Raw genomic sequence first — 57,671 nt, 5'->3', positions numbered from 1 at the left:
CATCTCTGAGCAAATTTTTGAAATTAAGGTACTATCAACACCTCCTGAAAAAGCAATTCCAATTTTTTTATTGCTAACAGTTTCAGAAATGGAATTTTTAATATTCTCAAGGAGTTTTTGATTCATTTCATTCATAGTCGATCAATATTAGTTCCTATGGAAGGGTAATGAATCAATCTTTTAATTTAAGATTAATTCTAAAACAACATGATGAGATTATCAGAAAATGACATTATTGAAGAACTAAAGAACTTGCCAGGATGGAGCGTAGTCAATGAAAAACTACACAAGGAATTTCAATTTGAGAGCTTCAATCAGGCCTTTGGCTTTATGACTAGGGCCGCCATGGAGATTGAGAAAATGAATCATCATCCAGAGTGGTTTAATGTGTATAACAGACTAACTGTTGACTTGACCACCCATGACGCAGGAGGCATTACAAAAAATGATGTCAGACTAGCCAAAATTCTAAATTCATTGGAATAGAGATAGTATAGAATTTTAGGCACAATCATTACAGAATTTATATTATATCCATAGTCAGATGACTTCACATGGCCACAAGTCCAACAATTCTAGATTCAGATTTTAGATATATCGATAAAAATGGAAATTTACTCAAAACCCGTACTGAATTAACAGTGGCTCAAATGCTTACATTTCTAGAGGAAGAATACCAATACAATCACAAGATTACATTAAAGAACGGTAATCAAGTTACAGTTGATTTTAAAACAGAAAAAGGCCTAATCGAAGTTATTGATAATGATGAAGATATTGAAAAGTACAAACAGATCAAAGAAGACTTTCCTGAAGACAAAGTAATGGCAATAGGTCATGCAAAATATGTTGCACAAATAAAAGAATTACAAGACATTGTATTTTATGATAAAACACCACAAACAGGTTCTATATTTTTAGAAGATGCATCATTTTCATTTGATTATGCACATATCTTGCCTCTAGTTGAGAAATGTTCTATCCTTCATGGACATACATCATCAGTTATGGTGGAATTGGTAGGGCAGATGAAAGATAACTTGCTTTTAGATTTTGGCGAAGCTAAAAAAATCATCAAAGAAGTGGTAAATGTTTTTGATCATAAATTTTTCATCAATAGAAAATACCTTAGAAAAGAAGACGATTCACATTATATGATTCAATTTGAAGGACCAAAGGGAATGTTTGAGTTACAGGTTCCAAAAAATACAACATACCTATTGGAAGGTGAAGCTACTGTTGAGAATCTTTCAAGTGAAATTATCAAACTATTAGCACCAAAAATGCCATCAAATGTTGAGGCAGTTGGAGTTTACATCTATGAGGGTTACAATAAGGGCTCGCATATTATTTCAAATATTTCAAGATAGCTAAAAAATGGACCCAAAGATATCAGAAAAGGCATGGAATCCAGAGTTAGAGAAAGAAATTCTGAAGAGATGGCAAGACGAGAAAATTTATGATTTTACACCAACTGATGATAACTTTACCATAGATACCCCACCACCTTATCCTTCAGGAAGACCATGGCATATTGGTGCAGCAGCACACTATTCTCAGATTGACATGATTGCACGAACAGCAAGGATGGCTGGAAAAAATGTCTATTTCCCAATAGGAATTGACAGAAATGGGCTTCCAGTGGAATTGTACACTGAAAAAAAACACAATATCAGAATGAGGGAGACAGAGAGAGGAGAATTTCTAAAATTATGCAGAGAGGCACTTGATGATCTAGAGGCTGAGATGATTCTCATTATGAAAAGTTTGGGAATAAGTGGAGATTTTGCAAACTATTACAGAACAGATTCAGAAGAATACAGAGCACTAACTCAATCAACTTTCATTAATTTATGGAAGAAGGGTGAGGTGTATCTTGCAAACAGACCTAACAACTATGATTGGGTTTCTGGAACAACAATTGCAGATGCTGAAATTACTTACGAAGATTTGGCAACAAAGCTTGTCTATATGAAATTTAAAATTAAAGACACAGATAAGGAAATAATTATTGCAAGTACAAGACCAGAGCTACTTTGTGCATGTAGAACAATAATTGTAAATCCCGAAGATGATAGATATGTTCAATATATTGGAAAAAAAGTTACGGTTCCAATTACAAATGCTGAAGTTGAATTAAGAACACACCATTCAGCACAACAAGAATTTGGATCAGGTGCTGTAATGGTTTGTAGCTATGGTGATCAAAACGACGTTGCATTATTTAGAGAATTAGAGTTGGAGGAAATTGTTGCAATTGGTCTAGATGGAAAAATGACTGAAGCTGCTGGAGAATATGCAGGATTAAAACCAAAACAAGCAAGAACCAAAATTATCGAAGACCTTGAAGAAAAAGGATTTGTAGAAAAAATTGAAGATATTAATCACAGGACTCCTGTTTCAGAGAGAAGTAAAATTCCAATTGAAATTATTCCAATGGAAGAATATTATCTTAAACAAAAAGAATCAATTGAAAAAATGAGAAAAATGGGAGCTGAAATAAATTTCCATCCTGCAATGCATAAACAAATTCTGATGAATTGGCTTGAATCAATCAATATTGACTGGCCAATTTCTAGACGAAGATACTATGGCACAGAAATTCCCATATGGTACTGTAAAAATTGCTCAGAAGCACATGTTCCTGAGCCTGGAAAATACTATAGACCATGGGAAGAGAAATGCCCCATCAAAAAATGTACAAAATGTGGCTCTGAGGAATTTGTAGGAGAGGAGAGAACTTTTGATACATGGATGGATTCCAGTGTATCACCACTTTTTGTAAGTAAATACAACAAAGATGAAGAGTTTTTCAAAAAAGTATATCCTACATCAATTAGACCACAGGCAAAAGACATTGTTAGAACTTGGTTATACTATACACTTCTTAGATGTGAGCAGCTAACAGGTGAAAAGCCATGGGATGAAGCATGGATTATGGGTTATGGGTTAGATGAGAAAGGAATGAAGATGAGCAAGAGTAAAGGAAATGCAATTGATCCTTTACCAGTAATTGAAAAATTGGGTGCTGACACGTTTAGATTTTGGAGTGCCAGTGAGATCAATCATGGTTATGATTTCAGATGTAATGAACAAAAAATTGAATCAACAAAGAAATTCTTGAGTAAATTGTGGAATGTATCAAGATTTTTGTCTAGCTTTCCAGTAATTGAATCAGGAACTCCTAATGCATCAGATAAATGGATTTTATCAGAACTAGATAATCTAGTTAAAGAATGCAAAAGAGGATACAATGAATATAATTTCTTTGTTCCAGCTATTGCAATCAGAGAGTTCACTTGGAATGTATTTGCAGCACATTATATCGAGATGGTAAAAGCTAGAGCCTATGGAATTGATTTTTCTGATGAAGAAAGAGACGGTGCAATATTTACATTGCACAAAGTATTGGCAACTATTCTAAAATTATTAGCACCAATTACACCATTTATCACAGAATATCTTTGGGGAATTTTGTATTCAAAAGAGAGCATTCACAAACAAAAACAAGTAGAGATAGAAAATATTGAAGACAAAAGTGAGATAACAAAAGAGATTACAGAATTTAATTCCAAAGTTTGGAATGAGAAAAAGGCTCAGAACTTGTCGTTAAAAGATTCAATTAAAATTGAGATTCCTGCTAGTCTAGAATCATTCAAAAAAGACCTAAAATCTATGCACAATTTAGCAGATTAAACAGTCATTATACCATTAGTAATCAAATATTGAATACCCTGAACAAATGTTTCATCATCAATTTGATCTGATGCCCACCATTCAGCATTACTCTTTATCCAAGAAGGAATTTCCTTACCAGATGATTCTCCTGATTCAGTCTCTGGAATATCCATAATTCCATTAGTAATCAAATATTGAATACCCTGAACAAATGTTTCATCATCAATTTGATCTGATGCCCACCATTCAGCATTACTCTTTATCCAAGAAGGAATTTCTATTTCTGGCTCTACAATGAAGGGATTAAGTGTTGTAGTTCCAATTATGTCAATAATTGAATCCCCTCCAAAAAATGGAATTACAAGTGTTCTAGAAGTTGAAGAAGTTTCTTTTTCAACATAATGAGTTTCAAAACCATCAACTAAAACGAAAAAAATATCATCGGATGTATCAAATTTTGCATCTAAGAGGGTTCTAGGAATTGTAATTTCAAAAGTTCCATCAGATGTAGTATCCATTGTAATAACTAATTCAATAAAATCAGGATCTAAATACATTGATTCGACAATTCCATTTTCAATTTCATAAGAAACATCAAATGAGTGAACTAAGATGGAACCTGTATCAGCAAAAGAGAGTTGTATACTTGTTGGTATTAGTAATATTGAAAAAATTAATCCTAAAAAAAACATAGAATTTTTAGTATTCATGTTTAATTCCCAGATAAACCAACATCTTCGTTTAATTCAACAGAAATGTCTGAGCCAGAATTTTCATCTGTCGTATCATTTGGAATTTCATCTACAGATGAAATTATCTTTGTTAGAGTTGCGTCACCTTCAAGAAACCACATGTTTGAAATTTTACTTTGGGGTCCAAGAATAGAAACTTGAGTTGAGCCATCAATTTCGTTAATTGGAGAATCAGAATTTAAGTAAATTTTGAGCGTAGAATGGACTTCTTCCATTAAATTATCTTCTAAAAATGCAATAATTACAAGAGAATCTTTAGCTCCAGAATTACCTGAAGATATAGCTCTGGCTTTTCCAAATCCACAATTGTAAGGAACATCATCAACTAAAACTTCACATTCTTGTAATTCTAATTTCAAATTTGATTTATTTTTATCAAAAGTCTTGAAAGTCATAAAACCAGTAAGCAAAGACGATTGAGGATCGTTACCAATTGAAGTTGCATCTACAGAATCAAAAACAAGTTCAAAGGATTCATCAATAGTTGTTTTACCCATTTTTTTACCTAAATAGTCCCCACTGTTGATTTTTTCAAGAATTTTTTGAGTTCTTGTATCCAATTTTTCTGATTTTTCTAGGAGTTTTTCACGAATTTTTTCAGATTTTTGTGCAATTTTGCTTTCTAATGTATCAGAAAGAGCAGAAAAGTTTTCAACATCATTGGCCCGATTTAATTCAATTTTATTTTGATATTTTTCTTTAATTTCTTGTAATTTTTTCTTAAAGTCGTTAGCTTTCTCCATTAATTTTTCTTCTAACCTTTTTCTATCAGACTCAAGCTTTGTTTTCTTATCTTCAACTCGTTGTTTTTTCTCCTCTAGCTTATCTTCAACTCGTTGTTTTTTCTCCTCTAGCTTATCTTCAACTCGTTGTTTTTTCTCCTCTAGCTTATCTTCAACTCGTTGTTTTTTCTCCTCTAGCTTATCTTCAACTCGTTGTTTTTTCTCCTCTAGCTTATCTTCAACTCGTTGTTTTTTCTCGTCATTTTTTTCGATTTGTTTATCAATTTTATCCGAAGTATCTTTATCAGAAATATTTTGTGCAAATGATTCGTCTATAGAAAAGATTCCAAAAGATCCACTTAGTAAAATAGATGCCATAATACCAAAAAATACAAATTTTTTGTCCATTTTGAAAGCTTGACGGAATAATGGTTAAAAAGATTACTTAGTAATGATATGTTTTAATTTATTTTTGATTTTACGAGATTGAGAAAATATTTGTGAAGTGATGTATCAGTGGTAAGTTCAGGATGAAAAGAAGTACCAATCACATTTCCCTTTTTTACAGCAACAATACGATCATTTAGTTTTGATAAAATTTCGACATCAGAGCCAACATCAGAAACAGATGGTGCCCGGATAAAAACACCGTTAAATTTTGGAATATTTATGGAATCTAATGATATGTCAGATTCAAATGATTCACGTTGTCGTCCAAAAGAATTTCTTTCAAGTTTGATGTCAAGGATATCCAATAAGGGCTGATTGGTCTTTCCTACTACACGATCATCAGCTGTTTTTGAAAGCATTACCATACCAGCACATATTCCTAGAACAGGCATTCCATTCTCAATTTTTTCTTTTAGAATCTTCAATGATCCATTAACCAAAGATAATTGTCCAATTGTTGTACTTTCCCCTCCAGGAATAATCAAGCCATCAATTTTTGAAATTTCATCTGGTGTTTTTACAGCAATTACTTTTCCTTCAACACCTAAATCATCCAGTGCGTTTTTTACAGATAGTAAATTTTCCTGCACATCACCTTGTATGGCTAAAACGCCTATACAAATACTCATGATGTCCCACCACGATCTTGCATACGTAATTCTAAGGTGTTAACATCTAATCCCAACATAGATTGTCTTTCATCAATCATTTTTTGAGCTTCTTTTACTTTATCGGATTCATTCCAAAATGTTGTTGCCAATACAATTGCTCTAGCTCTTTCTTTAGCATCATCAGCATTAAAAATTCCAGAACCAACAAAAATACCATCGCATCCTAATGACATCAAATATGCTGCATCTGCAGGAGTGGCAATTCCACCAGCTGCAAAATTAACAACTGGTAATCTTCCAAGTTTTGCAGTTTGCTCAACAATATCATATGAAACTTTGAATTCTCTTGCCATTCTAACAAGATCTTGATTATCACCAGAGTCATAAATTGACTTTATAGTTCTAAGTTCATCATTTACTTTTTTGATATGGGTTACTGCTTCTGCAACATTTCCTGTTCCAGGTTCTCCTTTTGTTCTAATCATTGCAGCACCTTCTTCAATTCTTCTTAATGCTTCAGATAACGATCTTGCACCATTAACAAAAGGTGTTGTAAAATCCCATTTCCAAATATGATGAGATTCATCTGCAGGAGTTAATACTTCAGATTCATCAATCATATCCACATCAGTTTCTTGAAGAACTAATGCTTCATTGACATGACCAATTCTACACTTTGCCATTACAGGAATAGTTACAGAGTCCATAATGTCTTCAATGATTCTAATACTTGCTGTTCGTGCAACACCACCTGCTTTTCTTACTTCAGATGGAAGCTTGTCTAAAACCATAACTGAAACTGCACCTGCCTCCTCAGCTATTTGTGCTTGCTCAACATTTGTGACATCCATTACAACTCCATTTTTTAGCATATGGGCAAATCCACGTTTAAGAGTAGAGGAGCCACGAATTACATCATTAAAATCTACTTTTTCAGATATTATTCCTTTAGCATCATTACGTTCACCAGATAAAGGTAGCATACTCTAATTTTCACTTCAGCCTATTTGTACCTATTCACTAATTTTAGATATAATTTGATCTAGTTCAGATTCAACCATAGTAATTATTGGAGGAATAAAATTTGATGTGACATTTTGTTCAGGCCAATGGATTTGGTTTGCACGACCATTAAGAGTAACTTTGACATTAGATTTTTGATATTCAGTTGCGTTATCAAAAACTACAAAAGATTCAGATGGAATTGAAATAAAGCCAGTTTCTTTAATCAATGCTTTTAATTTGTTTAAGGTTACTTCATCTATTTTGGAACGAATGTCAGGTTTTGGATATCCTTGATCAGTTACAGAATATTTTACATCACCATCATTTTTAATTAAAAGAATTTCAGTTTTTTGAGATCCAACTCTTTCAGTAACTCCATAAGAAATTTTTTTTAATTGATGCTTTGTGTATTCGATTTCAATTTTATCAAATGAATTAGCTGCAGAAATAGGAATTTCATTTTTAGTTAGTAATGGTACAGAAAGTAAAAGTGCAACAATTACAGGAATTGCACCTAAAAGTAAGTAAAATTTTTTCACCATGATTGATTTACAATGAGAAATCGTTGATTATGCAAATAAATCTTGGTTAAAATAACTTAAAATTCAAGTCTATTTCATTCTTGATTGTGGGGTCGTAGCCTAGCCTGGTAGGGCGACAGTGTCTACGATTAGATCACCGCTAAGGGCTCCAGAGGTAAACTAAGCTAAACTGACTCACGGATGATGTAAGTTTGGAGCTGTAGTGACCCGTAGGTCGCCGGTTCGATTCCGGTCGGCCCCACGTTGAAATTTTTACGGATTATTTCTTAAAACATTAAGTGCTGAGCCAGCTTTGAACCACGCAATTTGTGCTTCATTATAGGAATGGTTTAGCAGAATCTCTTCTTTATTTCCATCACTATGTGTAATTACACATCTAACTTGCTTGTGTGGTGCTAGATTATCAAGTTCAATTAAACTGATTTTATCATCTTCTAAAATTTTATCATAATCAGAAGGATTGTCAAAAGTCAATGCCAAAATTCCTTGTTTTTTCAAATTTGTTTCATGAATTCTAGCTAGACTTTTTGTAATTACTGCAACACATCCCAAATATCTTGGTGTCATTGCAGCATGTTCTCTACTACTACCTTCCCCGTAATTGTTATCACCAATAATCACCCAGTTCATTTGTTTTTCTTTGTATTGACGAGCAATTTTTGCAAATGGTTCTTGTTGGTTATTAAGAATATTTTTGCCAACTCCCACTTCATCATTGAATGCATTAACTGCACCCAAAAGCATGTTATCACTTAGATTATCCAAGTGACCTCTTAGGGATAACCAGGCACCTGCAGGAGAAATATGATCAGTTGTACATTTTCCCTTTGCCTTTACCATTATTGGTAATTCTTCGAAATCTTTTCCACTCCATGCAGGAAATGGCTCTAACCTTTGCAGTCGTTTGCTATTAGGATCAATTATTACTTCAACATCTTTAGAATTCTCTGGAGGGGCAACAAAAATCCCTTCAGGTCTCATGAATCCTTCTTTTGGAACTTCAGGTGCTGGTTTTGGTGGTTCTAGCTTAAACTTTGTACCATCTGCAGCAGTTAATTCATCTTTTAATGGATTAAAAGATAGTCTTCCACCTAATGATAAAGCAATGATCATTTCAGGACTTCCAATAAAGTTTAGTGTATTTCGATGACCATCATTTCTGCCAGGGAAGTTTCGATTAAAGGTTGTAACTATAGTATTTTTTTGATCTTTTTCTAATTCAGGTCTATTCCATTGACCAATACATGGGCCACATGCATTTGCTAATACTGTAGCACCAATCTCTTTTAGGGAATCCATTTGACCATCACGCTCTATTGTTCCTCTAATTTGTTCAGAACCAGGAGTAACTAGTAAAGGAATTTTAGATTTAATTCCTTTTACTCTTGCTTGTTCAGCAATACTTGCAGCTCTTGACATGTCCTCATACGATGAATTTGTGCAACTTCCAATTAATGCAACAGAGATTGGATCCACATAATCATTAGAAGTTACATCATCAGATAGTTCAGAAATACTTCTTGCCAAATCTGGAGTGTGTGGTCCAACAATATGTGGCTCTAATGTTGAGAGATCAATTTCAATTACTCTATCAAAAAAGTTTTCTGGATTATTTTCAATTTCAGGATCTGCAATAAGTGAATCTTTATTTTGATTAGCTAATTCAGCAATGTCAGCTCTGTTTGTATATTTTAGATATGTTTCCATTCTTTCATCATATGGAAAAATCGAACATGTTGCACCAATTTCAGCTCCCATATTAGTAATGGTTGCTTTACCTGTACAACTAATTGATTTAGTACCAGGACCAAAGTATTCAACAATTGCATTAGTACCACCAGATACTGTTAATTCTTCTGCAACTTTTAGTATGATATCTTTTGGTGCAGTCCATCCATTTAGTGCGCCAGTTAATTTAACTCCAATTTTTTTAGGAAAAAGTAATTCCCATGGTAATCCAGCCATTGTTTCAGCAGCATCAAGACCACCTACACCTATTGCAATCATTCCTAATCCGCCAGCATTTGGAGTATGTGAATCAGTACCAATCATTAATCCTCCAGGGAAAGCATAATTTTCTAAAACCACTTGATGAATAATTCCTGCTCCTGGCTTCCAAAATCCACAACCATATTTTGCAGATGCAGATTGTAAGAATTTGAATACTTCACTGTTTTCATCAAGTGAAACTTTCATATCTATATCTCCTTGAACTTCAGCTCTAATGAGATGATCACAATGAACAGTAGTTGGCAAAGATGTTTTTTCTAGTCCGGCTTGCATAAATTGAAGCATTACCATTTGACCAGTTACATCTTGTAGAGCCACTCTGTCAGGTTTGAGAAAAACATAATCTTTTCCACCTTCGAATTTTTTTTCATCTATCTTGTTAAAATGACCTGCAAGAATTTTCTCAGTTAGTGTAAGTGGTCTTCCTACAGTTGATCTGTATTTTTTGATATTGTCTTTTAATTTTAGATATACACTTGAAACTAGTTCTGGGGTGGAATCAATTTCCATATGAGCAATAAATTCATCCCGAATTTATATTTGCAATTACAAAAATATCTAAAATTGTTTTCACAGGCATGAAAATTCTTAACAATTATAAGCGAAAAGCAGCTTCTTAATTTACTGTTGGGGAGTAGCAAATTTTCAAAAATGAGGTGTGAACATGGTCAATAAGGGTTTTCCAAAATTTGGCATGTCACAAGCTGGAGCATTTGTTGCAGCACTAAAAAATTACAATTTGCCAGATTTCATTTTAGTTTTGATTGCCAAAGAATGTAAATCTGAACTTCTAGAGAGGGGACGAATTGATGACAGGTTACAAAGTATGAATGACGATGCTCTAGAACTTTTACACAAAGTCTTTGTTGGTTGTGAAGAAGATAGTGCAGGAAAATATGCACAGTACAGATTCTATGCTTATGTTTCTAGTATGTATCATAAATGTGAAGTTTTGGTTAATGAAACAATTCCGGGTCTATCTGGTAAAAATCACAAAATTCCAGTTGCAGTAAAAAATAATGGAATGTACATTTCTGTAGCATACAACAAAGCAACAGGAAATCCAGTTAACAAAAAAGAAACTGCAAGATTCTACGAAATGGTAGATGATATTAAGAGAGGAGAACATGGAACCATGTTAACTGATGCAATTTATGGTTCATCAGTAGGGTTTAGAGGAGATGCTTTAGTTGAACTTGAAACATTGAGTAAATCAAGACCCAACGATCCTGAAAACAAACTAGATTTTAAAACTGCAAATTTTGAAAATAATATTTATTCTGTAACAAAGTGCTAAGAAATTATAAATTCAATTGAGAAGTATTCATAGTTAGAAACATTGGTTTGTCATCTGTTTTTTTGAAATCTTCACCGTATTGCTCAAATTCTAATTGTTCATAGAAATGCTTTGTCCATATGTCATGAACTTCTTGAACATATTTTTTATGTCCTAAAATTCGTAATAGTTCATGAAGTATCTCATGAGATACAGTAGTACAATTTTTTTCTGCAAGAAATAATGTATCATTTTCTTCTTTAGGTTGTTGCCAAAAAGCAAGACCGAAATTTTCAGCATGATATCCTTCACATGTGCAATCTGTCCACAATGGTTTGAAATGAGTTAGGTAGAAATGGTAAATTTCTTTTCCTCTCTGTTCATGATCACGAACTAGAGTATGTGTATCAAGACGTTGCAATATACTTCTAGGTTGTGTGACTAATTCATCGCATTGAATTTCATATTCTAATCCAGATTTTTCTTTAATCCAAACCTTGTAAAATTGGCTCATTTTTTGGATATATTCAAACTCAAATTTCCTTTTATCAAGATCTTCTTCTTTTACAACAAAAATAAAGTGTAAAATCATTTTAAGAAAAAAGGGTGTTTATGTTTGGCCTTCAATACCCATCAGGGTCAGAGTTGAACGAATCTTTTCAATTTTTCTTATTTTCCAAGTAATTGTTTCTCTAAGTTTTTCAACAGTGTCAGATTCGATCTTGGCCAAAATATCGTATGCGCCAAAAGTTCCATGAACTTCCTTAACACCTTCTAAGCCCTTTAGTTGCTGAATGATAGCTTCTTCTGAACCTAGTTCACAGTTTATTAAAACATAAGCTGTTGCCATAAAATAATTAGATAATTCGACTATATCAATAAACCGATTTTAGTTAGGTTTGAGAAATCTTTAAAATTGCATCCCAAATCGGCTTTGGAACAGGCATTACTGACAATCTAGATATTTTAATTAATTCCCAATCTTTGAATTTTTTATCTTTTTTCATTTCATCTAGAGTTACGGGACGTTTCAAAGTTTTTTTGTATTTTACATCAACAACAATGAATCTAGGATTTTCTTCTTTAGGATTTGGATAAGGCTTTGAAGTAATTTGCATAATTCCTACAGCTTGTCGTTCATCTCCCGTATGATAAAATAGTGCAAGATCACCAGGTTTCATTTCCCTCATATGCTTTAATGCTAAATTGTTATGAACACCATCCCATACCGTTGATTTTTCTTTCTTTAGTTTTTCAAAATTATATCCTCTAGGGCCACTTGGTTCTTGTTTTGCTAGCCAATAATTTACCATTTCATATTTTGTTTTTGAAATGGATGTTTAATGTTTATCTAAAAATGAAAAATGTTCCCCGGTTCTGACTCGCACAAGATCATTGGTATTTTAGCCAAAACCTCCTTGGGTTTTCTAACCGGGGTTGCCCATAATGTAGCACGCCTGGGTGAATTAGAAATCACAGGTATCATTACGATCGACTCATCCTAATCCGTCTGCGTGCCTGCTCTTGGGCGTTTAATTGTAGAATTTACTTCTACTAAAAACCATCGTGGTCATTTTGAATTTATAAAATCAATTTTAGAACTAAAATTAAATCTTGTATTGAAAATGAAATAATGTGGAAATAAAAAACGTCACTTTATTTTTTATAGGAATTGTAGTTTTGATTTTAGGTTCATTGATTATAATTTTTGATTATCCACAGATTCAGTTTTTTGAAAATATGGATCTTCCAACTTACAATTTACTTGATGAGAACTCCAAGCAAATTCATCAAAGACTTACAATAGAATATTACGTCGGATTGGTTTTTTTAGGATTAGGGATTTTATTATTGATTGCTTCTTTTCTAAAGAGATTTCAGAATGGATTCAGAAAGTGAAATTTCAAAAGCCACAACAGGTACACGGATTTTGTAGTTTTCAATAATTTTTGAGTTTATTTCCCCAATAATTCCAATGGATTTACCATTTAGAATAACATCTGCACAACGTCCATCTTCAAAAGTTGGATGAGTTGCAGTTTTTGTTTCAATTTTTAAATTAAAACCTGTATTTAGTGCAGACTGTAAAATCGATTTAATTTCAGTAAAGTTGGAATCTTGATGTGCACTAACACTTGAGAAGTTAATTTCTTCATCAATTGGATTATTTATTGAAAACACAGTTCCTGTTTCAAATAATTTTTGGGGATAAGATTCATGTATATTTTTTGATAAATTCTCTAATAATCCAGGAAGAATAGAATCACGTAATATTGTATGCTCTTGACTTTTTGAATCAAGTACAGAAATAATTTTTGGAGTATTTCTATTTGTCATTTCATACAGAACTCGTTTGCTAGTTAAACTAGAATTCAATGCTTCATTATATCCAAGTCCAGTCATTATTAGGCTCAGAGACTTGAGAGCAACAGAGATAGGACTTGTTTGACCAATGGTTTGTGATGGCGATAGTGTGGGTTCAAGATTTTGAATTCCATAACCTAAAGCAACTTCTTCAACTAAATCCATTGCTCCAAAAATATCAAATCTGTATGAGGGAACAGTACAAACAATGTTTTTTCCTTTAGATATTGCATCCAAACGAGATTTTTTTAAAGAAGAGATAATTTTCGAAGTATTAAGTTCCAACCCCAGTGTTTGATTAACCAGAGAAGGACTAACAGTCATTTTCTTTTCTTCAAATCTTGGCGAAGAATTTTTTGCACCGGAAATTTTAACAGATTCTAAAGAAAAGCCTGCAGTTTGCAGGATAGTTGCAACAACTGAAAGCATGTCTTCAGCATCTTCTTTATTTATACCAGTCACCTCAACAAACAGATTTTTTGTTTTAGTTGTAACAGTCGTTACTGCAGCATTAATGATGGGAGGAAATGAGACAGTATTTTGATTAGCATCTAAGATTAGAGGCATGTGTGGGGAATTTCCCAAGATGCTTGCATAATCTTTTCCAACATCTGTATTTGAGAGAATTTCAGTGATTGTTAGTTCCTTTTCAGAATTTAATGGAATGAACTTGTGTTTTTGATTTGTTGTAGTGTAAACTAGAGGAAAGGTGATCTTATCTAAATCATGAATTCCAATTGATGATTTCTTTCGTTTTCTCCCTATTCCAAAATGCAAATCTTCTTGCATTGCCATTAATTGCTTGATTGTTTTATCATCAATTCTGCCATTTTTGGCTACTATTCCAGTTACATACGGACGAATTTTTGATACTTGTGGTTTTACAGAAATTTGGTATTTGTTTGATTTTTTGATTTTTAGCTTTATTGCTCCAGTTTTTTTCCCAAGTAAGCCCTGCAATCCAAGTGCAATTCCAAAATCAGTCGAATAATCTGGTCTGTTAGGACTGTATTCAATTCTAACAAGATCTTTATCTTCAGATTCGATATCAAGACCTAGAAAAGGCAAAGAATCTGAAATTTGTTTTTTTGATACTTTGCCAACTAATTTTTGTAATCGGGAATAAGATAATTCAACTACTGGCATTTTGTAGCACTCCTTAACCAGCCTAAATTGTTATTGTAAAATTCTCTAACATCATCTAATCCATATTTTAGCATGGCAATTCTTTCAATTCCACCTCCCCAAGCTAAGACAGGTTTGTTTATTCCAAGGGGTTTGGTTACTTCAGGTCTGAAAATTCCCATTCCGAATAGTTCCACCCATTTTCCTAATCTTTCATTATATACCATAGTTTGTAAAGATGGTTCTGTATATGGGAAAAATGTTGGCCAAAATTTTATTTTTGTGATACCAATTCTTTTGTAAAATTCTCGTTGAATTCCCATCAAATCTCTTAATGTTGCATTCTTTCCAACTACAACTCCCTCTATTTGGTTAAATTCTACTAGATGCTTGTAGCTGACTTTTTCATTTCTAAAAACACGTCCTAATGAGAAAACTCTAGCCTCATCAGGCTTTTTTTCAGCAAGATGTTTTATTGTAACACAAGTTGTATGGGTTCTAAGAACCATCTTTCTTGCTTCATTGATATCCCATTGATATCTCCAATTTTTCTTATGAGACTCTGAAACTTTTCTAATTTGCTCAGGTGTTCCAATTTTTTTTGCAGAAATTTTGTCAAGATAAAAAGTATCTTGGAGTTCTCTTGCAGGATGGTCTTGTGGAGTGAACAATGCATCAAAATTCCAAAAGCTTGGTTGAGTCATATTTCCATTAATTTCTGAGAATCCCAATGTAACGAATATTTCACGAATTTCATCGATGGTGTCTTTTAACGGATGGGTTCTTGCAACAAAAACTTCAGGAACTTTAGCCTCAACATCTATTGCACCAGTTGATTCAGAGAGTTCTATTGATTTGGCCGAATCAGTTAATGAAATTTCTTTATTCTTGATAACTTCCTCTACAATAAAATCAGGTCTTCTCAAAAGAGATGCCAAATCATTTGCATCTACTTTGGCTTTTGATAGTTTTTCAGTTCCAATTTGTTTGAGGGTTTTTTCTCCAGGCAGTTCTGCAGGAACGGAAGTGGATGATATTTGTTCTGATGAGCTTTCAAGCCAGTTATTTTTTTTGCATAACCCCATTGCTGGTCCAAAAATTGGACCTAGTTCTTTTTGTAAATCAGATATTTTTTTTGGGCCATCTTTTAATAGATTTAATAATCTTCTTTCAGGCAATCCCTTTTCCAAGGATTCTTTTCCATTTTTTCCCAAAGTAAGAATACTTGAAGTGGATTCGTTTACAATTGCAAGATCTTTGAGTTTTAACCATTCAATCCCACGTCTAACTTGATCTGGTAAAAGAGACGTAGATTTTTCAAGCATTTCAGGAGTTTGTTTTTGAACATCTTTTAGAGACGTGATAATTTTTTTTTCAATCTCATGAAAAACCTGCGACAACAGTGAAAGTTCGAAAAAGACTTTTTAAACCTTAACCTAAGTCAAATTGAATGTCAGTTGATGACTTTATTGTAACTCCTTGGCATGTAGAAGGAGATATCGACTATGATAAATTGACCAAGAAATTTGGTACTGAAAAGATTTCACCAGAATTGAATAGTAGAATCAAGAAGATTGCAGGCGAGGACCATTTTATGCTAAGAAGAGGCATATTCTTTTCTCACAGAGATATGAACAGAATTCTTGATGACTATGAAAAAGGGAACAAATTTTTTCTCTATACTGGCAGGGGGCCCTCAGGTCATACACACATAGGGCATTTAGTTCCATGGGTTTTTGCAAAATGGTTACAGGAAAAATTTGACGTTAACATGTATTTTCAACTAACTGATGATGAAAAATTTTATTCAAAAGCAGATTTAACATTAGAAGATACTGAAAAATTTGCATATGAAAACGCCTTAGATTTTATTGCTCTAGGATTCAAACCTGAAAAAACAAAAATTATCATTAACACAAAAAATATTCAAACGCTTTATCCTATTGCGGCTCAGGTTGCAAAAAAAATTAATTTTTCAAACACTAAAGCAACATTTGGATTTACAAATGAAACAAATCTAGGGATGATTTTTTACACATCATTGCAATCTGCCCCTTGTTTTATTGAAGACAAACCCGTTTTAATTCCTCTAGGCGTGGATCAGGATCCACACTTTAGATTAACAAGAGACATTGCACCAAAAATAGGAAAACCAAAACCTGCATTGATTCACAACATAATGATTCCAGGTTTAGAAGGACCAGGAGGAAAGATGTCAGCATCTGATGAAAACGGTACTGTATACACTACTGATGCACCTAATGTTGTTAAGAAAAAAATTAACAAATATGCATTTTCAGGAGGTCAACCCGATATTGAAGAACACAGAAAACTTGGAGGAAATCCAGATATCGATGTATCATTTCAATATCTAAGAATATTTTTTGAGCCTGATGACAATAAACTAAAATCAATTTATGAAGATTACAAGTCTGGAAAACTTCTATCGGGAGAACTAAAGGCAATTTTAATTGAAAAAATTAATGACTTTCTTTTAGTACATCAAGAAAAAAGAGAAAAAGCAAAAGATCAATTACAAAAATTTCTTTTTGAAAATAAATGAATATCTCTATAGAGTGTGATGATGAGTATGAGGCTCAAAAACTAGCCTCCTTAATATTCATCAAAGATGGAAAAGAAACATACATCACAGGAATTCTAAACATCGTAAAAAATGAACTTGTAATATCTTTGAAAGATAAATCAGCTCACAGCATTTTATTAAAAAACCAGGAAGATGTTGAAAAATTTGCAGATTTTATTCAATCAGTTTTAGATAAAGAACATACCCTAATTTCCACTAAGATTTCAGGACACAGTGTAGAAATAGTAAAGGAGTGAGACCTATGGAGAAAATACAGTGTAAATGGCCACAATTCCAACCATTGCAATAAGACAAATTCCTAAAGCCTTAAAGTCGCTATTCATATTATATTTCAAAAATAATTATAATTAAAGTGTTAATAAATTCTCAGAAATGATTCTAGGATTACCTAGGAAAATATCTGCTCTTTTTCTGTTTTGGTTTTACTTTTTCTACTTTGGGTTTTGTCACAGGTTGTCTGATCTGGTTGCAGTTTAAACACAGAACCTTTAGTTCTTCTCGTGCAAGTTCAGGTTCTGAAATGTATTTTCCCCAAGAGGAAGCTGCACCGCCTCGTTTGACATCATCAAATCCATTTTCTTCAAAAATATGACTTATTCCTAAAGCTCTCTCATCCTTAAATCCACAACTAGAGCAGCTTTTGCCACCTAGTATTTCAAATAATTTTTCTTTTAGAGATTCATAAAATTTATCAGAAGCATTTGCAAAAAAGCTCTCTCGTTTTTTTAAGAATTTTTCATTTTTTGGTTTTCTGGAACTAGTTCTGTCTCTACTTGATTCCCTGTCATTTCTGGAATATCTAGAGTCTCTATCGTTTCTAGAGTTTCTGTCATTTCTGGAATATCTATCACTAGCTGAATCTTGTGATTTGTTTTGTCTGAAACAATCATTGCAGTAAACAGGTCTATCTGTTCTTGGAACAAATGGAACTTGACATTCAGTACCACAATCAGCGCAAGTTACTGTTGCAGATTCTTCTCGTCTGTCATTTCTGGAATATCTAGAGTCTCTATCGTTTCTAGAGTTTCTGTCATTTCTGGAATATCTATCACTAGCTGAATCTTGTGGTTTGTTTTGTCTGAAACAATCATTGCAGTAAACAGGTCTATCTGTTCTTGGAACAAATGGAACTTGACATTCAGTACCACAAGCAGCGCAAGTTACTGTTGCAGATTCTTCTCGTCTGTCATTTCTGGAATATCTAGAGTCTCTATCGTTTCTAGAGTTTCTGTCATTTCTGGAATATCTATCACTAGCTGAATCTTGTGGTTTGTTTTGTCTGAAACAATCATTGCAGTAAACAGGTCTATCTGTTCTTGGAACAAATGGAACTTGACATTCAGTACCACAAGCAGCGCAAGTTACTGTTGCAGATTCTTCTCGTCTGTCATTTCTGGAATATCTAGAGTCTCTATCGTTTCTAGAGTTTCTGTATGAGCGACTAGTATCATTATCTCTAGAGGTTCTATGAGATTTTTTCTTATCTGAATACTTTGATTTGTAAAGTTCCATTTCTAAGAATTTTTAGATTAATTGGTTATAGATACTTTGAGCTAAAATTTATGCCTAGAAAAAAAATTTATGCTAAACTAGGGATTTATCCATTTCAGTAGCCATCACTTCTTGAACTTTAAGAAAATAGAGTTTTGTAGAATATGGCATGTGATCTAAATTATTATCAACTGCAATCATAAAGTATCTCACTGCACGTTTTGAAATATCCAAATTGAATTTCATTGTGAGAATAGGATCTTGATGAACTTTAATTTTATCTTGTAACCAAGGAGGTGCCATCTCAATTGTTTCACTAATAATTTTCTTGTACCAAAAAGAGAGATTTTGTGGATGGAGTCCCTGCTTTAGATCATTAACATCATTATCAATTATTTTCATCATATTATTGATGATTGCCATTAGGCTCAATCAAGAAATTTTGTTTTATCCCATTTACTCAAAGTTCTGCAAGCTATTTGTCAATTGATAACAGGTTTCCCTCCGAATCAATTTCTGAATTTTTGATTCTCGTAGTAGAAATTCTTGTACCATCTTTTGCCAAAAACATGGGTACAGATATGATTTTTACAGGGGGTAGATTTCTTTCTTCACGTAATTTGTTTAGCACTTGACCCTGATTGCTCGTTTCATCACTAGTAACCAAGGCTTCAACTTCTTTTTCTAAAACTGCAGGACCAAAGTCATTTTCTAATTTACTAATTTGATAGAAAGAATTTGGAAATTCTTTTAAAATCAATTTATTCAAATTTTCAAGTCTTGTTTGATAATCATTAATTGGAACTTTGCCTTTTTTTGATGCCAATTCATCACTTGTCAATCCAATTATTACTTTTTTAGAAATTTTAAATGAGTTTGAAAGTAACGTGATATGTCCACGATGAATTATATCAAAAGTACCTCCTGTAGCAACTACAGAGAATTCCTGCATGAGAAACTATAGACGTCTTTGAAAATAAACTTACTATTTTACAATAATTAATACAAATGGACCCTGTTCTGCAATTGGAATATTGTTTCTATCCCAAACAAAGGTTTCAATGAAAAACAATCCTGGTTTTTCTGGAATCCAGTCAATGGTTTGTGTTTGAAGCCCTGTTCCAATAAATCGCCCATCATATTTTCCAATAAATTCTACATATGGTGATTCTCCTGATTCTTTAATTTGAACATAGTATGTGTATGGAGTTTCATTGGAGTTTTGTTTTAGTGAAAACTGTACCCAAGTTTGACTTTCAATATTTACTGTAGAACCTAATGGAATTTCTGAAAGTTTGTTACCAGAAGTATCTTTAACGGATACATCTGAAATTTTTACTAATTTTGTAAGAGATTGGGGTGGTGGAATTTTCACATCAACAAAATCCGAATAAAAAACATTTGATTCAGCAAATAGCAAAAATCCTACAGCTCTTGCATCAATATTTTCATCAAGCTCAAAAGAAACATCAGCATTTGGTGCTACGTTTCCTAGTTCAATAGTTGAGACCTGCAAATATCTTGGTGGCTCAAAACCATCATAAAAAACGGCATAGACATTTGTGTTGGCATTTGGTGCCCCACCATTCTTTAAAACCCCAGATAGGCGTAATGATGTATCATAAAAAACATCAGTAGAATATACTGAGAGTCCCTTTTGTTTTCCTTCTGAAGAATCAAATCCCAACAAAGTGACAGATGCCTGTGTTATCTCCGAATTGGGAGATGTTGAACGAATTGAGTATGGAGATTTTCCATTTGGTGGAATTGTTTCAAGAATAGTTCCACCAGTTGAGACTTCGATTGGGGAAGGATCTAAATCATCATAGAATTTTACTTGAATTCTAACATTATCAACTGCTGATAAGGAATCACGATTCTCCACCATTCCAACTACTACAGTATATCCTTCAGCATCCTGATAAACAAAAGGAGATTGATTAGTTAGTGCTACTGATAATGTTGGTGCATTATCGTAATATTCTTGTGAAAAACTTTGAGTAAATGGAATTAACAGTACAATCAAAAATATACTAAAAATAATTTTTTGCATCTGAATATCTTCCAAATTGGAGATTAATTTTGTATAGTATATCATATAGTGAACAAGAAAGGTAACAACGTTTAACCCAGTTGACACTAGAAATTAGATATAATAAAAAGAGATTAAAAATAGATTAGTTCTATTTTCTCTTTGCTGTAATTGCTAACCAGTATATCAAACCGGGAGCTAAACCAACAATGAGTGGAATCCATACAGGCCATCCATCTACTGCGCTTGTCATAAAAGAAAACCAAAACTTATCCTATTTAAATCCATCCAGCAGTCTGAAATTCATCGCTGATCGTTGTAGGTAAAGTGGACCGGACGGAATTTGAATCCGTGACCCCCCGCGTGCAAGGCGGGTATACTACCAGGCTATACTACCGGCCCACGAGAGTGATGGTTATTGTGTGGATTTTAATTGTTGTCTTCTTGGCAAGAATTTTATTTGAAAAGAAGAGATTTTTTTTATGGTACTATTAGAATCACAAGTCAAGCTAAAAGCAGGCGATACAGCTCCTGATTTTGAATTACTAGGAATTGATGACAAAAAACACTCTCTAAATGACTATTCTAACTACAAGGGAATATTGATTATTTTCATGTGTAATCACTGCCCCTATGTCAAGGCAAAAGTTGATTCACTAAATGAGTTATATGAAAAATTTGGAAAGGAGATTGCAATTATTGGAATAAACAGCAATGACTCTACTGATTATCCTGAAGACAGTTTTGAGGCAATGAAGCAGACTGCAAAAGAGAAAGGATTCGGTTTTGATTATTTGGTTGATGAAACACAGGAGATTGCCAAGAGATATGGTGCAATGTGTACTCCAGACCCATTCTTATTCAATAGTGAGAAAAAGTTAGTTTTTCATGGAAGAATTGACAATGCAATGAAGCCAGACGATGTAGCCACAGAAAAGACAATGATCAACAATATGCAGAAATTATTGTCAGGTGAAAAAATTGAAAAAGATTTTGACCCATCAATTGGCTGCTCTATCAAGTGGAAAGAAAATTAAACTTAAATGAGTCCTGCCAAGAGATTGGTTCGTGGGCTCGTAGCTCAGCTTGGCTGGAGCGTTCGACTGATAATCGAAAGGTCATGTGTTCGAATCACATCGGGCCCATTTTTCATTATTTAGAATTTTCATATACTGTCTGAGACCACTGCAAAATATCATCAATTTTTTCAGATATCAAGTCTGATTCAATTTTGGTTTTCTTTGATACTTTGCCACAAAGTGCCAGTTTCATTTTTTTGCCTGATTTATTTTTTATAGGAGTAATGGAATCAACAAAAAAGTTCAGCCCCTCACTTGTTTTTGAGAATACAACTACAATTAGAATTCCAGGTTTTTGTTTCCATATTTTTCCTACAAGTTTTTGAAAATCAAGATCAAACAATACATCGATTGCAGAAGACATGTCACCCAAATTGGAAACTCTCCACCCATCAGAATGATATGCAGCAGAAACTGCTTCAGAGAGCAGACTACTATGTGAATCAGCTGAAATCAGCACCACATTTTTTTGTGGATCTGAAACTATAGATTGTTGATTAAAAATTTGAATGGATTTGGATATTGTTGTTCTAAGAAGATTGCGTTCTGCTGTTCCAATCTTTCCATCATCATATAATTTCTGTACAGAATCAATTGCAGGCAAAATAACTTCCAAGATTAATCTATTTACTGTTCCACCCGAATTCAAACAATTACGAATCAGTGAGAAGACTTGGTCTTCTGTTCCTTTAACTAGATAATCAGCATACTGGGGCTGGACTTTAAAATAATCATCTGGGAAATTAAATGATTCCTGACCTGGTTCTAAAAACCATAACGTAAGATTTCCAATATTTTTTTGGCGCAATAATCCTTCGGCTGCAAAGACTTTGAGGTATTTGGACATGGTAATTCTATTTACTCCAATTTTTTCAGAGATCTCAACACCAGACATTCCAGATACTGCGTCCTGCAATAATGAGATCAGTTTTTGTCTTATATCCTCAGTTGAGTATCCTCTGGCCATAGTCTGTTTTGATACAGGTATTGTATAAAGACTAATTTTAGAAATTCCCAGTAATGAGAAATTCAGTCTTTCTTTAAGTACAGAATAATTTCAATATGGATGGGTATGGATATTTTATGTGAATTTTGCAGTGTGTTGCTAAAAAATGGAAAAAATAAATTTTGTTCCCAAAAATGTGTTGACCTGTATATTAGCGGACAGGAAAATAAAATAAAGGATTTCATTATTGCAGATTCAAACCACACCAATAATCTTAAAAAATACTCATCGGTTTAGAGAAGAATCCTCAAGGCTTTGAGCATTAAGACTTGATTCAGGGAAGCAAGTCATAACCTGCAAAATATCTAATCAGAAATGTGAGCACTATACCAAGAGATATGCTGACACCTAAAGCAATGGCTACGGATTTTTGCAATAATATATTGAGAAATTTTCAGTATTACAGTATTTTGATTATTATCAATTATGAATTAACATACCTTAAGGATAATAGATAATCATATCTCATCTTTGAGATAAAACATTATATACTTCGGTACCTTAAAGTACGGTAAGGAAAAGTAAATTGCCAAAAGCCGGATTCAAATCAATCACAGTTTCAGAAAGTGTCTATGATAAATTCCATGAAGTTTATCAAAAGAGCAAAGACGACCTTCAGATGAAAGGAGTCAACAGTTTTTCAGGTTATGTAACTTACATGTTAGAGGAGATGATGCAAAAGGACAAGACCTTTGCAAGATATGCTCCAAAGATTGAAAAGATCTCAGTTGATGATGACAGAGTAATACTAAAGGATAATATCAAAAATAGAATTGCAGAAGTTGCAGTACAGAAAGGAGAATTGTTCTGTCAGCTCTGTGATGAAAAAGACTGTGTTCATATTGGCTTTGTTTTCTCACTGCCAGATGTTTACGAAGTCCTCAATGCCAGAGGAATAAAGCATCCAAAATAAAGAGCAGTGGAGGAGGTGGGATTTGAACCCACGAACTCCTGAGAGACAGGATCACCCATTATTTGATCTTAAGTCCTGCATGTCCAAAAGCACAAAGTGCTTACTTTGGCCAGGCTTGATTACTCCTCCAAAAGTGTAGAAATTTGTGTGAAATTTAACAGTTTAGAGTAATTTGCAGAAGAATGAAGAATTATAAGGATTTTCTACAGGGAAAATTTGTGCTTCGATAGCTCAGCCTGGTAGAGCGTTACATTGGTAATGTAAAGGTCGCGGGTTCAGATCCCGTTCGAAGCTTTCAATAATTTTTAATCAGTAATTCAAAGTGACCAGTTCGCTTTTTTGAATTAGAGTTAATTGAGCGATTTGCCTGAATCTTTTGAATTTTCCAAGTTTTGGATTTGAACATATCTGAAACCTCTTTTGAATCAGAATTAGACAGTAGAACCTTGCATCCCTTTGAATCTAATTTCATGCAAAGGTCTGCCAATCTTTCCAAATCATCAGATGTGAAATCCTTGTTTGTATAGCTTGTAAAATTGGCAGTGCTGCTAACTGGCTGATATGGAGGATCAAAGTATACAAGGTCACCTTTTTTTGCATCCCTTAGAACCGATTCAAAATCACGGCATTTTATTGAGACATTACTTGATTGTAAAATCGCACTTACAGAACGGAGGTTATCCTCATTGACAATATTTGGATTTGTGTATTTTCCTAGAGGGACATTGAATTTGCCTTTGCTGTTTACTCGGTACAGACCATTAAAGCAAGTTCTATTAAGAAAGATTAATCTAGCTGTCTTTTCAATCTCGCTTCTAGGGGAGCTCTCCCTAACCGAGTAAAAGTATGATTTTGAATCTTTTTGATAATTTCTTTCATGGGATTTGAGAGATGAAATTAGTTCATCAATTCTATTTCTAATTGTAGTATATGCTAAAACCAGATCAGAGTTGAGATCAGAGATGCTGCACTTTTGCCCATTTCTCTCAGTTAGAATATGAAATAGTAAGGCACCTCCTCCCAGAAATGGCTCATAGTAGGTTCCAAAGGATTTTGGCAAATTCTCATTTAGAATCGGGATAAGTTGTCGTTTGCCTCCTGCCCACTTTACAAAGGGCTTTGGAATGGAATGCGAGACTTGGCTGTACTGCTGTTTCAATGATATGTATTACAGAATTTGTTAATTGTGAGGTAAACAAAAAAAGTTGATCTTGGGCTAACTTTTTGCTAGGTAGGCAATAGGTTAAATACAAATTTTGTAAATTAAGCAAATTTAAAAAATTAAAAAGAAAAAAGGACACATTATGTTTTGATTACAAATACATCAAAAGTCAAAAGGGAACTGAACATACATCGATAAATTGAGTAAATCTATTTGCTATTTCAATCCTGAATGATAATGCGACATGTAGTCAACGTGTCACTGTATGAACCACCCTTCACATTTAACAGACCGAAGCCAGGCATATTGTCAATGCGGTTGTTATTAAATCCAATGGAGGATTCCGCATCCGTAAAATGGCAATCCCAGACGTTCCAATCTTGGGTGGAACTGTTATCGTCTAAGCCATTTACATCGTTGTTAGAAAATCTCCAAAGGTTGTTCGTTTCGGAGATAAAGAGGAATTCGTCACGCGTAGCTACCGAACCTTGATTGTCCCAGTTAATCATGGCAATTGTTAGACGACAACCATCTACATCTTTACAGAAGTTATCAGTAATCTCACGTGGAATAGGAATAACCTGTCCCACCAAGCTAGGACCAGATTCGATTACATATCTAGAAAGATCAAACACATATGGAGTTGGTGTTCCTCCTCCAACTTGAATTTCTCCAGATCCTTCACTAGTTCCGGTAGATCCTGTAACAATAGGTATCTCAACTGAATTCCCTCCACTAATTTCTAGAGTTTGTCCAGAAAGTGATAATGTCTGAATCTCATTTGAGGAACTCAAGTCACTATCAGCTGTTGTATGTGCATCAATTTCTGCTTGCAAAGCTGCTGCAAGTTCTGCATCAGCTGCTTGTCTTGCTGCAATTTCTTGATTAATAGCATCTTCTAGTGCTCTCTGTAGTGCTTGATCAGCTGCTATTCTATCTGCAGTTTCTGTATCTAGTTCTGCCACCTCTACAAAGACATCAAAGAAAGAGTCAATTCTTGCCGAGTTATCAACAATATCCATCATGTTATCATGAGTTTTTTGTTGTAATGGAGTATCAGCTGCTATTCTGTCAGCAATCTCTTGTTCAAGTGCTCTAAGAAGTTCTTGTTCTGCTGCTATTGCTCTTGCCTCTTCTGAATCAATATCACCACCAAGTGATACTAGTTTTGAATCAAATAGTGTATCCAAAAGTTGATCAGCTGCTGCTCTTGCATCAGCTTCAGAAGCTAGATCTGATTGAAGTTGAGTATCTTCAGCAAGTCTGGCTGCTGTTTCTGCATCCAAGGCATCTTGTAGTGCTTGATCAGCTGCATCTCTTGCTTGTTGCTCAGCTAGTAGTTCCTCAGCATTAATGAAAGAATCAAGAAACGAGTCAATCTGTTCTTGTAAACTAGCATCACCTGCTTGCCTATCTGCAATCTCTTGATTCAGTAGTGAGATATCAATAAACACATCAAAGAAAGAATCAATCTGTGTTTGCATAGATGCAACTGCATCTTGCCATCCTCCCTCAGGTGCATGATTTGCCTTGTGTTCTGCAAATGCATCTCCAGTAATTCCAGTTAATCCTAAAGCAATAATTCCAAACAATATTGGCAAAACTATGCCCCTCATACCCTATAGTATGAAAAGATTAATTTCATTTAAGTCTGATCTTGTAATACAAAAAATATTACAACAAAATTCTGATCGCAAATTGCAAAAATAATTCAAAAAACATATTCATAATTCTCATTTTTTATTCCTAAGGATGCCTAATTTTTTATTTTTTTAATTTTCAAAAATAATGATCGGAAAATCATTAGAGGAATTAAGAAAATGAAAAGGAAGAGGTTGGGTGTTTAGTCCCACTTTGACCAAGCGGCCATCCATCTGTAAGTCCATGTATTCAATTTACAACCCAACGCTGCAAATGTACATGCCAATACTGCACCTGCACCTGCACCTAGAGCCACTGGGCTGTTATAGAACTTACCAACTTGGGGTTCTATCGGTGTCATGTATGGTGGCAATGTTGGTCTTGGATATTTGAATGCCGTTTCAAGTGGGTCTGCTACTGTTATCAGGTTTACCATGTTGAACAATGGTAAAGACATTCCTACCAGTACGCCGCCAAACAGTATCAAGGAGTGCTTGTTCTTCTTTGTAGCCCAGTAAACTAAGTCCAACAGCATTGCTGATGGCAACCAAACTGGAGTCACAATGAAGTCATATGGATATCCAAGTGCAAACCATGCACCTTTTGCTACCCATGTGTATACTGTCATAATCAGAGCGTAGTACGTTGCTGTGCCTGGAACGCCTGTAAATGTTAGGTAATAAGTAGCACCTACAATAAGCATCAACGTTTGCGATATTGAGAATACCGTGTACGAAGTCCAAGCCCAGTCAGTGTAGAAGATGTAGTCTCCTGCATTAATTGTTAACAGTGTAGAGTTAACTGCAACAACTACTATGAATAAGTAGTGTGTACATCGTCTTAACCAGACCATATCAAGGTGAAGAAACGGTCAGTATATAAAATTTTAGAGTGTGATGAAGATCGTTATTTCTAAGTTAAAATGAAAATGAAAAAGAAGTGTCTGAAGGGTTTTCCTTCTAGTTACCAACGAATAGTGATATGAAGATTGTACCTGCTGTAACTGCAGCTACGCTGCCGCCAACGATACCATTACTATTTTTGTTGGAACCTTCTTCCATGACTTTAACACAGAAGATGTAACCTATTGCCTCAATGATTGTCAATACGATGAATGCAAAGTGGCCACTTGGGGTTGGATATGCCCATGGATAATAGAAATATCCTGCTGCAGTACCACCAAAAGTTGCTAACCATGCTGCCCAGAATGAAATTGTAATCATACCAGTCATGTTTTCAACGCGTTTTCCAATCATTCGTTCTACATCGGCACTTGATGATCCACCAGCGCCGCCAGAACCGAATCCTTTAGGAAGAGTCATTCTGGAATTATTCTAATAGAGAATCCTTTTAAGTCTTTCTTAAACTGAGGGGGCAAGTACGATCTACGTCTTTTGAAAATAATAAAAAGGAAAAAAATGTGCTTTTGCACTTTTGTCTATGGTATTGCTCTGCTGTACAATTTGCCTTCTAAGGCCATCTTGTACATTTCTGCAACATATGGGTTTTCTCCAGGAGTTTCTGCACCTAGTTCTACGAGTCTAGCATATACTCTGACTACGTATGCAAGTGCACCCATGAATGCTACTACAACACCCATGTTAAACATCCAGTGATTTGGTACTGCAAAGATCTCCTCTACAAACCAGAAGTGCCACATCTCATTGACTCCAATTGTAAACATTGTTGCAAGGTAACCTAGAATGGTCATCTTCAAACCAGTGTTCATTGAATTATTTGGGCCTCTAAGAACTGGAACTTTTCTATCATAGATTGCTGCTGCTCCCCATCCAAGTGGTAATGCGATGAAGTGGGAATACAACCACCAGTGAGCTGGTGTGAAAGCACTATCTCTGATAGATGTCTGATGTAGTGATCCATCGACGAAGTTATCTACTTCGACTGATGCTGCAGTGGAACCCATAGCAATAACGATGAGCCAGATTTTTTTAAGTCTCTGAATCTCAACTTCTTTTGGGATTAATGCGGGCATCTGTGCCATGGATACAATCATGTGAGTTCGGCATATAAAGTAAGAGTTTTAGAAATAATAAATTAGAATCAAATTTCTTACAAATTATATCAAAAATTGATGAAATTTTCTCTTTTTATTAATTTGAATTGAAATAATTTTATCATTTTTTTCTCATTTTCATTGTTAATCATTGATGATAAACAATGGTTAAAGCATCGATCCTCGCTATCAAGGTAAAACATATAACGATGTGTATTTCTTTCTCAATATTAGGGATAACTATGGTCGAAAAAAAGATTTTCGTATTTGGACTAGCTGTAGTACTTGCACTAGGAACTTTAGGTTTCAACTGGGTTGAATCCATACTTCCAACTGCAGATGCACACGGTGTCCAAGCACAACTTCAGAGTCGTTTCATCAGAATTGAGGATGAAACCTTCAACAGACAATCCCTGCAAACTGGCGAAACCTTGACACTTCAAGGAACATTAGTCAGTCTTGTAGAAAGAGACCTTAGAGGATGGCTATCTATCTTCTCAGAGTCAACCAACGCAGGTAACAGATGGGAAATGTTGGCAAGAGACCCACCAGGAAACGTCTTTGACATTCCAGGTAACTCAGTCATTGATTACTCACTATCTGCAAAAGCACTTGAAGCAGGTGTATACCACGTACACACCCAACTCAACGTAGCAAAAGTTGGTCCAGGACTTGGTCCAGGTCAAACAGTAGTAGTTGAAGGAGATCCAATTATCAAACCAATCCCATATACCAACATAGCTTACCAATCAATCATCATTGGCGTTGGATATGTCATTACGTTTGCAACACGACCCTGGCAAGTAATATAAACACCCAACCTTTTCCTTTTCATTTTCAATGAACTTACGTTTTACGTAATTGAATAAACCAAGTTTTATCTTCTAGAAAATTAATATGAAAATATGCTAAGTTTCAAAATTATCAAACTAGATATTTTTCAGAGTTATTTTTTTGGAGAGGTAGAATTTCGTTCAGATAAATTCAAAGTAAATATTCAAAATCAGAGAAGAGGTAAAGTTCTCAAACTTCCTTTTGAGATAAAAACAAAAAATGAAAAAGTAATTGTTAGAATGACCGGACCTGGAGATTTATTCATCGAAGATTACATCCCATACAAAGGAGAGTCAGAATGGCTTGAAATTGATTCAGATGAAATCACATACTATATTGCAGATCATCAAGATAAGCTCGATACAATTGAGATAATGATAGAGTAAAAGAAAGGACTTTAAGGTATATCTTGTCAAAGGCAACACGATGAAATATCCTGGAATGGGTGATCCCTACAAAAGGAAAAAAACTATCAGATTTTTAATAATCACAGCAATAATAGCAGTATCAGTAGGAGCAATCAGTTCCGTTCTTCAGGGTCAGTTTAGTCAAAACGATCCTCTCAAAGTATGCATCAATGATAGAGAAACCCCATACAAAATGAAAGTCACTTTGGAGTTAATTATTGACGGTCTTCCAACACCAATTCCTGCCAATATCAATGCCGGACTAAATGATGGAGAATGTAAAAGAACCATGTATACACTAACAGATGATGGAACCATCTATGTTGAATGGGAAGAAGATTACCCATGGGAGATTGGACACTTTTTGTGGATGTGGGATTTCCCCCTAAGGGATATGGATCAGGATAAATCTACATTTTATGTAAACGATAAAGAATCGTCTCATTTCATCAATACCCCATTACAGGATGGATATCACTACAAGGGAGTATTTACTACAAAGGATTATGATTCATCTAAGGACAAGGATTTCCTACCAGAATTAGAAAAATAGAATCTACGACTTTGATAAAAAATTAAATTTTTAAAAAAATTGTGCAAGTAAAAACTTGAGATTTTAAAAATAATGAAAAGAAGAAAGGAAGTGATTTTACCAGTATTTACCGTTGTCTGGAATCAGACCAATACCTTCTCTTTCAAAGTGTCTGTCTAATTCGTCAACCCATCTCTCACGGTTGTCTTTGTAAGCCCATCCGTGTACACGTAACCAGAATGAGATAATTCCGAGAAGGAATATTGTGAACATCATGGTTCCGAAGATGTAAATCATTACATCATAGAATAATGGATCATAGTTTGGTCCTAATTGTCCTGTAATTGAAGACAGGATGCTTAGGAAAATTCCTACGATAGGAGTCATTGTATATTTTGGCTCTATTTGTGCGATATATACATTTCTTTTATTCTCACAAAGTACGAGATCAGTATCCACTAAGAGAGTCTAATAAAATAATAGAAAAGTGAGGTTTTACTATCCTCTACCCATTGCTGCGTATTTACCAGATCTTCCTCTAATGAAGAAGGCTCCTGCAATACCACCGAAGACAGCTGCTGCAATTACTGATGCACCAACTACACCGCCTGCGTCAAGATATGGAGTTCCTGAACCCGATGATGGGTTTGCTTCAGCAGCTTCAATTCTTCTTCTTTGAATTTCAAGTGCTTCTTCTAAGGTATAAGCTCCGGTTTCACCTTGGTCGCCGACATTTCCCATGTACTGTGCAAATGCAACTGATGCTGCACCAATAGCACCGAAGAAAAATACAGCTAGCATTGTTGTTGTTAAGAGTATTTTTGTATTCATACGGTTTACCTGTTCGATTTGAACCCGGTGACTTATTTAACTTTTATTCTGAGCCCCAATTTTCGGTATTATGTACGAGATCAGTAGAAGTAACGTTTAATTCTGTTCTAAATTGTGCAAAATCATGGGAAGAATGCACACTCACAGACATGGAAAATCACATTCCATCAGACCAGCTACTCTACGTGCACCTTCATGGATTACACAGAGTCCAGCAGAAATTGAAGAATTAGTAATAAAATATTCCAAAGACGGATTGACTCCTAGCCAAATCGGAATTAAACTAAGAGATCAGCATTCAATTCCATTAATCAAACCAATTACCAAAAAGGGCATTGGTCAAATTCTTGAAGAAAATGATTTGAGAGCAGAAATGCCTGAAGACCTAGACAACATTGTCCGAAAAGCAGTTGGTCTTCAAAAACACCTCAAAGAAAACAAGGGAGACAATAGAAATGTCAGATCTTTGGAATTAATTGAAGCCAAAGTACACAGACTATCTGTATATTACAAAAGAATAGGACGAATTCCAGCAAAATGGAAATATAAATCCGTGGTTGCTCAATTAGAGTAATGACAAAATCACTTGACGAATCACTTTCATTTTTCAAAGATAAAATTTCAGATTGCATAAAATCAAAAAAATCAATTTCTGTTACAACCCATATCGATTGTGATGGACTTACATCAGGAAGTATCATTACCAAAGCACTAATCAGAGAAGGGGCAAATTGTACAGTTAGAACATCAAAAGAATTTAGTAAAAAAATTGTTGAATCATTCAAAACAGATTCTAGAGACTTTCACATTGTAACTGATTTGGGAGGAGGGTTTGCAAAAGAGCTCAATGAAAAACTAGGAGATAATTGGATCGTTTTAGATCATCATCAAATTTCTGATGAAGAAAAAGATAATGAAAATGTCATCAACGCATGGAGTTATGGAATTGATGGCGGAGTTGAGATATGTGCTGGTGGAATGGCATATCTAGCATCAGTAGCCCTTGATGAGAAAAATTCAGATTTGTCTTCAATTGCCGTAGTTTCTGCTTTAGGAGACAGACAAGACCAAGGAGAAAGAAAGTCATTTACTGGAAAGAATTTCGAGATTGCAAATACTGCCAAAGAGTTAGGATTAGTAGATATTGATTTAGACCTACTTTTAGTTGGAAGAGAAACAAGACCACTTCCAGATGCATTAGCATTTACATCTCAGCCATTTATTGAAGGATTAACATGGAATAGGGATACTTGTCTTTCACTTCTTAATTCATCTGGAATTGAGTTAAAAGAAGGAGGTAGATGGAGGGTACCTGCTGAACTAAACGAGGAGGAAAAAAGACAGGTTATTGAGTCCATTACAAAATTCACCTCCGGTAAAAATTCCACTGAGATAATGTCAGAATTAATCGGATATACCTACACATTTCCAAGAGAAGACAAGAGAAGTTTCTTGCGGGATGGACGAGAGTTTTCAACTATGCTAAACTCGTGTGGAAGAATAAATCGCTCTGGTGTCGGCATGGCAGTATGTATGGGTGATCGAAATAAGATCCTAAGAGAAGGAGAATCGATTTTAACAGATTATAGAAAAATGATCAGAGAATACATGAGTATTCTAGCAAATGAGAGATGGAGAATTTCAGAAAGTGAGACATGTATAATGGTAAATGGTGAAGACATAGTTCCTGAAACCATGACAGGTACCATTTCATCATTAATTGCAGGTTCACCTAAAAATGCAGGAAAAATAGTAATTTTGAGAACCAAGGGAGAAGAGAACACAATAAAGTTCTCATCAAGAAAATCCTATGGCTGTAATTCGGATATCAATCTAAGTGAATTAATGAGAACCGGTGCTGAAAAATTTGATGGTGTTGGAGGAGGACACAATGCAGCAGCTGGAGCAAAAATAACTAAAGACAAATTAGATGAATTTCTTAATTATTTAGAAGTAAATGTCGTTAACGTGTCAAGTCCAAGTAATAATCAATAAAATATCAAAAGAAAAGGCAGAAACTGTCAAAAAGGCATTAGAACCAGATAATGTGAATTTTCCCGAAGGATTGAGTCTTAATGTTGAAAATATTGATAACAAACTAGTTTTTAATTTTGAGAGTAAGAAAAACATGAAACAATTGATTGGAACCATTGATGAAGTATTAGAGCATATTCAGGTAGTATTGAAGGTGATTGAATAATGTTAGATCCTAAATTAATCAAGGAAAAATCTCAAAAAATTCAAGATATGCTAAAAGCAAGATCTGTAGATTTTGATTTAGATGCGCTAATAGAATCTGATCAAAAACGACGTGATTTTATTATCAAGACTGATGAATTTAGAAAAAGGAAAAATGAGATCGGAATACAAATCTCAAAAATGAAAAAAGCAGGGGAGGATACAACCCAGATCTTAAATGAAATGGTTGAGATCTCTGGAAAATTAACAAAGTTAGAATCAGAACAATCAGAAATAGAAAAAGAATATTCAAGATTGGCATTAACTATTCCAAATCTTATTGATGAATCAGTTCCAATTGGAGCTGATGAAAGTTTCAACAAAGAGATTAGAAAATGGGGAGAAATTCCAAATTTTGATTTTAAGGTAAATGATCATATTGATATTTCAGAAAATTTGGATCTGGTAGATTTGGAGAGAGCAGCAAAAGTTGCAGGGGCCAGATTTTATTACTTGAAAAATGATTTAGTTAGATTAAATCAGTCACTAATTCATTTTGGATTAGACTTTCTTGCAGAAAAAAAGTATTCCTTAGTTCAGCCACCATATATGATCAATAGAGAATCAATGGAAGGAGCAGTTATTGCTGATGATTTTGAGGATGTCATCTACAAGGTTGACCAAGAAGATCTTTACATGATTGGAACATCAGAGCATGCCATGGCTGCAATGCATTCAAAGGAGATCATAGATGGTAAAGATCTTCCTCTCAGATATGCTGGAATTAGTCCTTGTTTTAGAAAAGAAGCAGGGGCACATGGTCGGGATCAGAAAGGGATTTTCAGAGTTCATCAATTTGATAAGATTGAACAATTTGTATTTTCAAGACCTGAAGACTCTTGGAAGGAACATGAACGTATGCTGTCAGTTGTGGAAGAATTTTATCAGAAATTAGGAATTCCTCACAGAGTCATGCTACTATCAAGTGGAGATATGGGCAAAGTTTCTGCAAAGACATATGATGTTGAGGCATGGATGGCAGGACAAAATGCATACAGGGAAATTGTTTCATGTTCAAATTGTCTAGATTATCAAGCTCGCAGATTAAAGATCAGATTCAGAGATAAAACAAATGAGGATACTCAATATCTACACACTCTCAATAGCACACTAATTGCTACAACAAGAATTTTGGTAGCAATAATGGAGAACAATCAAACAAAAGACGGACATATTAGAATTCCAGATGTTTTACAAAAATACATGGGAAATCAGAAAGAAATCTAGTGACATACCCTTATATTTTGGATTCAAAGGTCGATAATAATTGGCACGTAGAAAAGGTCGAGTAAAGGACAAGTGGAGAGAAAAACGCTGGGTTACAGTTAGTGCTCCAGAATCATTTAACAATGTTCCAATAGCTTACGTACCAATCACTGATGATGAAAATGCAGTAGGACGAGTTTTAGAAGTTACATTATATGATATTCTAAAAGGAGATCCCTCACAGCACCAATACAAAATCTATTTCCAGATAAACAATGTGGAAGGAGAAAAGGCAACAACAATGTTCAAGAGATTTGAATATTCAAAAGAATTTTTACGAAGTTTGGTCAGAAGAGGTTCATCAAAAATTAATTTCATCATAGATATCAAAACTAAAGATGGATACATCTTTAGAATTAAAGTAATTGCACTTACTCACAGACAACTAAATACATCTAGAAAACACGCTCTTAGACTAATTGCAAGAGATGTAATCAATAAAACAGTACCAGATATGACTATTGATCAATTTGTGCAAGCAACTTGTTACAGTAAGATTAACTCAGACATCATGGCTGCATTTAAGAAAGTAATTAGAGTAAGACATGTGGGTCTTGAGAAAGTCAAACTTATCAGAACTGCAGAAAAAGAAACAGTGTTGCTTGAAGCATAAAATCTGAAATCATTCAAAATCAATCATGATTGAAAAGATAGAAATTTCTATTGATGTCATAGTTCATGCCACTGAAGATATTTCAAAAATTTTCAAATCATTTGAATTGTTTGATTTAGAAGAAGAAGATTTTGAGATAAAAGAAACCTTAGGATATTTTGATAATCCCATCAAAATCTTAAATGCAAAACTTACCAAAAAAAATGCTCAAAAATTTATGAATAAACTTGTAAGATTATTGTCAAAAGATCAAATTAATGAGTTAATTGATGAGATTGAAGAAAGAACCGTAGATTCAAGATTTCATATGAGATTAGACAAACAGGAATTAATCAAAGGTAATCTAGCAATCAAAGAAAAAGATACAATAAAAATAAAAATCCATACGCCGATTTACAATAAAAAAGATACAATCAAGTCATTTACAGAAATTTTTCAAATTGCCTACTAGATTAAATAGGAATAAGAGAAGAATATCATTTGGGAATGAGGAAATAACAGCCGCTCCAGTCTGAGTGAATACTATGAAGACGCCGCGACGAACCGACCCCATAAATCATCAGATCAATTGAATTTCCAAATAATTTCGCAATAATCATGATGGTATTATTTTAAATACGGATAGACGAACCCCATAAACGTGGCAGACTATGATGTTATTGTTGCAGGTGGAGGACTTGCAGGTACTATTACAGCACAAGCTATAGCTCATTATTCTAAACAAAATCTGAAAATCCTAGTAATTGATAGAAACACAGAATTTTTGCCAGGTAGAAAATCATTGGCAGGTTGGGTATGTGGAGATGCATGCTCCAAAGAAGCAGTTGATTTTATGTCAAAAAGGATCAAAGTCGAATGGACCAGACCTGAAATTGAACATGATGTTAAAGGAGTAATGGCATTCTCACCAGATAAAGAAACTGCAATTCCATTTGATGGTGCAGGATACATGCTTAATCGTCAAAAACTACCTGAGATTCAAAATGAAAGATGTAAAAAAATGGGAATTGAGTTTGAATATGAAATTAATCTAACTGGTTTAATTTATGAAGGACAGCAAGCAGTTGGAGTTAAAGGAATAGATAACAAAACAAAACAGCCCTACAAAAAAACATCAAAAATTGTTATTGATGCGACAGGAGTTACATCAATGCTAAGAAACGGACTTCAAAATTCTACAAAGGTTGAAAAAAGAATCGATAGAAGAGATTTGGAATCAACTGGCAGATACATTATGTATTTTGATCAAGGGCAAAAAGATCTTTCCGAATTTGATCCTGATTATTGTATAATTCACTTAGACCAAGATATTGCCCCTGGTGGATATGGTTGGGTATTTCCTAAAGCAGAAAACAAAGTCAACATTGGTTTAGGGGTAGAAAAGTCACTCTTAGAAAGACGAAATAAAAGATTAGGTAAAAAAGACAATGTCGAATCTTTAATGAAGGAATACCTAAATCGCAATACTGCAATAAAAAATCCAAAACTATCAGAAGACCCAGAAGATATCAATAACAATTCAGGAATTTTTCAAGTGTCTGTTAGAAGACAAAATGATTGTATGGTCTCTGGTGGATACATGTTAGTTGGTGATTCAGCATGGATGCCAAAACCAATTGATGCAGGTGGAATTGGTCCGGCATTAATTGCAGGAACTATTCTTGGAAACAATGTAGCACAAGCAATTGAAGCAAATGATGTAACAGAAGCAGGACTTTGGCAATACAATTTAGATTTTATCAAAGAGTATGGATACAAAACTGCAGGTCTTGAATTGTTTAGAAGATTAGTACAACAAATGAGTAACGAGCAAATCAGTTATGGAATGAAACACTTTTTGGGAAATCTTGATGTAGAATCAATCAGTAAAGGCGAACATCCTGACTTTTCAGGACTAGGTAAAATTGGAATGATTATCAGAGGTGCAATGAATAAAACAGTTGCAGACGGACTGCGATACACATCAAAACAAAATCAATGGTTAGTTGAGCATTACTATAACTATCCAAAAGATCCTTCCGGATTTGAAGAATGGAATAAAACATTACATCAAAGACTTGATGAGGCTTTTGCAAAAGTAGAAGCATTTGATAAATAGATCTAATATTAAATATTGAGATAATCATTAAAAACATACTTGGAAGAAACTCAATATCTTGATTGGAATAATTCCATTCAAATTTTAAAAAAAGCCTATGAAGCAGGTCTTTTTGTATTAATTATCGGTCCAAAAGGAACAGGCAAAACATCTCTAGTTAGAGATTTTGCAAAAAGTATGAATTCAAATTTAGATTCCATAAATTTTAGCCTCAGAACAAGAGAAAGTCATCTTGTCGGGACAAAAACCCTAACCGATGGAACAGTAAGTTTTGATGAAGGTGTTTTGATAAAATCAATGAGGCAAGGAGATTTGCTTTACTTGGATGAAATTAATTCGGCTGAAGCAGACGTGTTATTGAGATTAGATGAAGCATTAGATGATCGACGACAAATTATGCTAAAAGAATCAACAGGGGAACTAGTAAAGGCCAATGAGAAATGGTTTGTAATAGCTACAATCAATCCATTAACACATAGTGGAACAAAAGAATTACCTCCACAAATCTTAAGCAGATTTCCTGTAAGAATTAGATTAGAATATCCACCAGAAGATGTAGAACTTGAAATTATCAAAAAACATGTTTCAGGAGTAAAGGATTCAGAGTTAGTTCAAGCAATAAAATTAGCAAATACATTAAGACAAGCAGCTGCTGTAGAAGAATTATTTTATTCACCTAGCTTGAGGGAAACAATAGCATTTGGAAAATTGGTAGAAAAAGGAATGTCTCCAAAAGATGCTGCGAATTATGTTTTTGGAAATGTTTACACGCAATGGGGAAGTATAGAATATCAAAAAGTAAGCGACATCATTACTTCTATGTTTGGAAATTAGATGCAAGCAATTCAACTTCAAAACGAGTCTTTAGTTGAGATTGCTACTTTTCTTGTAAGACGATGGTCTGAAAGAGACAACATGATAGTTGAGATCTCAGATAAAGTTGAAACTAAGACAAGACTAAATGAAAATAAGGTAATACTTACACCACTTGAAAAGAGAATTGGAAATGATTTTCAAAAATATCGACAATTAAGAACCTCATTATGGTATGAAGCAATGAGAATAAAGTACTGTAAAAAAATTCTTAGCAATGATCATGCATTTGGTTTTATTCTAAATACAATTGAGACATCAAGAATTGAGCAGTTAGGAAGAAAAATTTGGAAAGGGATGACAGATGAAATTATTTTTAATTATGCCTACATGCTAGTAGAAAGGCCTCAATTACACACAGTTTATGGTAAAGCCAGAATCGTAGAGGCATTTTACCAGTATTTTATGTTTGGAGCAATAAAAGGAGAAATACAATCAAGTCACTTTGAAAAAATTAAAGAAGCATCTATTTTTGCAAAAAAAATTGTAAAAAAAGCAATTGAGGAAAATCATGGTACAGAATGGCTTGAAAAAAATGTTAGTCAAATTATTAAAATTCTAGATATAGATTCTCTGCTAACAATTCCAATGTCAGTGTCATTTTTAAAAGCTGGAATGGCACTAACCGAAGAAGAATTATTAAAAGTTCTAAAAATTATTTCCAAAAATAAAGAAGGGGATTTTGGATCTGTAGATTCATCTGCGATTTTAAGAGGGGATAATGTTTATGGAGAATACAAAGTATTACTTGATGAGAATAAAAAGAGTGAAAATAAAGGATTGACTCCTGAAGCAATTGGAATTCAAATCCCATCAACAAAAAATGTCGATGAAACAACAATTTACGATATGAATTTGATTAATGGATTAAAAGTTAAATTCAAAGAATGGAAGACGGGATGGAAAGAGCAACATCTCAGATCAGGAGAAGAGTTTGATGAAGAAAATTACATCGAAGGTCATGAACCATTTTTTACAGATGTTAAAAAATCAATTAAAACAAAAATTGTAATATTATTAGATCATTCATCTAGTATTGCATCAGATGCACTTGAATACAAAAAAGCAACTCTAGCACTCTGTGAAGTTTTATCATATCTCAAAGTAAAATTTGCAGTTTATGCATTCAGTACTGAAAACAGATCAGTTGTTTGCTGGTCTATCAAAGCAGATAATGTAAAGTGGAACAATATAACTGCAAAAAGATTAACTCAGGTTGTTGCAAATGGTTCAACTCCATTAGCAGAAGTTTATGATAAAATGTTTCCAACATTGCAATCAAAAAGACCAGACATTTTTTTGACATTAACAGATGGAGAACCATCAGATCCGGATGCCGTAAGAAATATGACAAAATCTCTCAAAGGACTAGGGATTAAGATGGTAGCCTTAGGATTAGGCCCAAATACCCTCAGAGCAACGACTATTGCCAATAATCTCAGGCATTTAGGATACGAAAAAACAATGGCTGTAAGTAGACTAAAAGACATTCCAAGTAAAGTAATCAGTGTTTTAGATGTCTAAATCAATGAGTATTAATTCCATTCACACCATTTTTCTTATGAAATATTTTATATGAGATTAGAATTGATGCAACCCTAGAGAGAATTTTGAGTGAAAATAAAAACAATTCCATTGACAATGTCTTGTTAGAAAAATTTGAACAAGAAATATGGAATAAAATACCTCATTTGAAAGAAACAGAAATTGTAAACCCAACACCATTAGTTGATCTTACTGAAGATTTCATAGAATGTGCCAAAAATGTGTATAAAATAGATCTTGATAGAAATGATTTGAAAGTTTATGGAAAGTTTGATTCTGCATTATTAAGCGGTTCAATCAAAGTAAGAGCTGCTTCACACATCATCCATGATGCAATCACATCTGGAAATCTTAAAGGAAATCAAACAGTAATCGAAGCTACTTCAGGAAACTTTGGTATAGCACTTGGTCTATTATCAAAGATTGGCGTAAATGTAGTTGCACTTGTATCAAGAAAGTTACAAGAAGGAGTGTTCAAAGAATTAAGAAATGAAAATATTCGAATAATGGATTTGGATATGGATATTTGTCCTGCACCAGGAATGGAAAACAAAGCAGACGAGTTGGCTGCAAAAGCAACTGCTGGAAATATTCGTTCACAATTAGCAGAGCTCGGTTTTGATCCCAAAATTTTTGATGAAAATATTCAAGACATAGAATCACTATTAGCTAAACAAGACATCATTAACTTGGCAAGATTTCTTGCAAAAATTTACAATTTATTCTGTCCAAAACAATACGATAATGAATTGAATATTGATATTCATAAAACAGTAACAGCACCTGAGATTGATCAGCAGCTTCACAAAAACGGAGATTCATTAGAAAATTATCAAATAGTTTGTTCATTTGGTACTGGAGGAACGTCAGGAGGTTTGAGTCAATATATGACTAACAAATATGGGAAAAAATCAATTCACGTAGTTTTTCCAATCCCAGGCCAAGATGTCGCAGGGATTAGAACTAAAGCCAAAGCCACAGGATTGACACTATATGATCCTAACACATATGCAGCAGAGCATGAGGTAGATTTTGAGAAAGCAAAATTTCTTTTAAAGTATTTTGTGGACAAAGGACACGATATAGGAGAAAGCACAGCACTAGAATTATTTTCGGCAATGGAGATGGCAAAATCTGGAAATTATAAAAAATTTGTCATTATTGTGGCAGATGGAATTGAAAAATACAGGAAGAATTTTGAACAGATTTCAAAAAATAAAATGCCAATAAATATTTCATTAGAGCAAGCATCATCAATAGTAAATGATTATGATAGAATTATTTGGGTGCATACACAATATACCCCTAAAGAAGAAGGGATAGAAATGATTGCAAAATCATTAGGAATTGACAAATCTAAAATTTCCATACCAAAAGCAAGTACCATCAATCAATTATTATCAACTCAACAAATTCCAGAAGAACTTAGTAAGGAACTAAATGGTTCAAAAGGAAAATCCTTGTTAGTTTGTATGGCTGGAAATACTTCACTTATGACGGCACAAGTACTTGCAAGTAAAGGAATTGTTACTCAGAGTTTGAATGGAGGAATTACAAACCTACCTGAAGGTAGAGGTAAAAATCCAGGTCAATATATCAAAGTAGCTACCGAATAATATTTTGAAATGCCTTTCAGTTTCCCAACCATTTGCTGATTTAATCATCTCAGGAAAAAAAATTATTGAATTAAGAAAGTGGAATACAAATTTTAGAGGGGAATTTTTAATTCATGCACCAATTAAAATCAGAACTGAAGATTCCAAGAGATTGAAAATAAAGAAAAAATTCGTAACAGGTGCTATTGTTGGCAAAGCAGAACTATTTGATGTAAAAAAATATAATTCATTAAAAGAGATCAATGCCGATAAAAAATTTCATTTTGCCTCCAAAGATCATTATAATAAAACATATGGATTTCAATTAAAGAATGCAAAAGCATTTAGAATTCCAATTCCTTGTAAAGGTCAATTAGGTTTCTTTGAAGTAGATTTACCAAAAACTAAAATAAAAAATAATGAAATAATGTCAGAAATCATTGATGAGGAATTTCGATATCAGTGGATTGGACATCATTGAAAATTTCAAATATTCCAAAAAATCGGACTAGTATATATAAAGGAAGTATTTAAATCCCCTCGTTATGCCTCAAACGAAGCCTATTGTTAGTGTTGAAAACGTTGTAGCATCTGCATCAGTAGATCAAAAAATTGATCTTAATGACATAACTGCAAAATTTCCCGATACTGAATATCATCCTGAACAATTTCCAGGACTCGTTTTTCGATTAACAAATCCAAGAACTGCAACACTAATTTTTCGAACAGGAAAAATGGTTTGTACAGGGGCAAAGTCTGAGGACATGGCAATAAAAGCAGTTAACACAGTAGTTCAAAAATTAAGAAAAGGAAAAATCAAAATAAAAAAAGATGCAGTAATTACAGTTCAAAATATTGTAGCTGCAATTAATTTAGGTGGAAAAATACATTTAGAAAAAGCAGCAAGAACTTTACCTAGAAGCATGTATGAACCAGAGCAATTCCCAGGATTAATTCATAGGATGCTTGATCCAAAAACAGTCATTTTGTTATTTGCATCAGGAAAATTGGTATGCACAGGAGCAAAAAAAGAATCCGATGTTTATCGTTCGGTACATAACTTGCATTCATTATTAGAAGAAAAAAATCTGATGATTTATGATGAATAATTAATTTCATTTGTATTAATTGACTCAAGATTCATTTGAAAAAGAAAAAATCAAACTTACACCACAAACTGGATTTAATTTAGTTGCAATTGACTACTTTGCAGATACTGACAATCAATTGTATTTAGTGGAACATTTTGAAATGTATCAAGATGCACTAAATGCAAAGAAGGGTAAAAAAAATCCTGATGATTATTTTGTTTTGTATAAAGATGGGGCAGGGGAATTTTACTGTAGATAATCATAAAAATAGTAAAACTGTATAATATTTTACAAACTTTCTTATCATCTAGTTAGCGTCTCGATAATTTATGGCAGATGAGACTATAGATTTAATCAATACATTGTACCAAAAAGACAATTTAACAAAATCTAAGCAAATACCCCAGCCAATTAGAAAGAGCCCAAAGGCAAAATACCAGATTTTTGATGAGACTGAATTTACTAGAGGAAGAGAGGTTTTAGGGGATCTTATCGTACATGGTATGGTAGCCTCAGGTGGGACCGATATTGACTGGCTAATTGAGCATAATGGGGGATTTATCGTTTTAGAATTCAAGGGATTTCATAACGATAAGATCAATATTGCCAAGGGACAGATGATTGCCTATGAAAAATTACATGAGAAACTAAACCAAGCGACAAAATGTTTTCTTTATGTGGTAGGCTGTGATGATATTGACTTTTCAAATCCTGATGCAACAGTTTGGTTATTTGAAATGAGGCAATGGAAGTCAGGGGCAATCCCTAAAAACACTACTGACATTTACGGTGAAGAATCAAATCGTCAAAACAAATTCATTGTTTACAGAGAATACATGAATGAGATAACAGTTGAGAAACTAAGAGAGTTACTAGATTCTCATTGGAAAGAATTCTAGTAAATTACTTTGAAAAGGAAAAGGTACTAGATTTAGTTTCTTTACCATTATCAACTTTAAGAGTATAAGTTCCAGAGTTTTCCCATCCAGTGCCACCAGCAATAGCTAATGTGGAAAATCTTCCATCACTTTTGGTAGAAACTTGTTCAGACCAAACTAATTCATTATTATTATTTAGAATTGATAAATTTATAGTTCCTGATGTATCAGAAATGCCGCTAATTGAGATTAGATCTTTATTAGAATATGATGATAAATCAGTTTGAACAGATAGAGAAGTAGGTTCTGTACTTGTTGGAGTTTTAACTGATACAGGCGATGTTTCAGAAATATCGCTAAATGAAACAGCTAAAGCAATTATTATCACTAGTGCAACTCCACCAATACCTAGGTAAAGTTTAGAATTTTTTACATTGGAAGAATATTTGGGCTGCGGTTTAGTTTGATATGTCTGATGTTGTTGAATTGTTTTAACTTCAGGTAAAACAACGTCAGGAATTACGGGTTTATCTTCTGGTGTAGGGGTTTTAATGATTGGTTTTTTGCCAAGATGTTTTTCTGCTAATTGCCTCACATAATTTCGTTCATAATTGCTGATAACTTCATTATTTTCACATGCTCTACAAATTTGCTTGAGTATGCGGTCATCGCCAAAATCTTTGTCTAAAAGTGCCTTTACATCATCTAATAATGGATCAGTCATGTAAAATTCATCCCAATTTGATTATTTATGATTAGCTTGTTTAACATTTCGTATGATTTCTTTATCAAAAAAATAATATTTGAATTTTAATTATTTAAAAAAAATCTATTTTGAGTAGATTTTTTGGGCTTGGATTATGACTGTTCTAATGTAATCTTTAGCAGTAGAATCAGAAACGCCCATTTGTTTAGCTCTCTGATAAAGCTGATTTTCTTGTGGATTTATCAAATAACACTTCAAGAGATAGTTTAGTCTATGAGAGCGTTTTTCATCACTTTTCATATTTTTCATATTTTTTTACACTAAAAAGGCAAGAGGATAATAAAATAACCAATTCAAAAATAGTATCATAAAAATGAAAAAAAAACATATGATCTTTTTTAAACAATAATAAAAAATGAATGAAAATGAAACGAATTGAGGCAACTGTACATATTGATAAAACAGGTGCTGTTTCCAATGCAATCAAAGAGTTAGTCGGAGGATTTACCATTCTAGAAGGAAATGGTAGGGGTTCTGGCGAAAGACAAACAATGAGAGCAGGAAGAGGAACAGGAACTTTTATCGCAGAATTCAATAAAGTTGCAACTGTAAGTACAATAGTGGATGACTCAAAAGTAGAATCGGTTACATCAGCCATTATAGATGCAGCATTTACTGGTAAAGCAGGAGATGGTATAATTGTGATTTCATCAGTTGATGATGTTATCAACATTGCATCAAAAAAGAGAGGTTCTGAAGCCCTCTAATCATTTCTTTTATTATAAAATTAATTATTTTATGAAACTTCTGAGAGGGTCACTACTCCTCTCAGATAGGTGCCTCTTTGGGAGACGATTGTTTTGAAGGGATGGAATAGTATTACAATTTAAGTATAAAAGCAAAGGATTTTGGAAAATTATTGTTGTCCCTCAATTCCCATTAGTGTAAGTGTTGAACGAATTTTTGGGATTTTTCTAATCTTCCAGGTAATTGTTTCTCTAAGAGCTTCTACCTGTCCAGACTCAACTTTGGCCAAGATATCATAAGCACCAAAGGTTCCATGTACTTCCTTTACTCCTTCAATAGATTTTAGTTCAGAGATTACTGCTTCTTCAGAACCTAGCTCACAATTTATGAGAACATAAGCTGTTGCCAATTATGATTCAACTCCTATTTTCATACATAAAATTCCATGTTGAAATATATAAGAATAGTCCAATTTGCTTTAAAATTCAATGACATTTTAGATTAAAACATGAACAAATGTAAAGAGTTCCTAGATTAATATGAAATTTTAAGAGTCTTGGTAAGCATCTGTCATGATTTTTTCTAGTTCTTCAATAGTTTTTGAAAACGTAATTTTAGAGCGCAATTTAGCCCCACCTTTCATTCCTTTGGTGAATCTCATGGCCTGACCCTTTATGTTTGCAAATTTAATTTTATAATTTGTTGTTAAATGCAAATAATCAAAAAATGAATTCAATCTATCTTTAAAAGAATATTCCTTGTATGTTCCAGTTTTTAGATAATCATTGATTTGTTCAAATAAAAATGGATTTCCCATTGCTCCTCGTCCTATCATTATATAATCGCAATTTGTTTGATCAAGCATATTTTTTGCATCTTCGGGAGTGGTAATGTCACCATTTCCAACTATAGGCACGGTAGAAATTTCTTTGAGCTCTTTAATTAATTTCCAATCTGCATTTCCAGAGTATCCTTGACTTACGGTTCTTGGATGAAATGTAATCATTTGAATTCCCTTGTCTTCTGCAAGTTCAGCAATTTCTCTAAAAAGAAATTTGCTAGCATCAGTAACACCGGCACGAATTTTGAGTGTAACAGGTTTTTTTACCGCATTAACAAGAGTTTCAAAAATTTGATTAGTTAGATTAACTTCTTGTAAAAGAGCACCACCTGCCATTTGTTGAGTAATATGAGGTGCAGGACAACCCATATTGTAATCAATAATATCAAAATAGGGTTCAACAATTTTTGCGGCTTGCTCTAAAGCATTTAGATCAGAACCAAATAACTGAACAGACAGAGGTCTTTCTTTTTCAGAGAATTCAATAAATTCTTGTATAGTACTCATTTTTTCTTTTAATTGCTTTTCTTTTGCAATGATACTATGAATATTAGTAAACTCTGTTACAACTAATCCTGCCCCCATTTGTTTACATTGTAATCTTAATGCAGGATCACTTACTCCTGCCATTGGAGCCAAAAATGCCCTACTAGAAAATTTTGGAAGCATGATACAGAGTTAGAATTTATAATATATTTACCATTTTAAAAATCAGACAAGAAATAAAATTCTATGGATCTGGACAGCCGTCTTCGTCTCTGTCACCATCATAATCCTCAGGATCAGATGGACATAGGTCTAGATCATTTATGATTCCATCCAAGTCATCATCATGGACAAATCTTTGCTGTTCTGGAGCAATGTCTGGGCACCCATCATGATCATTGTATTTGTTCCATGTTTCAGGTTGAGTAGGACACAAATCTATGTGGTCATAGTAGCCATCACCGTCTGAATCAATTTTTGTAGGTATAGTAGATTGTGCTGCTAGAACGTCTGGACAGCCGTCCCAATCCAAGTACCCATTAAAGTTCTCTTGTTCATCAAGACATGCATCCCATCTGTCATCTATTCCATCGCCATCAGCATCTGGGAAACTATAAGATGGAATGATTGAGCCAGTTGCATCTGGGCAACCGTCTTCATCCTGGTAAAAGTTGTAGGTTTCAGGCTCTAATGGACAAGCATCAGAAATATCTGCAATTCCGTCCCTATCAGAATCAAGTATAGAGTTAAGGGTATCAGGGCAACCGTCTTTGTCTTGGAATCCATTGTAAGTCTCAGGTTGATTTGGACAACGATCTAGATTATCTACAATTCCATCACCATCTGAATCAGCTGTTGATTTGTTATCAGCAATAGTATCCGGACAACCGTCTTCGTCTTGGAATCTATTGTAAGTTTCTCGAGCATTTGGACATTCATCGATATTATCAGGAATTCCATCAAAATCTGAATCACCAAATGAGTCATAAGCTATTGTGTCAGGACAACCGTCTTCGTCTTGGAATCCATTATATTTTTCAGGGAGGTTTGGACATTCATCAAAGATGTCAGGAATTAAGTCATAATCAATATCAGATAATGCAGATTTTGAAACACCAGGTACATCTGGGCATCCATCTCTATCAAGATAATCATTATAGTTTTCTTTTTCATTAGGACATGCATCCCATCTGTCATCTATTCCATCTTCATCAGCATCTGGAAAAACGTAAGAAGACACAACTGTTCCAGAAGCATCTGGGCATCCATCACCATCCTTGAAAAAGTTGTAAGTTTCAGGTTCTAGTGGACATTCATCTAAAACATTTGGAATTCCATCCATGTCAGAGTCAAGTGTAGAGTTAAGGGTATCAGGACAACCATCATCGTCTAAAAATCCATTGAATGTTTCTGGTTGATTTGGGCAATGATCTAGATTATCAACAATTCCATCACCGTCTGAATCATAAGTAAAGGTATTAGTTCCAACAGCGTCAGGACAACCGTCATCATCTTGGAATTTATTGTAAGTCTCTTTTGCATAAGGGCACAAGTCATATTGATTTGGAATTCCATCTCCGTCAACATCACCAGTCACTTCATATTCTACAGTATCAGGACATCCATCTTCGTCTTGGAATTTGTTAAAATTTTCACGTTCCAATGGACATGCATCACGAGAATCTGGAATACTATCATAATCAGAATCAATCAAGGCTTCAGAAAATCCAATAACATCAGGGCAACCATCCCAATCAAGAAATCCATTATAATTTTCAGGTGAATTCAAACATGCATCCCATCGATCATCTATACCATCACCGTCAGTATCTGGGAATTGATATTGAGCTGTTGTAGAATCAACAGAGTCAGGGCAACCATCATCGTCTTGGAATTTGTTGTATGTTTCAGGTTCTAGTGGACATTCATCTAAAGTATCAGAAATTCCATCTCTATCTCTATCAGTTAAGGTTAATGCATTTTCTGGGCAGCCGTCTTTATCATCAATGCCATTGAATGTTTCTGGTTGATTTGGACATCTGTCCATATAATCAGGATAGCCATCACCGTCTGAATCAGCAATATCTTTTGTTCCACCTGGAGCAATATCAGGGCAGCCGTCATCGTCTTGGAATTTGTTGTAAGTCTCTTTTACAGTTGGACAATTATCAATATGATCTTGAATTCCATCATAATCCACATCATACCATGGGACAAAATCAGCAGGACAGCCATCAATGTTGTTTCCATATTGAGGATCATAGTCTTCTTTTAGATGAGGACAAAAATCAACATCATCAGGAACACCATCACCATCAGAGTCTATTGCTGGATTGGCAAAGGCACCTGTAGGAAACATTCCAATTGTGGATGTAAGTAAAATCAAAAAGCCTAAAAGAATTTGTTTATTCATTATCTATGACACCGCTAATATCACGTATTTATTAAGTCTCACGTTAAATAGATTCTTCTAAAATTATGAAATCTGAGATCATGGATCAGGACAGCCGTCTTCGTCTCTGTCACCATCATAATCCTCAGGATCAAATGGACACAAGTCAAGATCATTTATGATACCATCCAAGTCATCATCATGGACAAATCTTTGCTGTTCTGGAGCAATATCAGGGCAACCGTCCCAATCTAAGTATTTGTTCCATGTTTCAGGTTGAGTAGGACAAGTGTCAACTACATCAGGATATCCATCATTGTCAGAGTCAGCATAGGTTGGAATAGTAGACTCTGCACCTGGAACGTCAGGACAACCGTCTTTGTCTAAGTAACCATTATAATTTTCAGGTTCGTTAATGCATGCATCCCATCTATCTTCAATTCCATCACCGTCAGTATCTGGGAATTGATATTGAGCTGTTGTAGAATCAACAGAGTCAGGACAACCGTCATCGTCTTGGAATCTATTGTATGTCTCAGGTTCAGATGGGCATTCATCTAAAATATTTGGAATTCCATCCATGTCAGAGTCAAGTTGTGTTGATAATCTATCAGGACAACCGTCTTTGTCTTGGAATCCGTTAAATGTTTCAGGTTGAGTAGGACAGAGATCTATCCTGTCTGGAATTCCATCACCATCAGTATCTGCTGATAATTTATCATCTGCAACATAATCAGGGCAGCCATCCCAATCTTGGAATTTATTATAAGTCTCTTTAGCAAGTGGGCATTGATCTACATCGTCAAGGATGCCATCACCGTCTGAATCACCATTGTATTGAAGAAGAATGCTGTCAGGACAACCGTCATCATCTTGGAATCCGTTATATCTTTCAGCAACTGTTGGACATTGATCTAGATGATCTGGAATTCCATCATAATCAGCATCAAGAAATTCTAGTGAAGTAGCACCTGGAACATCAGGACAACCGTCTTTGTCTAAGTAACCATTATAATTTTCAGGTTCGTTAATGCATGCATCCCATCTATCTTCAATTCCATCACCGTCAGTATCTGGGAATTGATATTGAGCTGTTGTAGAATCAACAGAGTCAGGACAACCGTCTAAATCTTGGAATCCATTGTATGTTTCAGGTTCAGATGGGCATTCATCTAAGTTATCTAAAACACCATCTCTGTCTTTATCATTAAAACCTAATGAATCAGGACAACCGTCTTTGTCTTGGAATCCGTTAAATGTTTCAGGTTGATTTGGACATAAATCTATTCTATCAATTATTCCATCACCGTCAGTATCTGCTGCAAATTTATCATCTGCAATATGATCAGGGCAGCCGTCCAAGTCTAGGTACTTGTTATATGTTTCAGGACTGAAAGGACATAAATCATCTTTATCTGGAATACCATCACCATCGATATCACCAGTGAACTTATACTCAATTAAATCCGGACAACCGTCATCATCTTGGAATTTATTATAATTTTCACGCTCTAATGGACATTCATCTCTATCATCAGGAATACCGTCATAGTCAGAATCTATGATTTTCAAAGATTCAGCTCCTGGGACATCAGGACAACCATCCCAATCAAGATATCCGTTATAGTTTTCTGGTTCATTAATGCATGCATCCCATCTATCTTCAATTCCATCACCGTCAGTATCTGGGAATTGATATTGAGCTGTTGTAGAATCAACAGAGTCAGGACAACCGTCATCGTCTTGGAATCTATTGTATGTTTCAGGTTCTAGTGGACATGCATCCAAAGGATCAGAAATGCCATCTCTATCAGAATCTTTTAGATTCATGGCATTTTCAGGGCAGCCGTCTTTGTCATCAATGCCATTGAATGTTTCTGGTTGATTTGGACACTTGTCCATATAATCAGGATAACCATCACCGTCTGAATCAGCAATATCTTTTGTTCCACTTGGAGCAATATCAGGGCAGCCGTCATCGTCTTGGAATTTGTTGTAAGTCTCTTTTACAGTTGGACAATTATCAATATGATCTTCTATTCCATCAGAATCAGCATCATACCATGGAACAAAATCAGCAGGACAGCCATCAATGTTGTTACCATATCGAGGATCATAGTCTTCTTTTAGATGAGGACACTGATCAATATCATTTGGAACACCGTCACCGTCAGAGTCTATTGCTTGATTGGCAAAGGCACCTGCAGGAAACATTCCAATTGTGGATGTAAGTAAAATCAAAAAGCCTAAAAGAATTTGTTTATTCATATTCATATACTCCATTAACTAGGTGGTGTGTCTGGACAACCATCTTCGTCTTGATAACCATTGAAAGTTTCAGGTTCTAATGGGCATAAATCATAATCGTTTATGATTCCATCTAAATCAGCATCATGTTTGTATCTTGATTGTTCAGGTGATATGTCAGGACAACCGTCACTATCCAAGTATTTGTTCCAAGTTTCTTTTTTGTTTGGACATAAATCATTATCATCAAATATTCCATCTCCGTCAGTATCAACTCTTAGATTTCCTGTAGGTACTGTATCAGGACAACCGTCATAATCTACATATCTATTCCACGTTTCATTTTGAGTAGGACACATATCCATTACATCTGGAACACCATCACCGTCAGAGTCAGGTTGGGTATCATCAACGTCAGGACAACCGTCATCATCTTGGAATCCGTTATAGTTTTCGGCAACTAGTGGACAATCATCATCAATGTCATTAATTCCATCATTATCTGAATCAACTACAAATGACTTTGTAATAGTATCAGGACAACCGTCATCATCTTGGAATCTATTCCAGGTCTCTTTAGCAGTTGGACATGCATCTATTGCATCTGGGATTCCATCTCTATCACGGTCACTTGAAGGAATATAATCATCAGGACAACCATCCCTGTCTAAAATTCCATTATACGTTTCTGGTTGGTTAGGACAATGATCATTGTAATCATTTATTCCATCACCATCAGAATCTGGTATGCCTTTGTTATCTGCTATATTATCAGGGCAACCATCCAAGTCTTGGAATTTATTATAAGTTTCAGGAGAATTTGGACATTGATCAATATCATCAGGTATTCCATCATAATCAGAATCTAAACTGGTAATGTATGGCGGATAATCTGGGCAACCATCATCGTCTTGGTATCCATTATAGCGCTCTCTTTCAAGAGGGCACTGATCTAAATGATCTGGAATTCCATCTCTGTCAGAGTCAAATTCAGTGGGGTTATCAGGACAACCGTCATTGTCTTGGTATCTATTCCAAGTTTCTGGTTCTAGAGGACATTGATCTAATTCATCTCTAATTCCATCACCATCTGAATCCAATACTGCAACATCAGGACAACCGTCTAAGTCACGATAACCATTAATAGTTTCAGGCTCTAGCGGACATTTATCATTCAAATCACTAATTCCATCGCCATCAAAATCAAATATAGACAAACCAGGAATACTATCTGGACAACCATCATGATCCTCAAATCCATTGTAAGTTTCTTTAGCAGTTGGACATTTATCTAAACCATCTGGAACTCCATCTCTATCACGGTCTTGTGTGGATAGAGTATCTGGACAACCATCTCTATCAAAGACACCATTGAATGTTTCTGGTTGGTTAGGACATAAATCAGCAAAGTCAGGAATTCCATCTCCATCTGAATCAGGAATTCCTTTATCAATAGTTATAAAATCTGGACAACCATCATCGTCTTGGTATCTATTGTAGGTCTCTTTTACATTAGGACATTGATCAATACTGTCAGGAATTCCATCTAGGTCTGAATCAAGATCACGAGTATATGGTGGAATATCTGGACAACCATCATCGTCTTGGAATCCATTGTATCTTTCAGGTTCAAGTGGACATAAATCATCAACATCTTTGATTCCATCACCATCGGTATCACCTAATACTCCATCAAATGCAGGAGCTGAATCGGGACAACCATCATAATCTGCAAATCTATTGAAAGTTTCTGGTTGATCTGGACAAATATCAAACTGGTCTGCTATTCCATCACCGTCTCTATCGCTAAATGTAGTATCTAATACAACATCAGGACAACCGTCTGTATCTCTATAACCGTTAAAAACTTCTGGTTCGTTTGGACATAAGTCAATTTTATCTGGAATACCATCATTGTCTGAATCAATAAAAGCAGAACCCGTTACAGTATCAGGACAACCGTCTTCGTCTTGGAATCGATTGTAAGTCTCAGCACTTAGTGGACATTTATCTAAATGATCTGGAACTCCATCTCTATCTCTATCACCAGAACCAAAAGTATCTGGACAGCCATCAGTATCCAAAATACCATTAAATGTTTCTGGTTGATTTGGGCAATTATCTAGAATGTCAACAATACCGTCACCATCAGAGTCTGGCAATCCACCTTCTCCACCTTCTGGAGCAAAGTCTGGGCAGCCATCTTCATCTTGGAATTTATTATAACGTTCTTTAAGACTTGGGCATTGATCTAAATGATCTGGAATTCCATCAAAATCCTCATCATACCATGGAACAAAATTTGATGGACATCCATCTATTGTACTCTCATAATCTTCTTGAAGATTGGGGCACATATCAATTGAATCCTCAACGCCATCTCTATCCAGATCTATTTCAGCAAAAGCTGGACTTAGAGGAATACTAGTTAAAGTAGTAACAAGCAAGACTAGGAACGGTAAAATATGTATTTTTTTCAATGCCTAAAAATACGTCGAGGATCCAGTTATTAAACCTCACTCTAGAATCAGCTAAAATCTTTGAAGATTTAGGGAAAAATTCCATGATGGACAAAAATCTCGATCAATTTAAGTAAATGAGATCAAGATTTGAACATATGAGTTGTTCAGGAGAAACAATTGAAGAGAATGATCAGCTAATTCAGATCAAACCAGCAATATCTGAGCAATTAAAAAAAGCAAAGTACGGTGTTGCAGATCATTCAACAGTAGAGCTTTGTCATTGGACAAAAAAATCTTTCAAGCATGAAGGAAGTTGTTACAAACACAAATTCTATGGAATTTCAACTCATAGATGCATGGAGTTTTCTCCAGCAGGTATGCACTGTGAGAATCGTTGTGTGTATTGTTGGAGACCAATGGAATTTTATGATTCTCTAAAAATGGATACTGAACAAGTTGCAGAACCAGAAGATATCCTAATAAAATTAATGGCAGAAAGAAAAAAACTAATCAATGGATATTATGGTGATTCTAGAAACGATAAACAAAGATTAGATGAATCATTGTTACCAAGTCACTACGCCATCTCACTTTCTGGTGAGCCAACCATGTATCCAAAACTTCCAGAGCTTATAAAATATCTAAAATCACTTGAAGCAACAAAATCAATATTCCTTGTGACTAACGGACAAGAGCCAGACATGATTCAACGATTACAAGATGAGGATGCATTACCTACACAGTTGTATCTATCAACTAATGCTGCAGATTATGAGTCATTTTTAAGAATTAACAAACCAAAATATGATGACTCATGGGAGAGATGGAACAGAACCCTTGACATGTTAAAGAGTTTGGATACAAGAACAGTTCTTCGAATCACTCTAATCCGAGACTTTAATACACAAAAGGAAATGATTCCAGCCTTTGCAGAAATGTTTAGAAAATCTAGCCCACATTTTATTGAAATTAAATCTTACATGCATATTGGTCGCTCAACTAATAGGCTAGAGCATTCAAACATGTTAGAAATGGAAGAAGTAAAACAATTCAGTGAAGAAATTATCAAACAAAGTAAGATATTTTCGTTAATGGATGAAAGTGTTGTGTCAAGAATTTGCGTACTGCAAAATAATGAAAGATTTATTGATCGTTGGATTCCTGCCTATCTAAATACCATTTAGAGAATTTTTTTAGTGCTTTGTATCTATGAGATAATTGATTTTTATTTTTTAATTCAGCAAAAGTTTTAGAAGAATTAATTGGAATAAAGATAGGATCATATCCCCAACCTTTTCCCTTTAGTGATTTACAAATCGTTCCATTAATCTTTGCGTTAAATGATTCTAAATGTTTTTTATCACAAAAAGTAATTATGGATTCAAACTTTGCTTTTCTATTATTTTTTAACAAATTAAGAATTCCATCATTACCAATAGTTTGAAAAACATATGATGAATATGGACCTGGAAATCCTGATAGAGATTCAATAAAAAGACCATCATCCTCTATAATCACAGGTTTTTTACATTTAGAAAACGCATCTTTAGCTTTTTTTGTTGCAATATCTTTTAATGAATTTGATTGAATTTCCTCTAGTTCAGTTTTAAAAAATCCAATTTCAATTCCAAATGTATTGAGAATTTTTTTTACTTCTTGATATTTGTGGTTATTAGATGATACAAAGTAAATATCAAACAACTGTTGCATATCTTCCACGACTCTCAATATCTGAAACCAGATTTAGAATTTTTACATAATACTCATTTCCAACCACAGATTTGTATCCTAAAAGGAAATTTTTCCAGGCTGGAATCATAATTTTAGCATGGGCACTGTTTAGAATTTCTTTAATTAATCTCAAATCAACTGCGTGATCTTCAGGTTTTATAGTATTTTGGGACAGACCAAAATCAATAACATAAACAACATTTTGAAATAAAATAAAATTTGATGTGGTCAAATCACCATGCATTATGCCGTTTTTATGTAGCAATCCAACCAATTTTCCAATTTCTTTTGATAATTCAATTATTTTTGATTCAGATAAATCATGGACGGGTTTGCCAGGGATTTCTTGCATAATAATTGAGGTATTATTCATATTAACAAAATAAACCATGGGTGATGGAATGCCAAATGATTTTACATGAGATAACATTTGAGATTCTTTAATCGTTCTTTGCTTTCTGATTTTTGAATCAAGAGAATCATTACGGTAGTTCTTAATCTTTCTAATTTTTAGAATTGCTTTAGAGTCTTGCCAAAAAGTTTGATAAATATCAGCTTCTGCGCCTTTTTTGATTAATTTCATTAACATTATATCCGTATGAATTCAATAAAAATTAATCATGGATGAAGGGGAAAAGAAGATCAAGCAAGAAGATTGTAATGAGGATAATCTAGGTGCAGGAATTCTCACATTAACAAATAAGAGATTAGCGTTTGATAAGACAAGCTCAAGAATGATGGATTTTTCTAAACGATTTGGTGATACAGTGATAGATGTTTCACTAGAGGATGTCACTAAAACTTGGAAAGAAGGATTACTAATCAAAAAAGTGTGTTTTACAGCAAAAACCGATAGTGGCGAACAAATCTTCAAGTTCGGAGTTTTTAATACTAAAGGATGGTTGAAAAGTATTGAAAACGCAATTAGTGAATTTAAAAATCAATAATCTACTTTAACAGAATCTAATCTCCATGATTGTGTAACAAAAGTATCCTTGAGATTTACACCATGCTTAACCTGAGATTCTAATAGACCAGTCCAGCAAATTTGACTTCCACAATCTCCTGAATATTTTAAAGGTACCACATAAAATTTGCAATTGTGTCTTTTGCAGACATCTTGAAGCATTTCGGATAATCTTTTGTTAGCTGCAACACCACCAACTATCATCAATTCTTTTTTGCCAGTAAATGATAGGGCTCGCTCAACGGTTTCGCTTATCATTGCAAACGCTGTTTCTTGAAGCGAATAACATGCGTCATTCTTACTTTTTTTTGCAATAGATTTTGTTGCAGATAATAATCCTGAAAAAGAAACATCATTTCCCTTTACAGAATATGGTAGTACAACATAGTTTGAAGATGAAGATGCCAAGTCTTCAATATTTTTGCCACATGGTGAAGCAAATCCAAGAGAGCGACCAAATTGATCTAAAAGTTGACCCAGAGTAATATCTAGAGTTTCTCCAAAAACTCGCCACTGCTTGTTTAGAAATGCTAGCAACATTGTATGACCACCCGACACCAAAAGAACAAGTGGATTCGTTGCTCCAGTAAGTAATTTTCCTAATTCAATATGTCCAATTGCATGATTGACAGGATAAATTGGAATTTTATAAAATGAGGAAAGAGATCTTGCTACTACTGCACCAACTCGTAAACAAGGACCAAGACCTGGACCTGCGGCATATGAAATAATGTCTAAATCCTTGATTGAGACATTAGCTTCTTTTAGACATTCAGAGAGAACAATTGAACTGTTTTCTATATGATGGCGTGATGCTTCTCTTGGATGAATACCTTCTCCATCATCTGGGCGATAAATTTTTTTTATATCAGAGAGAATTTTGCCTTTCTTTCCTTTTTTTTCTATTATAGCACAAGAGAATGTGTGAGCAGTACTCTCAATTCCTAGACCAAGCATATTATCCCCTACTTAATGTAGATACAATTTTGATAACATCGCCATTTTTGAGTTTTTGCTCTCCACTGATTCGTTGTTTTGTTTTACAATCAATAGCATGCAAAAATCCCTTTGCAATATCAGCGTGAATTAAACCGGCCAAATCTTTTGCAGTAGAATCTTGTGGAATTAATTTTGTGTCAGGCAAAATTACTCCATCTTTGTTTGTTAGTTTAGTTTCATCCTCTACAGGATAAACTACAATAAATTTAAGCGAATCAAATACTGCCGTGTTTAGAATTTTCTGAATGCCAGTAGAAGAAATTTTTGTTAATACAGACTTTACCAACTCAAGTGCTTTTTGTTGAGGAGGTGGAATTTCTTTTCCTTGAATGATATTGAATTCTTCATCTCCTGGTGAATAGTGTATAATTCCTGCTTTTGCTGCTTTACGTAGTAGCAATTCAGTTTCAGCACTGCAAGGAATTGCAATGTCTGGAATTTTTTTAATCACTTCCAAATCCTTACATAAATCTGCTTTATTTGCTGCAATAATCATGGGTTTAGTACTCTTTCTTAATTCCTTTACAAACCTTTGAATGTCTTCATCTTTCCAATCTTTTGGATTTTTTGAGATTAGACCTTGTCTTTGTAAAATTTCTTGCACTTGATAGTCCTTTATTCCCAATCCAGTAAATCGCTTTGCAATTCCATCAGTTAGTTTTGCACGTTTTTGATCAATTTCTCTTGTAATCTTATCCCACTCTCGCTTTAGAATATCTGCAAACCATTGATCAAATTCATCTTGAACAAATGCAATATCCTCTAGTGGATCATGAGTTCCAACTGGAATTGGTTGTCCTTGGATATCAGTTGT

Annotated in this window: 63 protein-coding genes and 5 tRNA genes (2 of these 68 cut by a window edge); 31 read left to right on the top strand and 37 right to left on the bottom strand. The window is 34.2% G+C overall.

The features are described from left to right. Positions 1-135, bottom strand: partial view of an asparagine synthase C-terminal domain-containing protein gene (locus ACX119_RS01785; RefSeq protein ID WP_459351441.1) — the 5' end (the start) only. 621 nt of this gene lie to the left of the window's left edge; only the first 135 of its 756 coding nucleotides appear in the window; its start codon is at positions 133-135; its stop codon lies beyond the left edge, outside the window. 72 nt (positions 136-207) lie between these two features. Between ACX119_RS01785 and ACX119_RS01780 the strand changes: the two genes are divergently transcribed. From ACX119_RS01780 to ACX119_RS01770, 3 genes are all read left to right on the top strand, one after another. Next, positions 208-486 (top strand): 4a-hydroxytetrahydrobiopterin dehydratase, encoded by a 279-nt coding sequence (locus ACX119_RS01780; protein ID WP_459351440.1) that lies wholly within the window; start codon positions 208-210, stop codon positions 484-486. A gap of 68 nt (positions 487-554) precedes the next feature. Then, entirely contained in the window at positions 555-1,370 is an 816-nt protein-coding gene (locus ACX119_RS01775) for a 6-pyruvoyl trahydropterin synthase family protein (protein ID WP_459351439.1), read from the top strand. Between the two features lie 7 nt (positions 1,371-1,377). Further along, positions 1,378-3,696, top strand: coding sequence for a valine--tRNA ligase (locus tag ACX119_RS01770; protein WP_459351438.1), 2,319 nt, complete (start codon positions 1,378-1,380; stop codon positions 3,694-3,696). Here ACX119_RS01770 and ACX119_RS01765 read toward each other — a convergent pair. From ACX119_RS01765 to ACX119_RS01745, 5 genes are read right to left on the bottom strand one after another with little or no spacing between them, the layout of a single operon-like run. Beyond that, the gene (locus ACX119_RS01765) at positions 3,693-4,388 is read right to left on the bottom strand and encodes a hypothetical protein (RefSeq protein ID WP_459351437.1); all 696 of its coding nucleotides are present in this window, start codon (positions 4,386-4,388) and stop codon (positions 3,693-3,695) included. The genes ACX119_RS01770 and ACX119_RS01765 overlap by 4 nt on opposite strands. A 2-nt stretch (positions 4,389-4,390) precedes the next feature. Beyond that, positions 4,391-5,560, bottom strand: a complete 1,170-nt coding sequence (locus ACX119_RS01760) for a hypothetical protein (protein ID WP_459351436.1) — start codon at positions 5,558-5,560, stop codon at positions 4,391-4,393. Between the two features lie 53 nt (positions 5,561-5,613). Continuing rightward, on the bottom strand, positions 5,614-6,231 hold the full coding sequence (gene pdxT / locus ACX119_RS01755) for a pyridoxal 5'-phosphate synthase glutaminase subunit PdxT (RefSeq protein ID WP_459351435.1): 618 nt from the start codon (positions 6,229-6,231) through the stop codon (positions 5,614-5,616). Then, on the bottom strand, positions 6,228-7,196 hold the full coding sequence (pdxS, locus tag ACX119_RS01750) for a pyridoxal 5'-phosphate synthase lyase subunit PdxS (protein ID WP_297593382.1): 969 nt from the start codon (positions 7,194-7,196) through the stop codon (positions 6,228-6,230). The genes pdxT and pdxS overlap by 4 nt, the downstream gene beginning before the upstream one ends. A 30-nt stretch (positions 7,197-7,226) precedes the next feature. After that, a complete protein-coding gene (locus tag ACX119_RS01745; RefSeq protein WP_459351434.1) occupies positions 7,227-7,760 on the bottom strand; it encodes a hypothetical protein in 534 nt (177 codons plus the stop codon). An 88-nt stretch (positions 7,761-7,848) separates the two neighbouring features. Between ACX119_RS01745 and ACX119_RS01740 the strand changes: the two genes are divergently transcribed. Further along, a tRNA-Trp gene (locus tag ACX119_RS01740) sits at positions 7,849-8,001 on the top strand. 11 nt (positions 8,002-8,012) lie between these two features. On the opposite strand, the gene ACX119_RS01735 is transcribed toward ACX119_RS01740, so the two are convergent. After that, on the bottom strand, positions 8,013-10,280 hold the full coding sequence (locus ACX119_RS01735) for an aconitate hydratase (protein ID WP_459351433.1): 2,268 nt from the start codon (positions 10,278-10,280) through the stop codon (positions 8,013-8,015). Positions 10,281-10,434: 154 nt separating this feature from the next. Here ACX119_RS01735 and ACX119_RS01730 point away from each other — a divergent pair, with 154 nt between their 5' ends. Then, on the top strand, positions 10,435-11,067 hold the full coding sequence (locus ACX119_RS01730; protein ID WP_459351432.1) for a hypothetical protein: 633 nt from the start codon (positions 10,435-10,437) through the stop codon (positions 11,065-11,067). A gap of 4 nt (positions 11,068-11,071) precedes the next feature. Here ACX119_RS01730 and ACX119_RS01725 read toward each other — a convergent pair whose 3' ends face one another. The 5 genes from ACX119_RS01725 to pheS all read right to left on the bottom strand — a co-directional run bounded on the left by ACX119_RS01725 (position 11,072) and on the right by pheS (position 15,935). After that, positions 11,072-11,638: a hypothetical protein gene (locus ACX119_RS01725; RefSeq protein ID WP_459351431.1), complete on the bottom strand. Its 567-nt coding sequence runs from the start codon at positions 11,636-11,638 to the stop codon at positions 11,072-11,074. A gap of 18 nt (positions 11,639-11,656) precedes the next feature. After that, positions 11,657-11,896, bottom strand: coding sequence for an Lrp/AsnC ligand binding domain-containing protein (locus tag ACX119_RS01720; RefSeq protein WP_014963852.1), 240 nt, complete (start codon positions 11,894-11,896; stop codon positions 11,657-11,659). A gap of 43 nt (positions 11,897-11,939) precedes the next feature. Next, positions 11,940-12,359 carry an EVE domain-containing protein gene (locus ACX119_RS01715; protein ID WP_459351430.1) on the bottom strand — a complete coding sequence of 140 codons (420 nt, stop codon included), beginning with the start codon at positions 12,357-12,359 and terminating at the stop codon, positions 11,940-11,942. 553 nt (positions 12,360-12,912) lie between these two features. After that, on the bottom strand, positions 12,913-14,556 hold the full coding sequence (gene pheT, locus ACX119_RS01710) for a phenylalanine--tRNA ligase subunit beta (protein ID WP_459351429.1): 1,644 nt from the start codon (positions 14,554-14,556) through the stop codon (positions 12,913-12,915). Beyond that, positions 14,547-15,935, bottom strand: a complete 1,389-nt coding sequence (gene pheS, locus ACX119_RS01705) for a phenylalanine--tRNA ligase subunit alpha (RefSeq protein WP_459351428.1) — start codon at positions 15,933-15,935, stop codon at positions 14,547-14,549. The genes pheT and pheS overlap by 10 nt, the downstream gene beginning before the upstream one ends. A 50-nt stretch (positions 15,936-15,985) precedes the next feature. On the opposite strand from pheS, the gene ACX119_RS01700 reads away from it, so the two are divergent. Both ACX119_RS01700 and ACX119_RS01695 read left to right on the top strand, forming a co-directional pair. Further along, positions 15,986-17,098 carry a tryptophan--tRNA ligase gene (locus ACX119_RS01700; RefSeq protein WP_459351427.1) on the top strand — a complete coding sequence of 371 codons (1,113 nt, stop codon included), beginning with the start codon at positions 15,986-15,988 and terminating at the stop codon, positions 17,096-17,098. Continuing rightward, on the top strand, positions 17,095-17,376 hold the full coding sequence (locus ACX119_RS01695) for a hypothetical protein (RefSeq protein WP_459351426.1): 282 nt from the start codon (positions 17,095-17,097) through the stop codon (positions 17,374-17,376). The genes ACX119_RS01700 and ACX119_RS01695 overlap by 4 nt, the downstream gene beginning before the upstream one ends. Before the next feature lie 148 nt (positions 17,377-17,524). Here ACX119_RS01695 and ACX119_RS01690 read toward each other — a convergent pair whose 3' ends face one another. The 5 genes from ACX119_RS01690 to ACX119_RS01670 all read right to left on the bottom strand — a co-directional run bounded on the left by ACX119_RS01690 (position 17,525) and on the right by ACX119_RS01670 (position 21,065). Continuing rightward, entirely contained in the window at positions 17,525-18,652 is a 1,128-nt protein-coding gene (locus ACX119_RS01690; protein ID WP_459351425.1) for a CxxC-x17-CxxC domain-containing protein, read from the bottom strand. Positions 18,653-18,724: 72 nt separating this feature from the next. Further along, on the bottom strand, positions 18,725-19,054 hold the full coding sequence (locus ACX119_RS01685; RefSeq protein WP_459351424.1) for a hypothetical protein: 330 nt from the start codon (positions 19,052-19,054) through the stop codon (positions 18,725-18,727). 52 nt (positions 19,055-19,106) lie between these two features. Next, entirely contained in the window at positions 19,107-19,583 is a 477-nt protein-coding gene (locus ACX119_RS01680) for a phosphopantetheine adenylyltransferase (protein WP_459351423.1), read from the bottom strand. 33 nt (positions 19,584-19,616) lie between these two features. Continuing rightward, positions 19,617-20,684 carry a hypothetical protein gene (locus ACX119_RS01675; RefSeq protein ID WP_459351422.1) on the bottom strand — a complete coding sequence of 356 codons (1,068 nt, stop codon included), beginning with the start codon at positions 20,682-20,684 and terminating at the stop codon, positions 19,617-19,619. A gap of 307 nt (positions 20,685-20,991) precedes the next feature. Next, positions 20,992-21,065 (bottom strand) — tRNA-Ala (locus ACX119_RS01670). An 80-nt stretch (positions 21,066-21,145) separates the two neighbouring features. Between ACX119_RS01670 and ACX119_RS01665 the strand changes: the two genes are divergently transcribed. Then, positions 21,146-21,700: a thioredoxin family protein gene (locus ACX119_RS01665; RefSeq protein ID WP_459351421.1), complete on the top strand. Its 555-nt coding sequence runs from the start codon at positions 21,146-21,148 to the stop codon at positions 21,698-21,700. A gap of 33 nt (positions 21,701-21,733) precedes the next feature. Next, positions 21,734-21,808: transfer RNA gene (locus ACX119_RS01660), tRNA-Ile, on the top strand. Positions 21,809-21,815: 7 nt separating this feature from the next. Here the strand turns inward: ACX119_RS01660 and ACX119_RS01655 are convergent. Further along, positions 21,816-22,709, bottom strand: coding sequence for a B12-binding domain-containing protein (locus ACX119_RS01655; RefSeq protein ID WP_459351420.1), 894 nt, complete (start codon positions 22,707-22,709; stop codon positions 21,816-21,818). Positions 22,710-23,274: 565 nt separating this feature from the next. On the opposite strand from ACX119_RS01655, the gene ACX119_RS01650 reads away from it, so the two are divergent. Then, the gene (locus tag ACX119_RS01650; RefSeq protein WP_459351419.1) at positions 23,275-23,661 is read left to right on the top strand and encodes a hypothetical protein; all 387 of its coding nucleotides are present in this window, start codon (positions 23,275-23,277) and stop codon (positions 23,659-23,661) included. 7 nt (positions 23,662-23,668) lie between these two features. Here ACX119_RS01650 and ACX119_RS01645 read toward each other — a convergent pair. After that, positions 23,669-23,790 (bottom strand) — tRNA-Leu (locus ACX119_RS01645). Between the two features lie 91 nt (positions 23,791-23,881). Between ACX119_RS01645 and ACX119_RS01640 the strand changes: the two genes are divergently transcribed. After that, a tRNA-Thr gene (locus ACX119_RS01640) sits at positions 23,882-23,955 on the top strand. Between the two features lies 1 nt (position 23,956). Here the strand turns inward: ACX119_RS01640 and ACX119_RS01635 are convergent. The 5 genes from ACX119_RS01635 to ACX119_RS01615 form a co-directional block, all read right to left on the bottom strand. Then, positions 23,957-24,820: a DNA adenine methylase gene (locus tag ACX119_RS01635; protein WP_459351418.1), complete on the bottom strand. Its 864-nt coding sequence runs from the start codon at positions 24,818-24,820 to the stop codon at positions 23,957-23,959. Between the two features lie 224 nt (positions 24,821-25,044). Further along, positions 25,045-26,439 carry a hypothetical protein gene (locus ACX119_RS01630; RefSeq protein ID WP_459351417.1) on the bottom strand — a complete coding sequence of 465 codons (1,395 nt, stop codon included), beginning with the start codon at positions 26,437-26,439 and terminating at the stop codon, positions 25,045-25,047. Positions 26,440-26,666: 227 nt separating this feature from the next. Continuing rightward, on the bottom strand, positions 26,667-27,317 hold the full coding sequence (locus ACX119_RS01625) for an ammonia monooxygenase family protein (protein ID WP_067959013.1): 651 nt from the start codon (positions 27,315-27,317) through the stop codon (positions 26,667-26,669). A gap of 106 nt (positions 27,318-27,423) precedes the next feature. Further along, on the bottom strand, positions 27,424-27,786 hold the full coding sequence (locus ACX119_RS01620; RefSeq protein WP_459351416.1) for a hypothetical protein: 363 nt from the start codon (positions 27,784-27,786) through the stop codon (positions 27,424-27,426). Positions 27,787-27,902: 116 nt separating this feature from the next. Beyond that, on the bottom strand, positions 27,903-28,466 hold the full coding sequence (locus ACX119_RS01615; RefSeq protein ID WP_297593421.1) for a methane monooxygenase/ammonia monooxygenase subunit C: 564 nt from the start codon (positions 28,464-28,466) through the stop codon (positions 27,903-27,905). A 254-nt stretch (positions 28,467-28,720) separates the two neighbouring features. Between ACX119_RS01615 and ACX119_RS01610 the strand changes: the two genes are divergently transcribed. The 3 genes from ACX119_RS01610 (at position 28,721) to ACX119_RS01600 (ending at position 30,272) form a co-directional block, all read left to right on the top strand. Beyond that, entirely contained in the window at positions 28,721-29,290 is a 570-nt protein-coding gene (locus ACX119_RS01610) for a methane monooxygenase/ammonia monooxygenase subunit B (protein WP_459351415.1), read from the top strand. A 93-nt stretch (positions 29,291-29,383) separates the two neighbouring features. Next, complete coding sequence (locus tag ACX119_RS01605; RefSeq protein ID WP_459351414.1) at positions 29,384-29,698, top strand: hypothetical protein; 315 nt, start codon at positions 29,384-29,386, stop codon at positions 29,696-29,698. 40 nt (positions 29,699-29,738) lie between these two features. Then, entirely contained in the window at positions 29,739-30,272 is a 534-nt protein-coding gene (locus ACX119_RS01600) for a hypothetical protein (RefSeq protein WP_459351413.1), read from the top strand. Positions 30,273-30,368: 96 nt separating this feature from the next. Here the strand turns inward: ACX119_RS01600 and ACX119_RS01595 are convergent, their stop codons facing one another. Both ACX119_RS01595 and ACX119_RS01590 read right to left on the bottom strand, forming a co-directional pair. Next, positions 30,369-30,638: a hypothetical protein gene (locus ACX119_RS01595; protein ID WP_048097284.1), complete on the bottom strand. Its 270-nt coding sequence runs from the start codon at positions 30,636-30,638 to the stop codon at positions 30,369-30,371. A 111-nt stretch (positions 30,639-30,749) separates the two neighbouring features. Continuing rightward, positions 30,750-31,082 carry a hypothetical protein gene (locus ACX119_RS01590; RefSeq protein ID WP_459351412.1) on the bottom strand — a complete coding sequence of 111 codons (333 nt, stop codon included), beginning with the start codon at positions 31,080-31,082 and terminating at the stop codon, positions 30,750-30,752. 124 nt (positions 31,083-31,206) lie between these two features. On the opposite strand from ACX119_RS01590, the gene ACX119_RS01585 reads away from it, so the two are divergent. The 14 genes from ACX119_RS01585 (at position 31,207) to ACX119_RS01520 (ending at position 43,300) form a co-directional block, all read left to right on the top strand. Continuing rightward, a complete protein-coding gene (locus ACX119_RS01585) occupies positions 31,207-31,656 on the top strand; it encodes a 30S ribosomal protein S15 (RefSeq protein ID WP_459351411.1) in 450 nt (149 codons plus the stop codon). Then, complete coding sequence (locus tag ACX119_RS01580) at positions 31,656-33,077, top strand: DHHA1 domain-containing protein (protein ID WP_459351410.1); 1,422 nt, start codon at positions 31,656-31,658, stop codon at positions 33,075-33,077. Before ACX119_RS01585 ends, ACX119_RS01580 begins: the two co-directional genes overlap by 1 nt. Further along, entirely contained in the window at positions 33,040-33,282 is a 243-nt protein-coding gene (locus tag ACX119_RS01575; protein WP_459351409.1) for a KEOPS complex subunit Pcc1, read from the top strand. Before ACX119_RS01580 ends, ACX119_RS01575 begins: the two co-directional genes overlap by 38 nt. Next, positions 33,282-34,547 carry a serine--tRNA ligase gene (gene serS / locus ACX119_RS01570; RefSeq protein WP_459351408.1) on the top strand — a complete coding sequence of 422 codons (1,266 nt, stop codon included), beginning with the start codon at positions 33,282-33,284 and terminating at the stop codon, positions 34,545-34,547. The genes ACX119_RS01575 and serS overlap by 1 nt, the downstream gene beginning before the upstream one ends. A gap of 40 nt (positions 34,548-34,587) precedes the next feature. After that, the gene (locus ACX119_RS01565; protein WP_459351407.1) at positions 34,588-35,199 is read left to right on the top strand and encodes a 30S ribosomal protein S3ae; all 612 of its coding nucleotides are present in this window, start codon (positions 34,588-34,590) and stop codon (positions 35,197-35,199) included. Between the two features lie 25 nt (positions 35,200-35,224). Beyond that, positions 35,225-35,650, top strand: a complete 426-nt coding sequence (locus ACX119_RS01560) for an RNA-binding domain-containing protein (protein ID WP_459351406.1) — start codon at positions 35,225-35,227, stop codon at positions 35,648-35,650. Positions 35,651-35,839: 189 nt separating this feature from the next. Continuing rightward, positions 35,840-37,297 carry an NAD(P)/FAD-dependent oxidoreductase gene (locus ACX119_RS01555; protein WP_459351405.1) on the top strand — a complete coding sequence of 486 codons (1,458 nt, stop codon included), beginning with the start codon at positions 35,840-35,842 and terminating at the stop codon, positions 37,295-37,297. 39 nt (positions 37,298-37,336) lie between these two features. Next, a complete protein-coding gene (locus ACX119_RS01550) occupies positions 37,337-38,131 on the top strand; it encodes an AAA family ATPase (protein ID WP_459351404.1) in 795 nt (264 codons plus the stop codon). Further along, on the top strand, positions 38,132-39,694 hold the full coding sequence (locus ACX119_RS01545) for a vWA domain-containing protein (RefSeq protein WP_459351403.1): 1,563 nt from the start codon (positions 38,132-38,134) through the stop codon (positions 39,692-39,694). It begins immediately after the preceding gene. Between the two features lie 86 nt (positions 39,695-39,780). After that, the gene (locus ACX119_RS01540; protein WP_459351402.1) at positions 39,781-41,331 is read left to right on the top strand and encodes a pyridoxal-phosphate dependent enzyme; all 1,551 of its coding nucleotides are present in this window, start codon (positions 39,781-39,783) and stop codon (positions 41,329-41,331) included. 4 nt (positions 41,332-41,335) lie between these two features. Next, positions 41,336-41,791, top strand: a complete 456-nt coding sequence (locus ACX119_RS01535; RefSeq protein ID WP_459351401.1) for an ASCH domain-containing protein — start codon at positions 41,336-41,338, stop codon at positions 41,789-41,791. Positions 41,792-41,855: 64 nt separating this feature from the next. Then, positions 41,856-42,419 (top strand): TATA-box-binding protein, encoded by a 564-nt coding sequence (locus ACX119_RS01530; RefSeq protein WP_459351400.1) that lies wholly within the window; start codon positions 41,856-41,858, stop codon positions 42,417-42,419. A 19-nt stretch (positions 42,420-42,438) separates the two neighbouring features. Continuing rightward, entirely contained in the window at positions 42,439-42,660 is a 222-nt protein-coding gene (locus tag ACX119_RS01525) for a hypothetical protein (RefSeq protein ID WP_459351399.1), read from the top strand. A 70-nt stretch (positions 42,661-42,730) separates the two neighbouring features. Further along, complete coding sequence (locus ACX119_RS01520) at positions 42,731-43,300, top strand: hypothetical protein (RefSeq protein WP_459351398.1); 570 nt, start codon at positions 42,731-42,733, stop codon at positions 43,298-43,300. Positions 43,301-43,304: 4 nt separating this feature from the next. On the opposite strand, the gene ACX119_RS01515 is transcribed toward ACX119_RS01520, so the two are convergent. Beyond that, positions 43,305-44,003 (bottom strand): hypothetical protein, encoded by a 699-nt coding sequence (locus ACX119_RS01515; protein WP_459351397.1) that lies wholly within the window; start codon positions 44,001-44,003, stop codon positions 43,305-43,307. A gap of 105 nt (positions 44,004-44,108) precedes the next feature. Further along, complete coding sequence (locus ACX119_RS01510) at positions 44,109-44,294, bottom strand: hypothetical protein (RefSeq protein ID WP_459351396.1); 186 nt, start codon at positions 44,292-44,294, stop codon at positions 44,109-44,111. Positions 44,295-44,410: 116 nt separating this feature from the next. On the opposite strand from ACX119_RS01510, the gene ACX119_RS01505 reads away from it, so the two are divergent. Next, positions 44,411-44,752, top strand: coding sequence for a P-II family nitrogen regulator (locus ACX119_RS01505; protein ID WP_459351395.1), 342 nt, complete (start codon positions 44,411-44,413; stop codon positions 44,750-44,752). Positions 44,753-44,901: 149 nt separating this feature from the next. Here the strand turns inward: ACX119_RS01505 and ACX119_RS01500 are convergent, their stop codons facing one another. The 5 genes from ACX119_RS01500 to ACX119_RS01480 form a co-directional block, all read right to left on the bottom strand. After that, positions 44,902-45,141, bottom strand: coding sequence for an Lrp/AsnC family transcriptional regulator (locus ACX119_RS01500; protein WP_109877013.1), 240 nt, complete (start codon positions 45,139-45,141; stop codon positions 44,902-44,904). 138 nt (positions 45,142-45,279) lie between these two features. Continuing rightward, positions 45,280-46,242: a tRNA dihydrouridine synthase DusB gene (gene dusB / locus ACX119_RS01495; protein WP_459351394.1), complete on the bottom strand. Its 963-nt coding sequence runs from the start codon at positions 46,240-46,242 to the stop codon at positions 45,280-45,282. A 61-nt stretch (positions 46,243-46,303) separates the two neighbouring features. Then, on the bottom strand, positions 46,304-48,472 hold the full coding sequence (locus tag ACX119_RS01490; protein WP_459351393.1) for a thrombospondin type 3 repeat-containing protein: 2,169 nt from the start codon (positions 48,470-48,472) through the stop codon (positions 46,304-46,306). Positions 48,473-48,550: 78 nt separating this feature from the next. Beyond that, positions 48,551-50,719 carry a thrombospondin type 3 repeat-containing protein gene (locus ACX119_RS01485; RefSeq protein ID WP_459351392.1) on the bottom strand — a complete coding sequence of 723 codons (2,169 nt, stop codon included), beginning with the start codon at positions 50,717-50,719 and terminating at the stop codon, positions 48,551-48,553. A 14-nt stretch (positions 50,720-50,733) separates the two neighbouring features. Beyond that, positions 50,734-53,121: a thrombospondin type 3 repeat-containing protein gene (locus ACX119_RS01480; protein WP_459351979.1), complete on the bottom strand. Its 2,388-nt coding sequence runs from the start codon at positions 53,119-53,121 to the stop codon at positions 50,734-50,736. A 194-nt stretch (positions 53,122-53,315) separates the two neighbouring features. On the opposite strand from ACX119_RS01480, the gene twy1 reads away from it, so the two are divergent. Further along, entirely contained in the window at positions 53,316-54,344 is a 1,029-nt protein-coding gene (gene twy1, locus ACX119_RS01475; RefSeq protein WP_459351391.1) for a 4-demethylwyosine synthase TYW1, read from the top strand. Here the strand turns inward: twy1 and rdgB are convergent. Then, complete coding sequence (rdgB, locus tag ACX119_RS01470; RefSeq protein WP_459351978.1) at positions 54,304-54,870, bottom strand: RdgB/HAM1 family non-canonical purine NTP pyrophosphatase; 567 nt, start codon at positions 54,868-54,870, stop codon at positions 54,304-54,306. The two genes, twy1 and rdgB, sit on opposite strands and share 41 nt — an antisense overlap. Further along, positions 54,854-55,474 carry a KEOPS complex kinase/ATPase Bud32 gene (locus ACX119_RS01465; RefSeq protein ID WP_459351390.1) on the bottom strand — a complete coding sequence of 207 codons (621 nt, stop codon included), beginning with the start codon at positions 55,472-55,474 and terminating at the stop codon, positions 54,854-54,856. Before ACX119_RS01465 ends, rdgB begins: the two co-directional genes overlap by 17 nt. Before the next feature lie 37 nt (positions 55,475-55,511). Here ACX119_RS01465 and ACX119_RS01460 point away from each other — a divergent pair, with 37 nt between their 5' ends. Beyond that, positions 55,512-55,838, top strand: a complete 327-nt coding sequence (locus ACX119_RS01460; RefSeq protein ID WP_459351389.1) for a hypothetical protein — start codon at positions 55,512-55,514, stop codon at positions 55,836-55,838. Here the strand turns inward: ACX119_RS01460 and kae1 are convergent. Both kae1 and ACX119_RS01450 read right to left on the bottom strand, forming a co-directional pair. Then, complete coding sequence (kae1, locus tag ACX119_RS01455) at positions 55,832-56,815, bottom strand: KEOPS complex N(6)-L-threonylcarbamoyladenine synthase Kae1 (RefSeq protein WP_459351388.1); 984 nt, start codon at positions 56,813-56,815, stop codon at positions 55,832-55,834. The genes ACX119_RS01460 and kae1 overlap by 7 nt on opposite strands. A gap of 1 nt (position 56,816) precedes the next feature. Then, on the bottom strand, positions 56,817-57,671 hold the 3' portion of the coding sequence (locus ACX119_RS01450; RefSeq protein WP_459351387.1) for a redox-regulated ATPase YchF. Its footprint extends 333 nt past the window's final position; 855 of the gene's 1,188 nt are visible here — the last part of the coding sequence; the start codon falls outside the window, past its right edge; the stop codon is at positions 56,817-56,819.

Source organism: Nitrosopumilus sp. S4, assembly GCF_054515835.1.
The sequence above is the reverse complement of the archived record's forward strand: the minus strand, read 5'-3'. Positions and strand labels throughout refer to the sequence as shown.

Coding starts and splice junctions, on each gene's coding strand:
- ACX119_RS01625 (WP_067959013.1), bottom strand. CDS start 27,317: ATGGTCTGGTTAAGACGATGTACACACTACTTATTCATAGTAGTTGTT.
- ACX119_RS01590 (WP_459351412.1), bottom strand. CDS start 31,082: ATGAATACAAAAATACTCTTAACAACAACAATGCTAGCTGTATTTTTC.
- ACX119_RS01585 (WP_459351411.1), top strand. CDS start 31,207: ATGGGAAGAATGCACACTCACAGACATGGAAAATCACATTCCATCAGA.
- ACX119_RS01675 (WP_459351422.1), bottom strand. CDS start 20,684: ATGCAAAAAATTATTTTTAGTATATTTTTGATTGTACTGTTAATTCCA.
- ACX119_RS01595 (WP_048097284.1), bottom strand. CDS start 30,638: ATGACTCCTATCGTAGGAATTTTCCTAAGCATCCTGTCTTCAATTACA.
- ACX119_RS01605 (WP_459351414.1), top strand. CDS start 29,384: ATGCTAAGTTTCAAAATTATCAAACTAGATATTTTTCAGAGTTATTTT.
- ACX119_RS01545 (WP_459351403.1), top strand. CDS start 38,132: ATGCAAGCAATTCAACTTCAAAACGAGTCTTTAGTTGAGATTGCTACT.
- pdxS (WP_297593382.1), bottom strand. CDS start 7,196: ATGCTACCTTTATCTGGTGAACGTAATGATGCTAAAGGAATAATATCT.
- ACX119_RS01765 (WP_459351437.1), bottom strand. CDS start 4,388: ATGAATACTAAAAATTCTATGTTTTTTTTAGGATTAATTTTTTCAATA.
- ACX119_RS01465 (WP_459351390.1), bottom strand. CDS start 55,474: ATGAAATTAATCAAAAAAGGCGCAGAAGCTGATATTTATCAAACTTTT.
- ACX119_RS01520 (WP_459351398.1), top strand. CDS start 42,731: ATGGCAGATGAGACTATAGATTTAATCAATACATTGTACCAAAAAGAC.
- ACX119_RS01695 (WP_459351426.1), top strand. CDS start 17,095: ATGAATATCTCTATAGAGTGTGATGATGAGTATGAGGCTCAAAAACTA.
- kae1 (WP_459351388.1), bottom strand. CDS start 56,815: ATGCTTGGTCTAGGAATTGAGAGTACTGCTCACACATTCTCTTGTGCT.
- ACX119_RS01745 (WP_459351434.1), bottom strand. CDS start 7,760: ATGGTGAAAAAATTTTACTTACTTTTAGGTGCAATTCCTGTAATTGTT.
- ACX119_RS01490 (WP_459351393.1), bottom strand. CDS start 48,472: ATGAATAAACAAATTCTTTTAGGCTTTTTGATTTTACTTACATCCACA.
- ACX119_RS01685 (WP_459351424.1), bottom strand. CDS start 19,054: ATGGCAATCATCAATAATATGATGAAAATAATTGATAATGATGTTAAT.
- ACX119_RS01530 (WP_459351400.1), top strand. CDS start 41,856: ATGCCTCAAACGAAGCCTATTGTTAGTGTTGAAAACGTTGTAGCATCT.
- ACX119_RS01735 (WP_459351433.1), bottom strand. CDS start 10,280: ATGGAAATTGATTCCACCCCAGAACTAGTTTCAAGTGTATATCTAAAA.
- rdgB (WP_459351978.1), bottom strand. CDS start 54,870: ATGCAACAGTTGTTTGATATTTACTTTGTATCATCTAATAACCACAAA.
- ACX119_RS01505 (WP_459351395.1), top strand. CDS start 44,411: ATGAAACGAATTGAGGCAACTGTACATATTGATAAAACAGGTGCTGTT.
- twy1 (WP_459351391.1), top strand. CDS start 53,316: ATGAGTTGTTCAGGAGAAACAATTGAAGAGAATGATCAGCTAATTCAG.
- ACX119_RS01575 (WP_459351409.1), top strand. CDS start 33,040: ATGTCGTTAACGTGTCAAGTCCAAGTAATAATCAATAAAATATCAAAA.
- ACX119_RS01620 (WP_459351416.1), bottom strand. CDS start 27,786: ATGACTCTTCCTAAAGGATTCGGTTCTGGCGGCGCTGGTGGATCATCA.
- ACX119_RS01560 (WP_459351406.1), top strand. CDS start 35,225: ATGATTGAAAAGATAGAAATTTCTATTGATGTCATAGTTCATGCCACT.
- ACX119_RS01725 (WP_459351431.1), bottom strand. CDS start 11,638: ATGATTTTACACTTTATTTTTGTTGTAAAAGAAGAAGATCTTGATAAA.
- ACX119_RS01775 (WP_459351439.1), top strand. CDS start 555: ATGGCCACAAGTCCAACAATTCTAGATTCAGATTTTAGATATATCGAT.
- ACX119_RS01615 (WP_297593421.1), bottom strand. CDS start 28,466: ATGGCACAGATGCCCGCATTAATCCCAAAAGAAGTTGAGATTCAGAGA.
- ACX119_RS01600 (WP_459351413.1), top strand. CDS start 29,739: ATGAAATATCCTGGAATGGGTGATCCCTACAAAAGGAAAAAAACTATC.
- serS (WP_459351408.1), top strand. CDS start 33,282: ATGTTAGATCCTAAATTAATCAAGGAAAAATCTCAAAAAATTCAAGAT.
- ACX119_RS01780 (WP_459351440.1), top strand. CDS start 208: ATGATGAGATTATCAGAAAATGACATTATTGAAGAACTAAAGAACTTG.
- ACX119_RS01770 (WP_459351438.1), top strand. CDS start 1,378: ATGGACCCAAAGATATCAGAAAAGGCATGGAATCCAGAGTTAGAGAAA.
- ACX119_RS01630 (WP_459351417.1), bottom strand. CDS start 26,439: ATGAGGGGCATAGTTTTGCCAATATTGTTTGGAATTATTGCTTTAGGA.
- ACX119_RS01610 (WP_459351415.1), top strand. CDS start 28,721: ATGGTCGAAAAAAAGATTTTCGTATTTGGACTAGCTGTAGTACTTGCA.
- ACX119_RS01760 (WP_459351436.1), bottom strand. CDS start 5,560: ATGGACAAAAAATTTGTATTTTTTGGTATTATGGCATCTATTTTACTA.
- ACX119_RS01655 (WP_459351420.1), bottom strand. CDS start 22,709: ATGGCCAGAGGATACTCAACTGAGGATATAAGACAAAAACTGATCTCA.
- ACX119_RS01665 (WP_459351421.1), top strand. CDS start 21,146: ATGGTACTATTAGAATCACAAGTCAAGCTAAAAGCAGGCGATACAGCT.
- ACX119_RS01720 (WP_014963852.1), bottom strand. CDS start 11,896: ATGGCAACAGCTTATGTTTTAATAAACTGTGAACTAGGTTCAGAAGAA.
- pheT (WP_459351429.1), bottom strand. CDS start 14,556: ATGCCAGTAGTTGAATTATCTTATTCCCGATTACAAAAATTAGTTGGC.
- ACX119_RS01515 (WP_459351397.1), bottom strand. CDS start 44,003: ATGACTGATCCATTATTAGATGATGTAAAGGCACTTTTAGACAAAGAT.
- ACX119_RS01730 (WP_459351432.1), top strand. CDS start 10,435: ATGGTCAATAAGGGTTTTCCAAAATTTGGCATGTCACAAGCTGGAGCA.
- ACX119_RS01700 (WP_459351427.1), top strand. CDS start 15,986: ATGTCAGTTGATGACTTTATTGTAACTCCTTGGCATGTAGAAGGAGAT.
- ACX119_RS01680 (WP_459351423.1), bottom strand. CDS start 19,583: ATGCAGGAATTCTCTGTAGTTGCTACAGGAGGTACTTTTGATATAATT.
- ACX119_RS01485 (WP_459351392.1), bottom strand. CDS start 50,719: ATGAATAAACAAATTCTTTTAGGCTTTTTGATTTTACTTACATCCACA.
- ACX119_RS01460 (WP_459351389.1), top strand. CDS start 55,512: ATGGATGAAGGGGAAAAGAAGATCAAGCAAGAAGATTGTAATGAGGAT.
- pdxT (WP_459351435.1), bottom strand. CDS start 6,231: ATGAGTATTTGTATAGGCGTTTTAGCCATACAAGGTGATGTGCAGGAA.
- dusB (WP_459351394.1), bottom strand. CDS start 46,242: ATGCTTCCAAAATTTTCTAGTAGGGCATTTTTGGCTCCAATGGCAGGA.
- ACX119_RS01510 (WP_459351396.1), bottom strand. CDS start 44,294: ATGAAAAATATGAAAAGTGATGAAAAACGCTCTCATAGACTAAACTAT.
- ACX119_RS01715 (WP_459351430.1), bottom strand. CDS start 12,359: ATGGTAAATTATTGGCTAGCAAAACAAGAACCAAGTGGCCCTAGAGGA.
- ACX119_RS01690 (WP_459351425.1), bottom strand. CDS start 18,652: ATGGAACTTTACAAATCAAAGTATTCAGATAAGAAAAAATCTCATAGA.
- ACX119_RS01580 (WP_459351410.1), top strand. CDS start 31,656: ATGACAAAATCACTTGACGAATCACTTTCATTTTTCAAAGATAAAATT.